The 57,671-nt window shown below is 43.5% G+C and carries 61 protein-coding genes (1 of these 61 only partly in view); 16 read left to right on the top strand and 45 right to left on the bottom strand.

From position 1 onward, the window contains the following. A protein-coding gene (gene mnmC / locus DPF90_RS12640) for a bifunctional tRNA (5-methylaminomethyl-2-thiouridine)(34)-methyltransferase MnmC2/FAD-dependent 5-carboxymethylaminomethyl-2-thiouridine(34) oxidoreductase MnmC1 (RefSeq protein WP_114786769.1) crosses the window boundary here: on the top strand, nt 1-1,166 show its 3' portion. The gene continues 853 nt to the left of window position 1, outside the view; only the last 1,166 of its 2,019 coding nucleotides appear in the window; its start codon lies off the left edge, out of view; the stop codon is at nt 1,164-1,166. 97 nt (nt 1,167-1,263) lie between these two features. Here the strand turns inward: mnmC and DPF90_RS12635 are convergent, their stop codons facing one another. Next, nucleotides 1,264-1,794, bottom strand: a complete 531-nt coding sequence (locus DPF90_RS12635; protein WP_114786713.1) for an NADPH-dependent FMN reductase — start codon at nt 1,792-1,794, stop codon at nt 1,264-1,266. Between the two features lie 131 nt (nt 1,795-1,925). Further along, the gene (locus tag DPF90_RS12630; protein WP_114786712.1) at nt 1,926-2,189 is read right to left on the bottom strand and encodes a YfcL family protein; all 264 of its coding nucleotides are present in this window, start codon (nt 2,187-2,189) and stop codon (nt 1,926-1,928) included. A gap of 155 nt (nt 2,190-2,344) precedes the next feature. On the opposite strand from DPF90_RS12630, the gene DPF90_RS12625 reads away from it, so the two are divergent. Both DPF90_RS12625 and DPF90_RS12620 read left to right on the top strand, forming a co-directional pair. Then, a complete protein-coding gene (locus tag DPF90_RS12625) occupies nt 2,345-4,483 on the top strand; it encodes an LruC domain-containing protein (RefSeq protein ID WP_114786711.1) in 2,139 nt (712 codons plus the stop codon). A gap of 13 nt (nt 4,484-4,496) precedes the next feature. Beyond that, on the top strand, nt 4,497-4,958 hold the full coding sequence (locus DPF90_RS12620; protein ID WP_114786710.1) for a hypothetical protein: 462 nt from the start codon (nt 4,497-4,499) through the stop codon (nt 4,956-4,958). Between the two features lie 43 nt (nt 4,959-5,001). Here the strand turns inward: DPF90_RS12620 and DPF90_RS12615 are convergent, their stop codons facing one another. Then, entirely contained in the window at nt 5,002-5,532 is a 531-nt protein-coding gene (locus tag DPF90_RS12615) for an elongation factor P hydroxylase (RefSeq protein WP_114786709.1), read from the bottom strand. Nucleotides 5,533-5,747: 215 nt separating this feature from the next. Between DPF90_RS12615 and DPF90_RS12610 the strand changes: the two genes are divergently transcribed. Next, nucleotides 5,748-6,371, top strand: coding sequence for a trimeric intracellular cation channel family protein (locus DPF90_RS12610; RefSeq protein ID WP_114786708.1), 624 nt, complete (start codon nt 5,748-5,750; stop codon nt 6,369-6,371). Nucleotides 6,372-6,423: 52 nt separating this feature from the next. On the opposite strand, the gene aroC is transcribed toward DPF90_RS12610, so the two are convergent. Together aroC and prmB are read right to left on the bottom strand one after the other, a co-directional pair. Continuing rightward, nucleotides 6,424-7,509, bottom strand: coding sequence for a chorismate synthase (gene aroC, locus DPF90_RS12605; protein WP_114786707.1), 1,086 nt, complete (start codon nt 7,507-7,509; stop codon nt 6,424-6,426). A gap of 174 nt (nt 7,510-7,683) precedes the next feature. Then, nucleotides 7,684-8,616, bottom strand: a complete 933-nt coding sequence (gene prmB, locus DPF90_RS12600; RefSeq protein ID WP_114786706.1) for a 50S ribosomal protein L3 N(5)-glutamine methyltransferase — start codon at nt 8,614-8,616, stop codon at nt 7,684-7,686. A 62-nt stretch (nt 8,617-8,678) separates the two neighbouring features. On the opposite strand from prmB, the gene smrB reads away from it, so the two are divergent. Then, nucleotides 8,679-9,209: an endonuclease SmrB gene (gene smrB, locus DPF90_RS12595; protein WP_114786705.1), complete on the top strand. Its 531-nt coding sequence runs from the start codon at nt 8,679-8,681 to the stop codon at nt 9,207-9,209. A gap of 19 nt (nt 9,210-9,228) precedes the next feature. Here the strand turns inward: smrB and flhB are convergent, their stop codons facing one another. From flhB to DPF90_RS12455, 28 genes are all read right to left on the bottom strand, one after another. Continuing rightward, the gene (flhB, locus tag DPF90_RS12590) at nt 9,229-10,359 is read right to left on the bottom strand and encodes a flagellar biosynthesis protein FlhB (RefSeq protein WP_114786704.1); all 1,131 of its coding nucleotides are present in this window, start codon (nt 10,357-10,359) and stop codon (nt 9,229-9,231) included. Between the two features lie 9 nt (nt 10,360-10,368). Next, a complete protein-coding gene (fliR, locus tag DPF90_RS12585; RefSeq protein ID WP_114786703.1) occupies nt 10,369-11,151 on the bottom strand; it encodes a flagellar biosynthetic protein FliR in 783 nt (260 codons plus the stop codon). 11 nt (nt 11,152-11,162) lie between these two features. Further along, on the bottom strand, nt 11,163-11,432 hold the full coding sequence (gene fliQ / locus DPF90_RS12580) for a flagellar biosynthesis protein FliQ (RefSeq protein ID WP_114786702.1): 270 nt from the start codon (nt 11,430-11,432) through the stop codon (nt 11,163-11,165). Nucleotides 11,433-11,444: 12 nt separating this feature from the next. Further along, nucleotides 11,445-12,323: a flagellar type III secretion system pore protein FliP gene (fliP, locus tag DPF90_RS12575; RefSeq protein ID WP_114786701.1), complete on the bottom strand. Its 879-nt coding sequence runs from the start codon at nt 12,321-12,323 to the stop codon at nt 11,445-11,447. Next, nucleotides 12,310-12,729, bottom strand: a complete 420-nt coding sequence (gene fliO, locus DPF90_RS12570; protein ID WP_114786700.1) for a flagellar biosynthetic protein FliO — start codon at nt 12,727-12,729, stop codon at nt 12,310-12,312. The genes fliP and fliO overlap by 14 nt, the downstream gene beginning before the upstream one ends. Before the next feature lie 3 nt (nt 12,730-12,732). Next, nucleotides 12,733-13,137 (bottom strand): flagellar motor switch protein FliN, encoded by a 405-nt coding sequence (fliN, locus tag DPF90_RS12565; protein ID WP_114786699.1) that lies wholly within the window; start codon nt 13,135-13,137, stop codon nt 12,733-12,735. 17 nt (nt 13,138-13,154) lie between these two features. Beyond that, a complete protein-coding gene (gene fliM / locus DPF90_RS12560; RefSeq protein ID WP_114786698.1) occupies nt 13,155-14,216 on the bottom strand; it encodes a flagellar motor switch protein FliM in 1,062 nt (353 codons plus the stop codon). 7 nt (nt 14,217-14,223) lie between these two features. After that, nucleotides 14,224-14,721, bottom strand: a complete 498-nt coding sequence (fliL, locus tag DPF90_RS12555; protein WP_114786697.1) for a flagellar basal body-associated protein FliL — start codon at nt 14,719-14,721, stop codon at nt 14,224-14,226. Between the two features lie 36 nt (nt 14,722-14,757). Then, nucleotides 14,758-16,698 (bottom strand): flagellar hook-length control protein FliK, encoded by a 1,941-nt coding sequence (locus DPF90_RS12550; protein ID WP_114786696.1) that lies wholly within the window; start codon nt 16,696-16,698, stop codon nt 14,758-14,760. A 147-nt stretch (nt 16,699-16,845) separates the two neighbouring features. Continuing rightward, a complete protein-coding gene (fliJ, locus tag DPF90_RS12545) occupies nt 16,846-17,286 on the bottom strand; it encodes a flagellar export protein FliJ (protein ID WP_114786695.1) in 441 nt (146 codons plus the stop codon). 3 nt (nt 17,287-17,289) lie between these two features. Next, nucleotides 17,290-18,621 carry a flagellar protein export ATPase FliI gene (gene fliI / locus DPF90_RS12540; protein ID WP_114786694.1) on the bottom strand — a complete coding sequence of 444 codons (1,332 nt, stop codon included), beginning with the start codon at nt 18,619-18,621 and terminating at the stop codon, nt 17,290-17,292. Further along, a complete protein-coding gene (gene fliH / locus DPF90_RS12535) occupies nt 18,621-19,421 on the bottom strand; it encodes a flagellar assembly protein FliH (protein WP_114786693.1) in 801 nt (266 codons plus the stop codon). The genes fliI and fliH overlap by 1 nt, the downstream gene beginning before the upstream one ends. A gap of 24 nt (nt 19,422-19,445) precedes the next feature. After that, a complete protein-coding gene (gene fliG / locus DPF90_RS12530) occupies nt 19,446-20,492 on the bottom strand; it encodes a flagellar motor switch protein FliG (RefSeq protein WP_114786692.1) in 1,047 nt (348 codons plus the stop codon). Further along, nucleotides 20,485-22,170: a flagellar basal-body MS-ring/collar protein FliF gene (fliF, locus tag DPF90_RS12525; protein ID WP_114786768.1), complete on the bottom strand. Its 1,686-nt coding sequence runs from the start codon at nt 22,168-22,170 to the stop codon at nt 20,485-20,487. The genes fliG and fliF overlap by 8 nt, the downstream gene beginning before the upstream one ends. A 79-nt stretch (nt 22,171-22,249) precedes the next feature. Next, nucleotides 22,250-22,561, bottom strand: coding sequence for a flagellar hook-basal body complex protein FliE (gene fliE, locus DPF90_RS12520; RefSeq protein WP_114786691.1), 312 nt, complete (start codon nt 22,559-22,561; stop codon nt 22,250-22,252). A gap of 96 nt (nt 22,562-22,657) precedes the next feature. Beyond that, nucleotides 22,658-24,058: a sigma-54-dependent transcriptional regulator gene (locus DPF90_RS12515; RefSeq protein WP_114786690.1), complete on the bottom strand. Its 1,401-nt coding sequence runs from the start codon at nt 24,056-24,058 to the stop codon at nt 22,658-22,660. Next, nucleotides 24,058-25,119, bottom strand: a complete 1,062-nt coding sequence (locus DPF90_RS12510) for a sensor histidine kinase (protein WP_114786689.1) — start codon at nt 25,117-25,119, stop codon at nt 24,058-24,060. The genes DPF90_RS12515 and DPF90_RS12510 overlap by 1 nt, the downstream gene beginning before the upstream one ends. A 124-nt stretch (nt 25,120-25,243) precedes the next feature. After that, the gene (locus DPF90_RS12505) at nt 25,244-26,710 is read right to left on the bottom strand and encodes a sigma-54 dependent transcriptional regulator (protein WP_114786688.1); all 1,467 of its coding nucleotides are present in this window, start codon (nt 26,708-26,710) and stop codon (nt 25,244-25,246) included. Nucleotides 26,711-26,968: 258 nt separating this feature from the next. Next, nucleotides 26,969-27,379, bottom strand: a complete 411-nt coding sequence (gene fliS / locus DPF90_RS12500; RefSeq protein WP_114786687.1) for a flagellar export chaperone FliS — start codon at nt 27,377-27,379, stop codon at nt 26,969-26,971. A gap of 11 nt (nt 27,380-27,390) precedes the next feature. Further along, the gene (locus DPF90_RS12495) at nt 27,391-27,693 is read right to left on the bottom strand and encodes a flagellar protein FliT (protein ID WP_420855757.1); all 303 of its coding nucleotides are present in this window, start codon (nt 27,691-27,693) and stop codon (nt 27,391-27,393) included. 4 nt (nt 27,694-27,697) lie between these two features. Then, entirely contained in the window at nt 27,698-29,722 is a 2,025-nt protein-coding gene (gene fliD / locus DPF90_RS12490) for a flagellar filament capping protein FliD (RefSeq protein WP_114786685.1), read from the bottom strand. 20 nt (nt 29,723-29,742) lie between these two features. Next, nucleotides 29,743-30,171 (bottom strand): flagellar protein FlaG, encoded by a 429-nt coding sequence (flaG, locus tag DPF90_RS12485; RefSeq protein WP_114786684.1) that lies wholly within the window; start codon nt 30,169-30,171, stop codon nt 29,743-29,745. A gap of 70 nt (nt 30,172-30,241) precedes the next feature. Further along, nucleotides 30,242-31,375 (bottom strand): flagellin, encoded by a 1,134-nt coding sequence (locus tag DPF90_RS12480; RefSeq protein ID WP_114786683.1) that lies wholly within the window; start codon nt 31,373-31,375, stop codon nt 30,242-30,244. Between the two features lie 229 nt (nt 31,376-31,604). Then, nucleotides 31,605-32,738 (bottom strand): flagellin, encoded by a 1,134-nt coding sequence (locus tag DPF90_RS12475; RefSeq protein ID WP_114786682.1) that lies wholly within the window; start codon nt 32,736-32,738, stop codon nt 31,605-31,607. Between the two features lie 237 nt (nt 32,739-32,975). After that, nucleotides 32,976-34,109, bottom strand: coding sequence for a flagellin (locus DPF90_RS12470; RefSeq protein ID WP_114786681.1), 1,134 nt, complete (start codon nt 34,107-34,109; stop codon nt 32,976-32,978). A gap of 74 nt (nt 34,110-34,183) precedes the next feature. Continuing rightward, nucleotides 34,184-34,936, bottom strand: coding sequence for an SDR family oxidoreductase (locus DPF90_RS12465; RefSeq protein WP_114786680.1), 753 nt, complete (start codon nt 34,934-34,936; stop codon nt 34,184-34,186). A gap of 156 nt (nt 34,937-35,092) precedes the next feature. Continuing rightward, on the bottom strand, nt 35,093-35,995 hold the full coding sequence (locus tag DPF90_RS12460) for a Dyp-type peroxidase (protein WP_114786679.1): 903 nt from the start codon (nt 35,993-35,995) through the stop codon (nt 35,093-35,095). A gap of 79 nt (nt 35,996-36,074) precedes the next feature. Continuing rightward, nucleotides 36,075-36,539: a DUF2919 domain-containing protein gene (locus tag DPF90_RS12455; RefSeq protein ID WP_114786767.1), complete on the bottom strand. Its 465-nt coding sequence runs from the start codon at nt 36,537-36,539 to the stop codon at nt 36,075-36,077. Between the two features lie 120 nt (nt 36,540-36,659). On the opposite strand from DPF90_RS12455, the gene DPF90_RS12450 reads away from it, so the two are divergent. After that, nucleotides 36,660-37,004, top strand: a complete 345-nt coding sequence (locus DPF90_RS12450) for a DUF2956 domain-containing protein (protein WP_114786677.1) — start codon at nt 36,660-36,662, stop codon at nt 37,002-37,004. A 37-nt stretch (nt 37,005-37,041) separates the two neighbouring features. Here the strand turns inward: DPF90_RS12450 and DPF90_RS12445 are convergent, their stop codons facing one another. Continuing rightward, a complete protein-coding gene (locus tag DPF90_RS12445; RefSeq protein WP_114786675.1) occupies nt 37,042-37,329 on the bottom strand; it encodes a winged helix-turn-helix domain-containing protein in 288 nt (95 codons plus the stop codon). A 200-nt stretch (nt 37,330-37,529) separates the two neighbouring features. Between DPF90_RS12445 and DPF90_RS12440 the strand changes: the two genes are divergently transcribed. Genes DPF90_RS12440 through DPF90_RS12425 form a run of 4 tightly spaced genes read left to right on the top strand, consistent with a single transcriptional unit; the run spans nt 37,530 to nt 39,893 of the window. Further along, the gene (locus DPF90_RS12440) at nt 37,530-37,883 is read left to right on the top strand and encodes an ArsC family reductase (protein ID WP_114786673.1); all 354 of its coding nucleotides are present in this window, start codon (nt 37,530-37,532) and stop codon (nt 37,881-37,883) included. An 11-nt stretch (nt 37,884-37,894) separates the two neighbouring features. Beyond that, nucleotides 37,895-39,028: a succinyl-diaminopimelate desuccinylase gene (gene dapE / locus DPF90_RS12435; protein WP_114786671.1), complete on the top strand. Its 1,134-nt coding sequence runs from the start codon at nt 37,895-37,897 to the stop codon at nt 39,026-39,028. 2 nt (nt 39,029-39,030) lie between these two features. Further along, nucleotides 39,031-39,714, top strand: coding sequence for a M15 family metallopeptidase (locus tag DPF90_RS12430; RefSeq protein ID WP_114786766.1), 684 nt, complete (start codon nt 39,031-39,033; stop codon nt 39,712-39,714). Beyond that, a complete protein-coding gene (locus DPF90_RS12425) occupies nt 39,714-39,893 on the top strand; it encodes a DUF2897 family protein (RefSeq protein ID WP_114786670.1) in 180 nt (59 codons plus the stop codon). The genes DPF90_RS12430 and DPF90_RS12425 overlap by 1 nt, the downstream gene beginning before the upstream one ends. A 9-nt stretch (nt 39,894-39,902) precedes the next feature. On the opposite strand, the gene DPF90_RS12420 is transcribed toward DPF90_RS12425, so the two are convergent. Further along, on the bottom strand, nt 39,903-40,679 hold the full coding sequence (locus tag DPF90_RS12420; RefSeq protein ID WP_114786668.1) for a Zn-ribbon-containing protein: 777 nt from the start codon (nt 40,677-40,679) through the stop codon (nt 39,903-39,905). Between the two features lie 2 nt (nt 40,680-40,681). Then, nucleotides 40,682-41,227, bottom strand: coding sequence for a SecY-interacting protein (syd, locus tag DPF90_RS12415; protein ID WP_114786666.1), 546 nt, complete (start codon nt 41,225-41,227; stop codon nt 40,682-40,684). A 354-nt stretch (nt 41,228-41,581) separates the two neighbouring features. Here syd and DPF90_RS12410 point away from each other — a divergent pair, with 354 nt between their 5' ends. From DPF90_RS12410 to xni, 3 genes are all read left to right on the top strand, one after another. Next, nucleotides 41,582-43,852 (top strand): tetratricopeptide repeat protein, encoded by a 2,271-nt coding sequence (locus DPF90_RS12410; protein ID WP_114786664.1) that lies wholly within the window; start codon nt 41,582-41,584, stop codon nt 43,850-43,852. Between the two features lie 387 nt (nt 43,853-44,239). Continuing rightward, complete coding sequence (ppnN, locus tag DPF90_RS12405; protein ID WP_114786663.1) at nt 44,240-45,604, top strand: nucleotide 5'-monophosphate nucleosidase PpnN; 1,365 nt, start codon at nt 44,240-44,242, stop codon at nt 45,602-45,604. A gap of 98 nt (nt 45,605-45,702) precedes the next feature. After that, complete coding sequence (xni, locus tag DPF90_RS12400; protein WP_114786661.1) at nt 45,703-46,482, top strand: flap endonuclease Xni; 780 nt, start codon at nt 45,703-45,705, stop codon at nt 46,480-46,482. 41 nt (nt 46,483-46,523) lie between these two features. Here the strand turns inward: xni and rlmM are convergent, their stop codons facing one another. The 7 genes from rlmM to pomA all read right to left on the bottom strand — a co-directional run bounded on the left by rlmM (nt 46,524) and on the right by pomA (nt 53,238). Then, the gene (gene rlmM, locus DPF90_RS12395; RefSeq protein WP_114786660.1) at nt 46,524-47,615 is read right to left on the bottom strand and encodes a 23S rRNA (cytidine(2498)-2'-O)-methyltransferase RlmM; all 1,092 of its coding nucleotides are present in this window, start codon (nt 47,613-47,615) and stop codon (nt 46,524-46,526) included. Next, nucleotides 47,612-48,010, bottom strand: a complete 399-nt coding sequence (locus DPF90_RS12390; protein ID WP_114786659.1) for a DUF423 domain-containing protein — start codon at nt 48,008-48,010, stop codon at nt 47,612-47,614. Before DPF90_RS12390 ends, rlmM begins: the two co-directional genes overlap by 4 nt. Then, nucleotides 48,000-48,623, bottom strand: coding sequence for an alpha/beta fold hydrolase (locus DPF90_RS12385; protein WP_114786658.1), 624 nt, complete (start codon nt 48,621-48,623; stop codon nt 48,000-48,002). Before DPF90_RS12385 ends, DPF90_RS12390 begins: the two co-directional genes overlap by 11 nt. Further along, nucleotides 48,616-49,524, bottom strand: a complete 909-nt coding sequence (locus tag DPF90_RS12380) for a transcriptional regulator GcvA (protein ID WP_114786657.1) — start codon at nt 49,522-49,524, stop codon at nt 48,616-48,618. Before DPF90_RS12380 ends, DPF90_RS12385 begins: the two co-directional genes overlap by 8 nt. Before the next feature lie 387 nt (nt 49,525-49,911). Next, complete coding sequence (gene thiI, locus DPF90_RS12375; protein ID WP_114786655.1) at nt 49,912-51,360, bottom strand: tRNA uracil 4-sulfurtransferase ThiI; 1,449 nt, start codon at nt 51,358-51,360, stop codon at nt 49,912-49,914. 149 nt (nt 51,361-51,509) lie between these two features. Further along, a complete protein-coding gene (locus DPF90_RS12370) occupies nt 51,510-52,463 on the bottom strand; it encodes a flagellar motor protein MotB (RefSeq protein WP_114786653.1) in 954 nt (317 codons plus the stop codon). 10 nt (nt 52,464-52,473) lie between these two features. After that, entirely contained in the window at nt 52,474-53,238 is a 765-nt protein-coding gene (gene pomA / locus DPF90_RS12365) for a flagellar motor protein PomA (protein WP_114786651.1), read from the bottom strand. Nucleotides 53,239-53,504: 266 nt separating this feature from the next. Here pomA and xseB point away from each other — a divergent pair, with 266 nt between their 5' ends. The 3 genes from xseB to dxs are packed head-to-tail and all read left to right on the top strand — an operon-like array spanning nt 53,505 to nt 56,541. Beyond that, a complete protein-coding gene (gene xseB / locus DPF90_RS12360; RefSeq protein WP_114786650.1) occupies nt 53,505-53,750 on the top strand; it encodes an exodeoxyribonuclease VII small subunit in 246 nt (81 codons plus the stop codon). Nucleotides 53,751-53,773: 23 nt separating this feature from the next. Beyond that, entirely contained in the window at nt 53,774-54,658 is an 885-nt protein-coding gene (gene ispA, locus DPF90_RS12355) for a (2E,6E)-farnesyl diphosphate synthase (RefSeq protein ID WP_114786649.1), read from the top strand. 17 nt (nt 54,659-54,675) lie between these two features. Further along, nucleotides 54,676-56,541, top strand: coding sequence for a 1-deoxy-D-xylulose-5-phosphate synthase (dxs, locus tag DPF90_RS12350; protein ID WP_114786648.1), 1,866 nt, complete (start codon nt 54,676-54,678; stop codon nt 56,539-56,541). A 49-nt stretch (nt 56,542-56,590) separates the two neighbouring features. On the opposite strand, the gene truC is transcribed toward dxs, so the two are convergent. Together truC and DPF90_RS12340 are read right to left on the bottom strand one after the other, a co-directional pair. Then, the gene (truC, locus tag DPF90_RS12345) at nt 56,591-57,307 is read right to left on the bottom strand and encodes a tRNA pseudouridine(65) synthase TruC (protein WP_114786647.1); all 717 of its coding nucleotides are present in this window, start codon (nt 57,305-57,307) and stop codon (nt 56,591-56,593) included. Beyond that, nucleotides 57,307-57,621, bottom strand: a complete 315-nt coding sequence (locus DPF90_RS12340) for a YqcC family protein (RefSeq protein ID WP_114786645.1) — start codon at nt 57,619-57,621, stop codon at nt 57,307-57,309. Before DPF90_RS12340 ends, truC begins: the two co-directional genes overlap by 1 nt. Nucleotides 57,622-57,671 lie beyond the last annotated feature (50 nt).

The raw sequence follows: 57,671 nt of genomic DNA, 5'->3' as shown, positions 1-57,671 counted from the left end.
GAGGGAAACAAGTGACCTTATATTGCCAAGATTCAGAACCAGCACAAGGCGCTTCAGGCAACCGCCAAGGTGCGGTATATCCTTTACTTAATGGGTCACACACTGGCGTTTCACGAGTATTTGCCCCTGCATTTTTATTCGCTCGTCAATTTTTTCAGCAAGTGGCTACCTCTGTTTCCTTTGATCACGATTGGTGCGGTGTCACCCAGTTGATGTGGGATGAAAAGTCACGGGCCAAACTAGAGCGTATGTTGAATGCCAATTTCAGCCCTGAGCTTGTTAAAAGGCTCGATGCTGTTCAAAGCAATCAAAAAATTGGATTAGATGTTGATGTTGACAGTGTCCACTACTCGCTCGGAGGTTGGTTATGTCCTGCGCAACTGACACAAGGACTTATTGATGAGCTCTCACAGCAGGCATTATTTGAAGCACACTTTAATTCAAAAATCACCGATATCATTCTTAATGATAACGGTTTTAGCTGGACTCTAAAGACTCATAATAACGCTTTTGTTCATGATACCGTTATTGTCGCTAACGGCCATCTATTCGACAAACTTAAACAAACAAAGTCTATTCCTCTGGGCAAAGTAAAGGGACAAGTTAGTCATATTCCAACAACACATAAGTTAAGCCGCTTAAAGACCGTTCTTTGTTACGATGGCTATTTAACCCCTGTAAATGTGAACAATGGTCACCACTGCATTGGTGCAAGCTATGACAGAAACAAGATTGACGACCAATTTGATCCTATCGCTCAGCAAGACAATGGTGAAAAACTCATCAGGTGTGTGAGTAACCAGAGTTGGCCCAACCAAGTAGATACTTCAGAAAACCTTTCGCGCCAAGGCATCCGATGCGTAAGCCGAGATCATCTGCCTTTTGTTGGCAATGTCGGTGATTTAGAGCAGATAAAGCAAGAATATGTCAATTTATCCCATGTTACCGAGGAAGATGCTAAGGAAGTTCCACACTATACTAACCTATTTTGCATGTTAGGTTTGGGATCTCGCGGATTAACTTCTTCTCCTTTGCTCGCAGAAACACTCGCATCACAAATTTGTGGCGATCCTCTTCCTTTACCCATTGACGTATTAGAAGAACTGCATCCAAGCCGAATGTGGGTACGAAAACTAAGAAAAGGCAAGTCAATTAGTGAAGGATGATCGCGCTCAATAATAAAAGTGAGGCAAATCAGCTGGGGGGATTCAGCCCCAGCGAGGATGGCCTTAGGTTAAAACGAGAGAAATCGTAGTAAGGCTGCTAGTCCAAATTTAGCTTATTAATTGCAGACTCTAATTGAGAGCTCAACGATAAATTAGTCAACTTGCCTGATTCCATATCAAAGTTATCGTAAAAGCTTGGAATAGATAGCGATGCTTTAACTTTTGCCCCAAAATATGGTGCTGATGCTGTCGCTGCGGCTAACACACTTGCAGCGCCCCCAGGACCTGGAGAGGTAGCGAGATATAATGCAGGCTTATCGGCAAACACATTTCTCTCGATGCGCGTGGCCCAATCAAACAAGTTTTTGTATGCAGCAGCGTAGGATCCATTATGCTCGGCAAAAGAAATAACGAGTGCGTCAGCTTGAGCAATATCAGATAGAAACTCTTTCGCGCCGCTCGCTTGGCCAATCTCTTTCTCTTTGTCTTCACTAAACAAAGGCACATCGTAGTCGTTCAGGTTTAACACCTTAACTTCAGCACCTGAAACTAGGCTAGCAGCATAGCCAGCCAGTGTCTTATTAATGGAAGTCGAGCTGGTTGACGCTCCAAAAGCAACAATGTTCATGAACAAACTCCTTGTGATAACTGATTATGCAAACAAGAGAATATCGGTAAATGCTAGGTCTAACAAGAACAAAAAACACAACAGGACATTCGAAAATTTCGAACAGTCAAAAAGATGTTGTTAACTCTAGACTATGCTTGATTTGCCAACTCTAGCCAAAGATCATTAACAATAGTTCTATCCGCTGGGGTGAGTTCTGAACGTGCATCATCCAAACTGGCCTGTATACGCAGTTTCAGTTCTTCCACATCATTAATGCCTTCTTCTTCGCACGCTGCGGCAGACAGAGATATGTGCCCTCGCAAGTACCCCCCAGCGAATAATTCATCATCGGAAGCAGTGGAAATTCGTGTATCAATCAACTCTAGTAGCTGCTCTTCAAATTCAATAATCATTGTACTCTCATGCCTAATCAGTTTGCTTCTCAAAAAGAATGGCAAGCTTCTCACATTGAGAATTTCAACGCAAACCCTAGCAATATCAGGGCCTCATATTATGGCACGCAGTGTGCAACCAAGCATATATTCAGTCAGATTATCGAGGCATCATCATGAAAATAAAACCAGTGGCACTTTACCTCCCATTACTTGCAATAATGGCGAGTCACGCAAAATATGCTTCGGCGGAAACGCCTTTTACTTCGTGCCCTACTCAAGCGTTTTTATTCCAAAACCCAGCAGGTACACCGGTCTCTTATGGAGTTAGCATTGATGTTGGTAGTTATGTCACCCTAGACTCTAATCTTGGAACAGCAAAGCTCAACGGAGTCGGTTATAGCAAACATGATGATTTTATTTACGGTTGGGATTATGGGAACTCTTCACTATCGCGTATAGATTCAACCTTTACCAAAACACTGCTAGATGTGACAAAGCCCTCAGGCGCGCCTGGCTCTATTTATGTCGGAGACGTCTCCTTAGATGAAAATGCGTGGTACGGATACAGACCAAACTATGGTTTATACCGAATAGATTTAGATACGCTAGTGATGGAGCTCTCTTCTCCTCCCAGTCGATTCGGTAATCCAGCTATCTATGACTTAGCCTTTCACCCTGACAACGCCTTAGCTTATTCGATCGACGCAAATGGTTATCTTTGGGAGATCGACGTTAACTCAGGCACAGCAACAAGACTAAACCAACTACTCGATAAGAATGCGCTCGGATACAAACTTACCTTTGGTGCTGTTTACTTTGATGTAGATGGTAACTTCTATGCGAGTAACAACAGTAATGGTTATGTCTTTAAAGTGAGCATCAACGGGACAAGTTCTTCAGCAGAGTTTTTTACTTATGGCCCATCGAGCAGCTCAAATGATGGTGCACGTTGTGCTCTTGCACCTGTAGAGCCAACAGAATATACGGACTTTGGTGACGCACCAGACTCCTATCAAACAACATTCGCCGAATCAGGCGCTCGACACGGTATGTCAGACCTAAAATTGGGTTCGGTTATCGATGGCGAAACAGATGGAAGCCCATACCCACTTAGTGATGATTCTTCAGATGGTATCGATGACGATGATGGTATTCAGTTCCCAGTCCCTATTCAGGTAGGCCAAACAAGTAAAATTATAGCCACCGCATCTGGAACCAACGATGACTCAGTGTTGAATGCATGGATTGACTTTGACCGTGATGGCGTATTTGAGTCAAGCGAGAAGATCATAAGCGATCAGTCAATGGCAGATACAACTGGTGATATCTTCTTCTCTGTCCCAACTTGGGCAGAAGCTGGTGATACTTGGGCTAGATTCCGAATCTCAAATACATCTGGTATAGGGCCAACAGGTGGTGTACCAGCTGGTGAAGTAGAAGATTACCAAGTAGATATTACAGAAAGCGGAGTCGTGACTGAGCTATATCCTAGTGGAGGTGGGTATACTTCCTTTGCCTATGAAGACCAATATCCCAAAAGCGGCGACTATGATATGAACGATGTGCTGATGAATGTGAAATACACAGAATATCAACTCAACGACCAAGTCATAAGAATGAAAATAGAGGGTAAACTCGCTGCACTTGGCGGGGATAATCACTCAGGGTTCGCAATTCGCCTCCCCAACGTAGCAAAAGAAGACATTAAGTCCGACTCTGTACAACTGTATGTCAATAACCAGCTCAAATCAGGCACTGTACTGGAAACAGATACTATAGATGCCGTTTTTATCATTCAAGATGATCTCAAAGACATCGTTGAATCCGGCGAAGCCGAAGCCTGCACTATGTTTAGAACCCAAGAAAACTGTGGTACAGCATACAGACCAAGTTGGGTCCTGACTTTCTCCTTTAGCAACGCGGTTGATACCTCCACCATGCCGAACTTCCCCTATGACCCATTCATCTTCGCAGCCCCCGGGCACTACTACGGCGATATTGGCTATCAAGTGTCAGGAGGCTACCCTGGACGAGGTTTAGAAATCCATCTTAAAAACCAAGCACCAACCAGCAAATTTGACACTCGCTACAAGTCATATGGTACAGACACATCAAGCGGCGATACTCACTACCATGATGCGAATGGACTTCCATGGGCCATAGAAATACCAATTACATGGAAGCACCCTTATGAAAGGGTCAACATACTCGAGGCGTATGATAAGTTTGATGATTATGCTCAAGATACCAGTGGGCGCACAGAGCCAACTTGGTATGAAAACTTTCAAAATAACAAAATATTTATAGATTAAAGGAGATAGGATTATGCATAACGTACACATAAAATCCCTACTAGGACTTGCGATGCTAATGACTATCTCAGCATGTGGTGGAGGCGGTGGTGGCGAAGGAGGCTCCACTGCAAGTTCATCACCCAGCAGTACAGTAGAGAGTGCAACTCGCTTAGCAGATATCAAAATCGACCCTAACAACAGTTTAACGTCAGTGTATGAGGTTGATATTGATGTGTCTCTACCGCACCTAGCGACTTCTCAAGTATACATATCGGTATGTGACAATTCGGGTGGTGGTATCGAATCAATTAACTATGATAATTGCCTGCTTAAAGCAGCACTTCAATCAGGAGCAGGGAGTTACCAACTCCGCGTCCCCAATCATTGCGAGTCATTAATTGCTGTAGTCAATGTTATGGAGCCTAACACCAGCCCTCTGGTTTACACACTAAATCATAACAATCAAGCTGAGACCACTTGGTTGATTCAATAGTGCACTAGCAAAGCCAAAACGAGCCATCAAATACGGCTCGTTTTTATTTTACTTCAAATAGAGAGTAATCAAGCTCTGGTTGTTGATAAAAGGACCTCAAGGCGGTTGACAACATACCGACTCTTAGAGGTAAGCCGTTAGCCAATATATCACCAACGTCTTTATGTACTCTTCTCATAAAGGCCAATCTATCGGGCTCAAACTCACCGTTAAGATTGTCACAGCTTACGGTGAACAGAAAACCCGCACTAACAGATAAAATCCATTCATAAGCTTGTGGACGTACCTCCACTTTTTCAAATTCAGCTTGAGTAGATTGATTTCGACCGTCAGGCTCATACCAGTAGCCAAAGTCTTCTTGTAAACGACGCTCTGGACCTGCTACGCACCAATGCGCTACTTCATGAAGGGCTGATGCATAAAATCCACGAGCAAAAATAATCCGATGATAGGCATTTACATCATCTGCCGGTAGATATATCGGTTCATCCTCTCCAAGCTCTAGACGAGTGTTGTAGTCTAGAAAGAATGTAGCATTAAAGATACTGATTAAATCTTGATAGTGGTGGTGCATTAATTGAAGCGTTGTTATAGATAGATCTGAGATCTATTGTCTCATGTCCACTCTCAGTTGCAACATTTGAATTCATAACATTAGAAATAGTTATGCGAAAGCCTATTTTCTAGTGAGAAAATATCATTCGTCATAGATCACATTTCCGACTAAAATCCTATTGATTATTTTCAGAGTAGTCAATTTATCTGTCATTCATCACCAAAGGTGAAACAATGTTATTAAGCATTTTATATATCATTGGCATCACGGCTGAAGCCATGACTGGTGCGTTAAGTGCTGGTCGAAGAAAAATGGATTGGTTCGGAGTCATGCTCGTCGCCAGTGCAACAGCCATTGGTGGTGGAACGGTGCGTGACATTTTGCTCGGACACTACCCTTTAGGTTGGGTTGAAAACCCTCACTTTCTAGTCATTACTTGTATTGCAGGCATAATAACCACTGGTTTAGCTCGATGGATTATTAAACTCAAAGGGGTTTTTATACGTTTAGATGCGCTTGGACTTATCGTTTTCAGTATTATTGGAACTAAGGTCGCGATGGGAATGGGTCTCCATGCTCTCATTTGTATCGTATCAGCACTGGTTACCGGTGTGTTTGGAGGACTACTGCGCGATCTGATTTGTCGCCAAACGCCTCTGGTATTGCACGAAGAGCTTTATGCATCAGTCGCAATAATTGCTTCTGGTTTGTATCTAACACTCCTTGAATTTGGGGTGCACGATGTAACAGCGACCATCTCTACTTTAGTGATTGGCTACTTTCTTCGAATGGCCGCAGTTCGTTTCAAATGGCGTTTACCTTCTTTTCATCTTGAAGGTGAAGGCTCTATTCACTAGGCCTAAATGGTGTTCAAATCAAAAAAGGCTCCAACAGGAGCCTTTTTAACAATTAGATTTTAGGAGTATCAGTGTGAACCCCGAAATTTTGCCCACGATGGCGCAGTAAGTGGTCCATAACCACTATCGCCAGCATAGCTTCAGCAATTGGGACTGCTCGAATACCAACACATGGATCGTGACGCCCCTTAGTGATAAGTTGAGTAGATTCACCTTGTTTAGTGATCGTATCTCCCGGCACCGTGATGCTTGACGTAGGTTTGAGTGCGATATTAGCAACAATATCTTGTCCAGTGGAAATACCACCCAAAACTCCACCAGCATGATTACTACCAAAACCATCTGGGGAAAGCGTATCACGATGCTGGCTGCCTTTTTGGCTAACTACATCAAACCCATCACCAATTTCAACGCCTTTAACGGCATTAATGCTCATTAACGCGTGTGCTATGTCAGCATCTAATCGATCAAAAACAGGCTCTCCTAGACCAACAGGAACATTGGTGGCTACAACTTGTAACTTTGCACCAATAGAATCTCCTTGTTTTTTTAGATCTCTTATCAACTGATCGAATGCTTCAACTTTGTCTACATCAGGACAGAAAAAGGCATTGTTTTCAATTTCATCCCAATCAACTGAATCGATCGATACATCCCCCATCTGAGCAAGATAAGCTCGAATTTCAATGCCAAACTCTTGTTTGAGATACTTTTTCGCCACAGCACCCGCTGCCACTCTCATCGCCGTCTCTCGTGCTGAAGAGCGACCTCCTCCGCGATAATCACGAATTCCATACTTTTGGTGGTAGGTATAATCCGCATGTCCGGGACGAAACTTATCTTTTATTTCGGAGTAATCTTTCGAGCGTTGATCGGTATTTTCGATCACTAAACCAATTGATGTGCCTGTCGTTTTGCCTTCAAACACACCGGAGAGAATTTTTACTTCGTCAGGCTCTCGACGCTGAGTCGTATAGCGAGAGGTACCAGGGCGACGGCGATCAAGATCGATCTGTATATCTGATTCTGTAATTTCTAATCCCGGTGGGCACCCGTCGATAATACAACCTAATGCGATACCGTGACTTTCTCCAAATGTGGTTACTCGGAAATGTTGTCCGATACTGTTTCCTGCCATTCCTTTCTTTACCTCAGACCGTAAATAATAACTTACACTTTAAATGTTAATAATTTCATAGTCGCTTTATTAGAGATCGATGTAAAGCCCTAAACCGATCTATTTTGCTTTTAACAATACAAAAACGCCAAGCTATAACTAGCTTGGCGCGACTTTTAGGACAAGCCATTTCCATCAATCTTTATAGATGGAAAATTCTTGAGCATGTTCGAGCAGCTGTGCTTGGGTCAGCATAAACACACCATGGCCTCCATTTTCAAACTCTATCCAAGTAAATGGTATATGTGGATATTGCTCTATCATATGCACCATAGAGTTACCAACCTCACAGATAAGAATACCCTTTTCTGTAAGGTAGTCAGGTGCGTTGGCAATAATACGCCTTACTAATTTCAAACCGTCGGTGCCAGCAGCTAAGCCAAGCTCAGGTTCGTGAGTAAACTCATCCGGTAGGCTGTTCATGTCTTCCTCATCCACATAAGGTGGATTAGAGACAATTAAGTTGTATTTCTCTTGGGCGAGATCTCTAAATAAGTCTGAGCGGATTGGGAACACTTGCTGCTCCATGCCATGGTCCTGAACATTTTGCTCGGCCACCTGCAATGCATCAGCAGAAATATCGATAGCATCCACTTCGGCTTCTGTAAAGGCATGGGCACACGCAATAGCAATACAGCCACTCCCCGTACATAGGTCCATGATACGAACTGGCTCTTCAATAAGCCATGGCTGAAACTCTGCCTGAATAAGCTCTCCGATTGGGGAACGAGGAATAAGCACTCTTTCATCAACAAAGAACTCCAGACCACAAAACCAAGCTCGATTGGTTAAATAAGCGGTGGGCGTTCGCTCATTGATACGCTTTACCACTCTTTCAACAACGCGCAGACGTTCACTGCTGGTTAATCGGGAGTTTAGAGCATGTGGAGGAACATCGATAGGCAAGTACAATGTAGGAAGAATAAGCTGTAACGCCTCATCCCATGCGTTATCAGTGCCTTGTCCATAAAATAGGTTAGCGGCGTTGAACCGGCTTACCGTCCAACGAATCATGTCCTGAAGCGTGTGTAACTCTGACACAGCCTCTTCTACAAAAATCTTATCCAAATTTACCTCCGAAAAGCGCTACAATACTGCCAATAGCATTTTATTTAAGTATCTATAACCGAATGAGTAAGAAAGACACCGAAATTAATGACGATTTCGCCCTTTTTAAGGATGCAGTACAAGGCGTTAAAAAGTTGCGTCAGGATACCATAGTCCAGCAACCAAAAAGAAACACTAAGCAAAAAGAAATCACACGCCAAGCCCGTGAAGCGAGTGACACAGAGTTTTACTTTTCTGACGAATTTGTACCATTACTCAGCGAAGAAGGTCCAACGCGTTATGCCCGAGATGATGTCTCTAGTTATGAAGTCAAGCGTCTTAGACGCGGTGTATATGTCCCTGATGTATTCCTAGATATGCATGGTATGACCCAAAATGAAGCTAAACGCGAACTTGGAGCTATGATCGCTTACTGCATAAAAAATGAAATCAGTTGTGCCTGTGTTCAGCATGGCATTGGCAAACACATCCTAAAGCAAAAAGCACCACTTTGGCTGGCACAACACCCTGATGTAATGGCATTTCACCAAGCACCTCTCGAGTTTGGTGGTGATGGTGCACTACTGGTGTTACTCTCTATCCCAGACAAATAAAAATCACTATTAGATTCTGCTACTTTCGGTATTGCGGAGGAATGGGCAAATCAGATGCTTTGAAGTTTGGCCTTTGACCGCCGCGCTTGCGGTATTGTTTAAGTTGGAAAACGTAAGCAAGCACTTGAGCAACCGCCGTAAACAAGCCATCAGGAATGGCTTGTTCTAACTCAGTGGAATGGTACAAAGCTCTCGCTAGAGGGGGGGCAGGGATCACATAGATATCATGCTCTCGAGCTACTTCTCGAATTTTTAATGCCATATGATCACTACCTTTGGCGACAACAATAGGCGCTTTATCAATATCTTGCTTATACCTCAATGCAACGGAAAAGTGCTCTGGGTTGGTCACTATGACGTCAGCTTGAGGCACTTCTGCCATCATCCGCCTCTGAGCTGCTTCCCTCTGTAGCATACGAATACGACCTTTAACTTCTGGTTTACCTTCAGTGTCTTTATATTCGTCTTTGACTTCCTGTTTTGTCATTTTAAGCTGATTAGCGTGCTGCCAAATCTGAAATGGAATATCAATCGCGACCACAATCAGCAATGAACAACTGATCAAGAGCACAAAATTAAGCAGTATATCTAGGGCATGGAAAATATTTTGCGGGTACACATCTAGACTGAGCTGAAAGAGATCTTCTTGGGCAGCATCAATCAAATAAAATGCGGCGCCCGATACTAAAATAACTTTTAAAATTGATTTAAGCAGCTCTACCCAACTTTGTACCCCGACCATTCGCTTTAAGCCACTTAAGGGGTTCATTTTAGACCACTTAGGCATGGCAGCTTCAACAGAAAAACTAATCCCACCTATACCAGCGGCACCAGCAAATGCAGCGACAAAAAGAACAAACAGAATGATAATCAGCGGCCATAATAATGCTCCCATAGCACCGAAAGCGATATCAAAAAGCTTGGTCAGGTCAAAGATCTCTTCTCGGGAGAGGCTGAATAATCTTCCCATCAAAGTGTAGAGTGAGCGAGAAAGCCAGTCCCCAAACCACATAAGAGCTATGGCTCCAACAACTAATACTGAAACCGATGCTAGTTCCTTTGAGCGTGCAACTTGGCCTTTTTCACGCGCCTGTTGCAATCGCCTGGGCGTGGCCTCTTCGGTACGTTCTTGACCGTCTGATTCTGCCAACTTAGCCCCCTAGCAATCCAAGCGAATAAAGCGACATACTTGCTGCTCTCCTTGTAACCAGAATAGCTCATAGTGGCTGTACAAACCCGAGATAATGTACCAACAAAGCAACAAGCCTACGATCAACGCAAAAGCAAAACCAAGAGAGAATATATTCAGTTGAGGTGCAGCACGGGTCATAACACCAAAAGACAAATTAATGGTTAGTAAAGCAATAATGCCAGACAAAGACATGCTCAGCGCTACCTGAAACATAATACCGAGCCAGAGAGCAAGCTCTCTAAAATCCACCGTATTGAGCGATCCGCTACCAATAGGTAATGACTTAAAACTCATCACAACCAGCATGATCATTTTAAGGTGACCATCTGTAGCCAAGAAAAACATAGTCGCCAAAAACATAAACAATTGACCAAGTAGCGGTGTATTTTGGCCGTTGGCAGGATCGACCATAGACGCGAAACCTAAACTTGACTGCATACCTAGTATTTGACCGAGAATAACGAAGGTTTGAATCATAAATTGGGTGATTGTTCCCATAGCAACACCAATGACAATCTGCTCAAGAACCGTCATAAACCCTTGCAAAGAAAGAAGTTCAATATTATCAGGAACAACAGGTACTGCTGGCATGGCTGCAAAAGTGATCGCTAATCCCAAATAAAGTCGAACCCGCGTAGACACAAATCTTGCACCAGTCACCGACATCACCATCAACATGGCCGCAATCCGGGTGTAAGGCCAAAAGTAATTGGCAATCCAATCCAGTATTACGCTAGTCGGATACTCCATTCTCTACCACCCTAATATAAAACCTGAGGTAAGCGTTCAACGATCGAGAAAAAGTACTCCATGAGCATTTGTGTCATCCAGTGAGCGAAAAGCATCATAGCAAGTAGCGTCACTACCAGACGTGGCAGAAAGCTTAATGTTTGCTCGTTGATTGACGTCGCAGCCTGAAAGATTGCCACAATCAATCCAATCAATAGACTGGGAATAATAATGGCACATACCATAAGGAGCACCATCCATAACGCATCTCTAAATAATTCGACAAATAGCTCAGGCGTCATGCTCTTCTCCCTTTATAAGGCAAAGCTACCTGCCAATGTTGACAGGATCAGATTCCAACCATCAACCAGCACGAATAACATCAATTTGAAGGGCAAAGAGACAATCATTGGCGATAGCATCATCATACCCATAGCCATGAGAACAGAAGCAACCACTAAGTCTATAATCAAAAATGGCAGAAATAGCATAAAACCTATTTGGAACGCTGTTTTCAATTCAGAAGTAATAAACGCAGGTATTAATACCGCCATAGAGACATCCTCTGGCCTGCGAACGTTAGAACCGGATATATTGACAAAGGTTTCCAAATCTTTGACTCGAGTTTGCTTGAGCATAAAGTCTTTCATCGGTATTTGAGCTAAGTCAAACGCTTTACGTGCCGTGATTTGTTCATTGATATAGGGCTGAATTGAATCTGTATTTATCTTATCAAGGACAGGAGACATGATAAAAAACGTCAGGAAAATAGCGATACCAATAATCACTTGATTAGACGGTGTTTGCTGCAGTCCCATAGCCTGACGAAGAATCGACATCACCACAACAATTCGAGTAAAAGAAGTCATTAAAATAACCATGGCAGGCAGAAAGCCCAACATGGTCATTAGCGCCAATATTTGCAGGTTAATAGAATAATCTTCACTACCATCTGGATTGGTAGTCATAGTAAACGCGGGGATCCCACCACCACCGCCGCTAGAAAAACTGCTAGTGGAAATGGTTCTTGCTGCTCCCTGATCCTTCTCCATTGCAGAAACAGTGACCGCTTGCGATGGCGCTGCATTAGATGGAATGGGAGTAGGAAGGGACTCTTCAGATAACGACAGCGTCGGATACGCTGTCAAAAAAAAAGCCAGAATGAATGGTAAAAACTTATTAGTGTTTATCATTTTTTTTCAATATCTGAGTCAGTTGATTTGCAAAAGGCGTATTCGCTAAAGCTGATTTACCAAGCTCTTCTTGGTTCAGAGGTGTCTCCAATTTAGAAATCAATTGTACCGACTGTGACGTCACACCAACTAAGAACTGCTCTTCTCCAGCTTGCACAATCACTACGCGCTCACGAGTACCAACTGGCAACTGACGAACAATACTTAACCCGCCTTGGTTCATCATTGATGGCACTCGCATACGTTTTAATAGCCATGCGAGAAACAAGATAAACGCAACAACAAATATCAAAGAGCCAAAGGTTGTTGCCCAGTCCAGTTGTTCATTACTGGCTGTTTCAGCCAAAGCGAATGGTGAGATAGGTAACAGAGCCAAGAGGTTGAGCCTGTTTTTACAACTTATCATAACCTACCTTAGTTTCTTAATTCGTTCATTTTGGCTAATGACATCTGTTAAACGTATACCAAACTTATCATTAACGACGACAACTTCGCCGTGGGCAATCAAGGTTCCATTAACCAATACATCCAAAGACTCACCAGCTAGGCGTTCCAGTTCAACAACCGAGCCTTGGTTAAGTTGTAACAGGTTACGAATACTAATTTTTGCACGCCCTACTTCCATAGAGATAGTCACTGGTATATCTAAAATGGTGTCAAGCTTACGGCGCTCATCATCTGAAATCGGAGATGAAGTATCTTCGAGCTCATCCAGCTGCGCAGACATTACTTCATCGACGTCTACCTCAGGAGCATCTGGATCCTCACCAAGCGCAGCAGCCCATTCATCAGCCAGTTTTTGATCTTCATCCATACTTAATTACCTATTTTCTAATCTTCTATTTCTCCGTCATCTTCTTCTAGTTCAGAGATGACGTCTTTACCCAAAAATGCGATGTCTGTTTTCACTACATCAGGACGTTTAATTTTCTCAGACACTTGTACTGCCAGCATTTCACCTGAGCGTCCCATTTTGACGCGATATGTAGGAAGCTCTTCGACGAACATAGTGGCATTTTCTGGCATAGCAACAGGGATAATATCACCAGGTTGAAGTTCCATCAGATCCCGCAGAGAAATATCATGCTCGAGCAAGTTGACCCTAAAATTAATCGGGACATCCATCATTTCCTCTCGCAAAGCACTACTCCAACGGACATCAGCCTCCATTTTGTCAGACTGAACACCAGCATCAAGTAACTCTCGGATAGGTTCAACCATGGAATAAGGCATAACCACGTGAAAATCACCGCCACCGCCATCAACTTCAATATGGAATGAGCTAACAACAATCACTTCAGTTGGACTAACTATGTTCGCCATACTCGGGTTCACTTCCGAGTCAAGATACTCAAACTCAACACCCATTACAGGCGACCATGCTTCTTTGTAGTCCTCAAAGACGATTTTTAGCAGCAACTGGACAATTCGGCGCTCGGTTGGCGTAAACTCACGGCCCTCAATTCGAGCATGGTAACGTCCATCACCACCAAAAAAGTTTTCCACCAGAATGAAAACTAAACGCGCTTCCATTGTGATCAATGCGGTACCTTTAAGTGGCCTAAAACGCACCATGTTTAAACTTGTTGGTACGTAAAGCGTGTTTTGGTACTCACCAAACTTCATCATTTGAACGCCGTTAATGGACACTTCAGCCGCTTTTCTGAGCATATTAAACAAACTTATCCGCATATGGCGGGCAAAACGTTCGTTAATGAGCTCAAGTGTCGGCATTCGACCACGAACAATCCGGTCTTGCGACGAGAAGTCAAAGTCTACTGACGAACCACCGCCACCGCCATCGCCACCATCGCCACCATCGCCACCATCATCGACATCATCCACACCATGGAGAAGCGCATCAATCTCATCTTGGCTTAATAAATCGGTCACTCATCACCTACTGTATTACAAAATCAGTAAACAACACACGTTCAATTACTGGCTGGCCTACGGCTCGATTTAAACTCGCCTTGATATCGTTTGTTGCTTTGTCTCTAAGTTCCACCCTGCCGTTCACACTTCTTAGTTGCTCAACCGTAGCCGAAGCAAAGGTGCCCAACAACGAGCTTTCAATTAAAGGAGAGTGGTAACGAGCTAAGTTCTCATTTTCGAACCCTCTCACCATTAATTGCACTTTAATCTGCACCAAGCGTTCTTTGGTATCACCAGTCACGTTGAAAAGAAAAGGCTGGGCTATATTGACGTAGGAAACAGGCTCTGACGAAACCTCGACTTCCTGCTCAACAACCTCTCCTGCCTCTTCTTCACCCCCAGACCCCATCATAAAAAATGCAGCCCCGCCGCCACCCACTAGTAATACAACAACAGCGATGATAATAATTAACAGCTTACTTTTACCTTGGGGAGCTTCTGTTTCTATTTCTTCGTCGGCCATATCCGTGGTTCTCTATTTTGCTTACTTTTCTATAGTTTAAGCGTAATAACTGATTCCATCACGCTTTGTTGTCACATTCAAATCAAGATTGACGCCTGGTTCAAGGTTTTCTTCACTAGAAAAGGCCTGATTGCTGTCACCTTGACCATTATCCGAGCTATTTCCAGCATAGCGATTCTGCTGCCCGGAAGACTGTTGCTGAACCGATGAATCACCCAGTTGTAACCCTTGCTGAGCTAACATTTCTCTTAAGCGAGGCATAGATTGTTCAATCACATCTCTGGCTTGCTGGTTTGCAACTGTAAAATGTACCGTTGCACCATCTCCCCCTACATTTAAGCGAATTTGCAATCGCCCAAGCTCTGGAGGATCAAGACGAATATCTACATTCTTAAGGTTTTTAGACATCATCATCTGAACACGCTCAGCAACTTGGTCACCGGCAAGCTCTCTATTTAACGGCAAAGGTGCCTGAGCCGAAGCTTGCTCGGCACGCAATTGTGCTTGTCCAGCACCAACCTGTTGCCCAGCAGCCTGAGATAATTGCTGAGCTAAACCAAACTCTTGGCCTGATGCCGCTCCTTGCTTAGCCCCTGATTGAGAAAGCTTCCCTAATGCCCCCAAAGTTTTAGCCCCCATCGCGGCCTTTAACACAGCCTGCTCGCTGGCGACAGGGGTAGTGGCAACCTGCTGAAGCTGATTAATAGACACATCATTCGCAAGCGGGACGTTTGGTGTGGGCGCAATAATATGCTGACTATTCGCAAAGTTGGATGATTGAGAAGCTTGATTCAACACTTGGGGGGTTGCCTGGGCAACAGGAGCTTGGGGCGCCTTATGTTTTCCATCAAGTTTTTGTAACATCTCATTACCTACCACTTCTTCAGGTGATGCTGACCAAGGGATAGCCGACGTTGCCATTGCAGGCATTGCTTCTACTGCACCTACCGGGTTAGCCTGAAGATTAGCACTCTCAGCTATATTTGTGCTGTGCGGATTAAGGTCAGCGCTTCGCAACTCAGTATGTACTGCTTTTGCTACTGGAGTAATATGACTTTGCAATTGCTCAGACATAGCCTGCGCCTTCGCAGATTCAACAATTTGCTCTATTTCATTACCTGAGAGACCTTGCTCCTTAAGCTGATGCTTCAAGCGCTCAATGTCTCCTTCAATCGCAAGCTTCACCTGTTCTACATCAAGCGCATCTAGGTTGTCCGCTTTATTCTCACTTGAAAGCTTGTGTGCCATTAATTCGGTGGCAAGAACGGCGTCTGATGGCATATGTTCAGATTCAATAAACTGCTTAGCTATTTCAGGGATGTCTGCATATTGCCCTTGAGAAATGGCCTGAGCCAGCGATGCCGACTCTATGCTATCAATGCCACTAGATAAGTCGGTTGTTGCCGCCTCTTTACCAATGGCTTGCGGTAAAATGGTTTGATTATGCTGAGTGTTTAGGTCGTCACTAACGAGGATCTGATTATCGTTACCCTTTAGTGGCAACTCCTTGCCGGGTTGGTCTTGTAATGCTTTGTTTGCATCGTCCAACCTGCCGAGTAATTCACCATTTTCGGATACTATCTTCTCCGCATCAGATTCGAGTAAATTGCTAGGTATTGCTGGTCCGCTCTTTTGCGCCGCCCCTTCGGCTAAAACTTGTGATTGTTCTTTAAGGCTGTCAGCATCAATGTGCTTTTCTGAATCGGATACGTTATTTTTAACGAGAAGGGGAACGTCCTCATTACCGACGTCACCATCAAGGCTAACCTCTTGTTCTAGCATCAACTTAGTGCTGTCACCTCCTTCTACAGGAGAATCCACTGTCACTCCATCTGCTGATTGCTTTTCACTGGATTCACCTTTTATAAACGCAGCTAACTTAGCAAAAAAACCTTCTGATTGCTCAGTCTCTGCGGACTGGGATGTCGTCGAGGTTGCTTTAGAAGAGTCGGAAACTTGGGTTATATTCACATTCATAAACAGAGCACTCACATACGATTGAGAGAACAGCCACAGACAATCATTAGAACAATCATCAGCGACGCAGCAATATTTAACAATGTTGATTGAGCAAAAAGCGAGCCAAGTCGTTTAGTCATACAAGATTATTGATTCTACCTAGTACTAGTTTGCAGATCGGCGGGCATACTGGACCGTAGCAAACTCATCCATTTGCTTTTGTTCGCGGATATACTGTAGTCGCTGCTTTTCTTCTTGTTTTTTATCGATAAGCCATTCATAAGATCGGCGCTGCTTGCGGCATTCCGTCCAATTATGCTCACAACTTTCTACTTGAGAGATGAAATGTTGCTCTGCCTGCTTCTGTTTAGAAAGAGTCTCATCCAGTGTTGTTAGAAATCGGTTTAAATGCATGTATTGGCTAGCCGTCAAACCCTGCTTACCTTTTTCGACAAGCTGATCACAATAGTCCAAGCGGTAATTCTCTATTTGTTTCAACTGTTGATAATAGTCATCCAGCTCAGCTCTAGCTTGGCTGAGCGCAAGCACCGCTTGATTTTCACGTTCTTTAGATTGTTCAAGAAGAAATACCATCGCATTATCCATACATTACTCCTCCGCTTGAACTTGCAGCAAGTTACGCAACATACTGATGCTCATATCGAAGGGGACAGTTTCTTTCATTCCTTGCTGTAAGTAGGCATCCAACCTAGGTTTGAGTGTAAACGCACTGTCTATCGCAGGATCTGAACCAGGCTTGTAAGCACCAATAGAGACTAAGTCTTGGTTTTTTCTACAAACCGATAGAACCTGTCGCACAACTTTGGACATCAGAATTTGTTCTTCGCCTGTCACCTGTGGCATCACTCGGCTGACTGACTTTTCAACATCAATCGCTGGATAGTGGCCAGCATCTGCCATTTCACGCGACAATACAATATGTCCATCAAGTATCGCCCTTGAAGCATCAGCAATCGGGTCTTGTAAGTCATCGCCCTCAGTAAGAACAGTGAAAAAAGCCGTAATTGAACCATGCTCTTGACTGCCATTGCCTGCCCGCTCTACCAGAGAAGGAAGCTTGGCAAAGACAGAAGGTGGATAGCCTTTAGTCGCAGGCGGCTCCCCAACAGATAAGGCGATTTCACGCTGGGCTTGTGCAAAACGGGTGAGAGAATCCAATAAAAGCAAGACATCAAGGCCTTGATCGCGAAAATATTCGGCTATAGTCAGTGCTGTTTGGCACCCCTTTAGACGCATGAGTGGAGAAGAATCTGCAGGTGCTGCAACAACAACAGAGCGCTGACGACCATCAACGCCAAGTATGTCATCAATAAATTCTTTCACCTCGCGCCCACGCTCACCGATAAGGCCCACCACTACGACTTGCGCAGTGGTTCCCCTCGTCATCATGCCTAAAGTGACTGATTTACCCACACCAGAACCAGCAAATAAGCCAATACGCTGGCCTTTACCCACGGTAAGTAAACTGTTAATTGCTTTTATCCCAACGTCTAAGGGCTCTGAGATAGGCTTTCGAGAAAGAGGATTGATAGGATCAGAATTAAACTTGGCGCGATTATCCGTGTACAGAGGCCCAAGCCCATCGAGCGGATTACCAACACCATCGATAACACGCCCAAGCAATTCCATCCCGACAGGCAAACCAGAATCTGTCGCTAAGGGCGTCACTTTGGCTCCTGGTAGAACCCCTGTTATTTGCTCACTAGGCATCAGGAATAAATTATCGCCCGAGAAGCCGACAACTTCAGCATCCATGTGGCCATGTATCGTTTCAACCTGACATAAACTACCGATCGGCGCTCGGCACCCAGTCGCTTCTAATGTAAGCCCAACGACACGAACCAACTTACCCGAAGCGACAGGACGACAAGTAATGCCATCCGTTTGATAATGCGAGAGACGTTCAGCAAGCGCTAACATTAGTCACCACCTTGATGATGATTTGCGCCACAGAAGTTATCGAGAACACTACGGATTCTGTCCTCTAATCGATAATTAACACTGGACTCACCAGCTTCAATTTGTAAGTCACCTGGGTTGAGTGCGGGTTCAGACACCAGCAGCCAATTACGAAACTCCAGCTCACCCTCACCATATGCAGAACGCACGATCTCAACATCATCAGGATGCAATTTGACCGTAATCGAGTGTCCAGATACTGGCAGGGATTCGACAGATTGCTTAACCGTATCTAACACCACTTTAGGATTGATTTTAGCTTCAACATGAACAACTTCTTTAACCAAAGTTAGCACCATATCAACAATCTGTTTTTCGACTTGTACATTAAGCAGTTCAAGAGGCTGAGCAAACTGGTTTGCTAAATCAACGAAGGTACTAATTTGCGCCTGAATAAGCTCTTGTCCAGCTTCTACGCCTTCGGCTTTACCCGCTTCAAAACCTTCCTTGTGGCCCTCAGCGCTTCCTTGCTCTTTTCCTTTTTCATACCCTTGCGTAAAACCCGCTTCTTGCCCTTGTAACAGTCCTTCTTCATGAGCCCGCTGCTTAATTTGTTCTATTTCTTCTTCAGTTAGCTCTTTCGGAGGTTCTGGCTCTGGCTCTGGAAGCGCTGGCATCCAACTGGGGTCATAATTCAAGGCGGTCTCTTTAGCCTGAGAACGAGTTTCCGAAGAGTAATCTGGCATACCCCACACCTCAGTTTTATGAGCAAGGTCCCCTTCTTCTATACGCAGGTATCCGCGCTTTCTTTCATCTGACATAACCAAATTACCTAATGTTCAAGACTATAAGAATTCATCGGCACCACCGCCAAGAACAATTTCACCAGAGTCAGCCATTTTACGTGCAACGGCCAGCACCTCTTTCTGCGCAGCTTCAACGTCAGAAACTTTAATTGGCGCCATGGCTTCAAGATCATCAGCCATAAGTTCTGCCGCTCGTTTAGACATATTCTTGAAGATTTTTTCACGCAGAGCATCATCTGCACCTTTGAGTGCTCTCTGAAGAGACTCTTGCGGAACATCACGCAGCAGTTTTTGGATACCTGAATCGTCGACTTCGATAAGGTTTTCAAATACAAACATAAGATCTTGAATCTGTGTTGCCATATCTTCATCTTGCTCACGGATTTGCTCCATCATGATGCTTTCCATCTGGTTATCCATAAAGTTCATGATTTCGGCCGCAGCTTTAGTACCACCAATTTTCGCGGCTTGAGCACCTGCCTGACCGGCAAACTGTTTCTCCATGATTTCATTCAACTCAGCAAGGGCTGAAGGCTGTACTTCCTCTAACGTGGCAATCCTCATTACTAAGTCAAGGGCATCACGTTCGGCAAACTGTGTCAAAATCTCGGCTGACTGGTCGGGCTCCAGATAAGAAAGTACTATGGTTTGAATCTGAGGGTGCTCGTTGATGATGATACTGGCCACCTGACGAGGATCCATCCATTTTAGGGAATCCAAACCTTTCGAGCCTGTGCCAAGTAATATCTGGTCAACAAGGTTATTAGCTTTGTCTTCACCTAGGGCGGCAACTAAAGCATTACGCATAAAGTCTTCACTGCCCATACCTATATTGGTGTATTTCTGGATATCTTCCAAAAAGGCCCGATGAACAACACTCACCTTCTCTTGGTTGAAGCTAGCAGCCTGAGCCATCGCACTACCTACGCGCTGTACTTGCTTTGGCTCTAGATGGCGAATGATGCCAGCCGCGTCTTCTTCATTAAGACTCAGCAAAAGGATCGCCGCACGCTCTTCACCGGGTACACTTTCAATATCTAAGGTGTTTTCTTCGCCCTCACCTTGAGGGGCAACGTCATTAGCCATCTTCCATCCAGTTCTTCACTACTTGTGCCGCAAGTTCAGGCTCATTCGCTACCAGAGCTCGAACCGCTTTCAACACGTCTTCATCTTTATGGAGGTTTGGTAAGTCTATGCTAGAGCCAAACTCAAACAATTCTCCACCGTCCATGTCGCCGCCAATAAGGCTTGTCTCACCATCGGCACCAATAGGTAAACCATCAGGCCCATACATGTCCTCATCATCGTCCGAAGCAGGGTTCAGTAGTTTGGTCATTGCTGGGCGGACCAAAACAAGAACTATCACGATAATGACAAGCGCACTGGCTAACCATCTCATCCAATCATTAAAGTTCTCGTGCTCCCAAATCGGCACTTCACCTATGACTTCCGCTTCTGGCTCTGCAAACTGCATACTAAGGACGTTGAGTAAATCACCACGATCTTCATTAAAGCCCACTGTACCAATCAATACCTCGCGAATGGACTTCAATTCAGCGTCAGAAATCGGTTGATAAGTCGTTTCACCCGTATCAGGGTTGGTCGTAGGACGATTTTTTATCGCAACGGCAACCGTTTGTCGGTTAACAACACCGGTCTGACGCCGCTCATGACTGATCGTAGTATCCAGTTCAAAGTTACGCGTGGCTTCCTTATGCACAGAGCCTTGCCCAAGCAAAGACCCGTCCTTCATTTGAGCAACGTCTTGCGGTATTGAGGCATCTGCTGGAGGCTGGTTACTAAGGGCCCCCGGAACACCAGCGACGACATTACCATTATTATAGTCTTCCAAGGTGTACTCGCTTCGAGTAGAAGGTGTGTTGGGGTCAAAGCGCTTACGGGTTTGTTCCACTGCGCTGAAATCTAACTGGATATCGACCTGCGCGGTGTAGTTACCAAAACCCAGAATAGGAATAAGCACAGAGTCAATTTTCTCACGCAATGCTTCTTCTTGTTTTCTCTCCAGCTCATGCTCTTTGCGCCGAGCTGCTGAAGCAGGATCTTGAGAACCAGAACTCAAAAGACGACCATGTTGATCTGTGACAGTGATTCGATTTGGCTTCATACCAGGGACCGCACTTGCAACTATATCAACGATCGAATCGACCTCTTCTTGTTTTAGAGAAGCTCCCATACGAAGAGTGAGGAATACAGAAGCAGACGCTTCCTGATTATGCCGAACAAACACGCTTCTCTTTGGTAAAGCAAGTAGGACACGTGCTTTACGTACATGTTTCATTTCCTCTATCGCTTTAGCAAGTTGAAGCTCTCGACTGAGTTTCAAGCGTTCTTGCTCCAAACGCTGCGAAACGCCAAACCCCATATCCTGCATTAATATGTCATTTCCGGCTTGCTTTTCGCTATTTAAGCCAGCTCGAACCATATTTAACTTAATTGAGTTATACTCGCTGACGGGCACAGAAATCGTATTACCATCAAGGTTATAATCTATTTTTTCTTGATCAAGGTAGTCGAGTACAGGGATCAGTTCTTCCGTCTCATACGCCCCTAATGGACGCATTTCAGGCTCTCGAACCCAGAAAAACAGCATCACAATTAAGGCAACACAAATGGAGATAGAGAAGACAAGTACAACCTGTCGAAGAAGGTCAAGATCTCCAACAGCCATATCAAATTTCTTCGAGCTCTGTTCATCCAAATCTGGATTTTGAATATCAGTATCCAAATCGGATGCGGCTACCATACCTGTATCCGGCGCATCTTCCGCTACAGCGAGCTCTGTTGATGGGGTTTCTTCTTCTGACACAGACAGTACCTATCGCTTAAACTGGCATATTCATCAATTCTTTGTACGCTTCGACAAGCTTATTGCGCACCTGAATTGTTGCTTCAAACGCAACGCTCGACTTGTTTCTCGCAATCATAACGTCGGACAACGAAATATCGTCGTCACCTCTGTCGAAACGCATTTGTAAGTTGCTTGATGACTTAGCTAATCCGTTGACATTATTGATTGCGCTGTTGAGCATATCCTTAAAGTCAGCACCAACTTTCTGTCCCGTTGCTGCAGGCTTTGTATTGGCTGCCTCAAACATCATGGCTTGTAACTCGCCTTGAAAACTATCCACTTTCATTGAGCACCTCAACCGTCAACTCTTTGACCATAATCCTTGTTGTTAGAATAATCTGCAATCTGCATGCCATAAAGATTTGGCATTACCACCCACACTTTAGTTGGGGATTTCAATGCCTGCATCTCTCATTTTTGCAAGCTTGTAGCGCAGTGTTCTAGGGCTAATACCCAGTTTCTCAGCCATGTCTTTACGCCGACCATTACACTCTGCTAACGTGTCGAGAATAATCGCAAACTCCTGCTCTCGTAATTCGCCTCCTAAACCAGAAGACACAGGGAACTCGCCTTCTACTTCAGCCAAAGGCTTTATATTAGGCGCGCTAATCTGACCAGTTTCCACTATGTGCTGCAAGCTGCACGCGTCTTGCCAATCAAGTCCTTCAAGAAGGATATGTTCGGCGTTAACCTGCTCATTTTCACTTAAAATAAGCGCTCGCTGGACCACATTATCCAACTCACGAACGTTACCGGGCCAATGATAAGCATGGAGTTTGTTTAAGGCATCAACAGCCAAGTTAGGAACAGGAAGCCCTAATTTTTTGCAATGACGTTCAACAAGGTGCCTAGCAAGAGGCTCGATATCATTTTTACGCTCGCAAAGAGCTGGCCAAGCAAGAGGAAACACATTTAACCGATAATATAAGTCTTCTCGAAAATTACCTTCTTGGACATAAAGTTTTAGATCTCGGTTACTCGTTGCTAAAACACGCACATCAAGTCTAATGCTTTTACGACTTCCCAAACGTTCAACTTCTCGCTCTTGCAGAACACGTAGTAACTTAGCCTGAAGATTCAAATCCATCTCGCTGATTTCATCGAGAAGAATTGTTCCACCTTGGGCTTGTTCAAATTTCCCTGGACACGCTTGTACAGCACCAGTGAACGCCCCTTTTTCATAACCAAATAGAGTCGCTTCTAACATGTTATCTGGAATAGCAGCACAGTTAATTGCGACAAAAGGGCCATCTTTTCGATTTGATGCATTGTGAATGTAACGTGACATGACTTCTTTACCCGAACCACTGGGGCCAAGCACCATAACATTCGCGTCTGTTTTGGCTACTTTATCCGCCATGGCCAATAACTTAAGACTTTTATCGTCCGCAACGACAGCATCACCATTATCGTCAGATTTACTGGGAGCGTATCGACTGACCATATTGAGCAAAACTTCAGGCGCAAATGGCTTGGCCATATAATCGATGGCTCCGTCTTTCATCGCAGAAACAGCATCTTCAATATTCGCATATGCCGTCATCAGTAGAACTGGAATGTTTGGCCAATGCTGCTTGATGTTGCGCAGTAGGGCTAGTCCTCCCATCCCTGCCATTTGCACATCAGATACCACTATATCAACAGAATGTGATTTGAGCTTGAGCAGCGCATCTTCTGCGCTGTCTGCTTCTAACCATTCATATCCTGCAAGGGCAAGAGTATCAACCAAGGCTTCACGCAAGCCTTCATCGTCTTCCACGATCAGTACTTTGCTTTGCGTCATTATCCTTCTCCTTTGATTATCTCGGGATTATCCTGCGAGCTGCTTTCAAGAGGGATGCAGATAGTAAAACATGCTCCTTCTCCTTGCTCAGAAATAAGCTCGAGCCTTCCATCGTGAGCACGGCATACCATCTGTACAACAGCAAGTCCAAGCCCTGTTCCTTGAGAGCGAGTTGTAAAAAACGGCTCCATAATTTGATCTTGTAGTTCTTTCGGCACACCTGGACCATTATCCTGAACCGAAATTTTAAGCTCATTGCGCACAGGTCTAAAAAAAACGTCGACTTGAGAGTCCTTGCCAGAAATCTGTATCGCGTTCATCACTAAGTTACTTAGAGCCGATGCTATGGCGTTAGCATTACCTAGAAGTTGAGCGTCTTCTTGTTCAACTTCTAGGTGGTAATCAATCTGGTTGTTTTTTAGAGCCGTCTCAACCATTGGGGAAAATTCAGAGACTAATTCGGACACAGTAAAAGATTTAACCACTTTATTGTCACCGCCTTTGGCAAACAGCAACATATCATTCACTTGCTTTTCTAAATCGTGTAAGCGGTCCATCAGCTTAGCTTGGAAACGTTGTTTAGTTGAAGAAGGTAAGCTAGGCGCACCTAAATTTGACGCGTAAAGCATAGCGCTGGACAAGGGAGTACGTACTTGATGTGCCAGTGAAGCAACCATTCGTCCAAGCGAAGACAAGCGTTGAAGATCACTGATGCGTGATTGTAACAGTCGTGTTTCGGTCAAATCAGTGATAAGTATTAGTTGTCCTGTAGGTGAAGCAGAGATAGCAAGCCTCACTTTACGCCCATTTCGTAAAGAGACTTCATGCCCATCATCCTCTCTGGGAGCAAATGCCCCTTGGATAACTTCAAACCACTTTTGCCCAACAAGCGGCATTTCCAGTAGTCGCTGAGCTTCTGGGTTGGCTTCATGCACAACACCTTGTGTGTCTAACAAGATCACTCCTGCTGGCATGACATCTAATACTTGTTTGTATCTCTCAACTTGCTCTTCAATAGTACCAAGTGGTGTTTTATTCGTAGTAGCTTGAGCTGCTTGCATGTCGTATTTCTGCCTTTAAAAACAACAATAGTCTGAAATGCAAGAAGCAAGCCAGACTATTATCGTTTATATTCAACAAGTTAAATCAAAGTCAGAATTTTGACAACACTAAGAATTGACACAACTAACGTTGGACATTGTACTTTCTCATCTTCTCTACTAACGTTGTACGTCTCATACCTAACATATCTGCAGCACGAGCAACCACGCCATCTTGTGCCTCTAAAGCTTGGTTAATCATATTCACTTCTATCTCTGCAATCATCTCCTTGAGGTTAACCCCCTCAGGAGGAAGCTCTTGGGGAGCATGGACATGTTCTTGCGTTCCCTCTGACTTATCGAGACTAAAACCTTCAGAGAATATGTCTTGTAAGGCGTCTCGTTCTTGCTCCTCAACGGAAGCAAACGCATTATACTCAGGGTGAAATTCAGGAATATCACTGTAGCGATACTTGGTCGGCAAATGATTAACATCAACTAAGCTATTTGGATAAAGAATTACCATCCTTTCGACCAAATTGGCCAGTTCCCTGACGTTACCTGGCCAATTATGCTCCATGAGTGAGTTAATAGATCTTGGAGTAAAACAAATTGGCCGAGTACCTTCAGACTCCATACGAGCCATTAATTCTTGGAGTAAAAGGGGCACATCGTTAATACGATCACGTAAAGGAGGCATTTCAATAGGGAAAACGTTTAGCCGATAATACAAGTCTTCTCGAAAAGACTCCTCTTTTATCATATTGTCGAGGTTTCGATGAGTAGCAGCGATAACCCTAACATTAACTCTTATGGTTGTATTGCCACCAACACGTTCAAAGCATCTTTCCTGTAATACTCTAAGGAGTTTAACTTGCATTGGCATTGGCATATCACCGATCTCGTCCAAAAACAAAGTACCGCCTTCCGCTAATTCAAAACGCCCTTTACGTGAAGTAATCGCTCCTGTAAAAGCTCCTTTTTCATGACCAAATAGCTCGCTTTCTAATAAGTCAGGGGGGATAGCACCACAGTTTATTGGCACAAATGGTCCAGTTTTGCGTGCAGAATGGTAGTGAATATTGCGAGCGACAACTTCTTTGCCTGTTCCAGACTCTCCCAGTATCAGCACATTAGCTTCTGTCGAAGAGACTTGTTCTATAAGGTGTCTTACTTCCTGTATTCCAATGCTCTGACCAACCAAACTGCGAAATAAGGTGTTATCACGAGAAGAAGCAGTATGGTTTATCCCTTGGCGCCCGAGAAACTCTTTACAATGGCGCAGGGCTTCGCTTAATTGAGGATAATTTAAAGGGTACTCCAGTTCACCGACATAATTGGTCATCTCTTCAACTGGATAAGTATGAGGCCCCAACATAAGTAACGGAACGTGACTGGATTTCAGCAGTTGGCCATTTAATTGGGTGGAAAAACCTTGGTTATTCATAGAACCAAGAATACAGCCAGTCCAAACACTAGACCAGTCTACGTCGCTTAACTGTGCAGAGCTTATCGCCTCACACGGTTCTCCAACGAACTCTAGTATGTTACGCAAACCGACGCGCGCCTGCGCATCGTCTTCAATTACGAGCAGCTTTGCTAAACCTTGCATAGGTGAGATTTATTGCCTTTATTTTCAAACGTGTTATGGCTGATATTTTGTTCTGGCGACTAATCTAACTATAGAACAGGATTAGTGATAGACAATTTATAAAATTAAGCCACAAACTTAGCCACTAAACGAGTTAGTGGCTTATATTCTATTTGATAAAAAAATAAAGGCAACCAAGCATTTAGGTGATGTGATGCTTATACCAAAAGCTTTGAGTGAAATATCTGTTTAAAACGCAAATTAAATCAAGATTTCAGTTTAATTTCCCGCATCGCTTGCAGTTAAATTGTGATACTCAGCAGGTATTTGTTCCCAAGCAGACTTAATTTCACGGATTATGTCAATAACATCATCAATAGGTTGAGGATCATTTTTATGATTAGCTTCGGTGATTTGAGAAATCATAAATTCATAGAGTTGATCAAGGTTTTGCGCAATGTCACCACCGTCATCCATCGACAAACAGCTACGCAAACTGATAATAATGTCCAGCGCCTTGCCCAGCCTTTCTCCCTTTATCGGAATATTGCCTTGTTCCATTGCCGCTTTACCCTGAATCAAACGTTCAATAGCACCTGCCATAAGCATTTGAACAATCTTATGCGGGGAGGCAGCACTGAGCTGGCTATCTACTGATACCTTCTTGTAAGCCTGTAATGAACCACGCATAACAACCCTCTTTATAAAAATTTTTTGTACTGCTGAACCGACTTATTGCCGTAGCGATACTTTTTCAAATCACTGCCAAGTTCTGCGGTTTTCTTTTGCATTAACTCGACAGTCAACTGAGTGCGCTTTATGGCATCATGCCATTCTGGTAACTGCGCTAACTCATCATTCTCATTTATTATACTAATCAAGGTTAGCAATATCTGTTCCCTTGTATCGACCTGATCAAGAATTTCTGCAGAATTAATCTCAACCTCTGCAAGTTTAAGCGTAATTTTGCGATCTATGTCACTAAGTTGTGACAGGGTTTTCAAAAAATCATCCGCCAAGTGCATTCATCATACTCGCTAACTGAGACTGCATATTGCTTGTAGCATCCTGCATTGCCGAAAATTTGGCGTGTGTGCGTTTTTCAAGACTTTCCATGCGTCTATCCAAAACGGCTTGATCATCATTAAGGCTGTAGTTTCGGTCAATCATAGTTTGTTCACGAGTCCTAAGCGTTCCTGTAACGCCAGTTATTCCTTGAATAGCCTCTTCTACTTTCTTTGCAAAACCCTGATTACCACCAAAGAAGTCCTCTAACTTGTTAAAGTTATTATTAATTTGGCGGTCTAACATATCATAATTGATTTCTAACGTACCTTGACGAGTCGTTGCTATACCAAACTCTGTCAGTGTTTTAAGGTCATTAGAGGCAGGCTCGATTGGCGCTGAAAAGACTGATTTCAGTCTGGAGTCTGCATTTCGTACAACACTTTCTCCAGCTAGCGGGCCGGCTTGACCAGTTCTTGGATCTACGCCTGCTAGCTCTTTGGATACTTGATAAAACTGGTTATAAGCAGCAACAAACTGTTCAATATCAGCGCGAACGCGCAAACGGTCATATTCGATGTCAATTTCGGAGGGCGCTTTGTTCCTGTCCGAGCGTCCCTTTAACGTCAAATCGACGCCTTCAATCGCATCTTCAATAATATTATTATCGCTAGAAAGTTGAGCCACTCCATCAAGTAGCACTTTGGAATCTTGAGCAGCCTGAACTTGGGTCATACCTCGGTAGGCATCAAAAGACTCTTGTGCCGATTGCAAGTCAGCTTGAGCTTGGTCAATGCGTTCTAGGTACTCTCTTTCTTCTTGAGGTAGTTTTGAAAGTTCAATCTGCTTTGCTTCTTCTGGTGTCAATTCGCCAGACAGTACTTTTGCATCGAGAGCGGCTTTCTCTTGCGCTAATTTCTCTTCAAGAGCAGCTTTCTTAGCTTCAAGAGCTGCTTGTGCTTCTTTGGGGGTAACATAAGAATCTGTCAAAGTCCCTGATGCAGACGGGCTCCAGCCCGGGACGTCGGGCGCTTTTTCTAGTGCTTTTGCGTCAAGTTGAGGCTCTGGTTCCCAATATGAGTCCGACAAAGTCCCAGATGCCGTATCTGTCCAACCTGGAATCCTATCTTCAGGTCTAAGGTATTGACTTGCTTGCGTACCAGCGGTTGCAGCTGCAACAGCAGCTGCATCTGATAATTCATTAGCCGCACTTGCATCTTTAGCTGCATTTGGATCAGCAGCGATTGCCGCTTGTTTGGAAGCATCGGCAATTTCTTGATCGACAACTTTTGCCGCTTTAATATTGTTTTCTGCTATTCTGTCCGCCACAGCCTGCTCTTCGTCAGTCAATGGCTTTATTAAATCTTGCGCTGTCGCTCGCGCTTCTTCTAGATCTTTGACGCGCTGCTCTAACGTTTTATATTCGAGTTGTTTAAGGAGATTACCAGGCTCTGCTTCGGCACTTAAGGTCAGTGCATTCTTTTCACCTGAGTTGCTTGAGGCAACAATAAGGCGCGGACCTTCAACATCATTAATAACTGAGGCTCGAACACCCGGGTTTGCTTTACTTTCATTGATGCCGCGAACAATATCAGTAAGCTTTGAATTGTTTTTTACCTGTACTGTAAATTCCTTATTGTCTAAAGAAATCTGCAGCTTGCCCGGGCCATACTTTGCATCTTGCGGCATTACATCAGATGCAATTTTATGACTCTGGGCAAGCTGCAACACATCAATAGCGTATCTACCAGCGATAGCTTCAGTGGTTGCTGTCGCGGAAACGACGGTTTCATCTGTCGATTCAACCTTTCTTGCGGCGAAAGCTTTCTCTTGGCGAAAGCTCACCATCAAGTTTTTCATCGTATCCAACGACTCTCTGAGCCGACCGTAAGCACTGATACTGGAATCAATTTTGTCACGCTCACTGTCAATTCGTTGCTGTTTAGGAACACGCTCCGAATCAACAACTTTGCTGACCATGGCATTGATATCCATGCCAGAATTCATCCCTACGGGGCCAAAGCTCATTCAATCACCTCAAAATACGATCAAACCGATTGGTTCAGAAGTCCCGACGAATATCGAGCTGTCTGATCCCTCAGGCGTCGCAGTATTTCTAACATTTCCTCATCGGGTATCTGGCGAATAATATCACCAGTATCCGCTTCATAAATGGTTACTACATCCCTTCCCGACTCTTCATCGATCCGGAAAGATAGGCCAGTGTTGATGGACGAAATGAAATCATTCATTTGCTGTACCATACGTTGCCGCTCTGCCCTGTTGAGCTTTTCACGTTGTTGAGACGCTTCAATTGCTTGTTCAACAGCTTGAGCAGCTTGCTCTCTCACCTCGGTCGTAGAAACCTGTTCTTTCCGCGAGGAAATTTGTTGTGCACCACCATACTTTGAAGCAACTTTAGTGCCACTTTCTGAGCCGTAAGGCTGGATGTTCGATGTGTTGGATGGTATTTCCATAACAATCTCCCTTCCACCTTATAGGTTGGTAACTTGGTTACCTACCAATAAGCTCGTTAGAACCTACCGGTTAACCTAATAAGCTAAGAGCTGCTGATGGTGACTGCTTGGCCTGCGCCAAAACAGACGTACTCGCCTGCTGCAAAATCTGCGACTTAGTCATTTCAGTCGTTTCTTTTGCATAATCTGTATCTCGAATACGACTACGAGATGAATTAACATTCTCGTTTATGTTATCCAAGTTACTGATCGCATGGCCAAAACGGTTCTGGAATGCCCCTAACTCCGCACGCTGACTATCTACGGTCGTTAAAGCGCCATCTATGATGGAGACCGCCATTTGCGAGCCAGCAACAGTAGAGACATCAACATCAGCAACCGTCCTATCTTCTGCTGCTCCAAAACCAATTTCGCCACCCAAGGCACCACCAATAGTGACATCAGATGCGACTCGGTTATTGGCAGCAAATAGTTGCAATTTACCTTCTTCGCCAACAGACGCCTTAACATCTGGACTCTGACCATTAATGTAAGTAGCGAGCTGTTCAATATCATCGCCCTCTTTGGCATTAATGGTTAGCGTCTGCGCTTCACCATATACATCAGTATAGTCGAGTGTAAGGTCGGTTGAGCCTTGAGAAACCCTCCAATCCGTGGCTTGTCCTGTCTGAGCAACATAAGCTTTGCCTCCCATACCCTCATTATCAGAGCGCAGATTACCCATGGTGAGCATGACTGCCTCACCTGAGCCAGCGCCTATCTGGAAGGATTGGCTACCATAAGTACCGTTCAAGAGTTTGTTACCACCGAAAGAAGTTGTCTCGGCAATACGGTTAAGCTCATTATTGAGTGCAGTGACCTCTTCTTGAATCGCAAGACGTTCCGAACGTGAGTTCGAACCATTCGCCGATTGAAGTGATAGATCCCGCATACGTTGAAGGATGTTTGTCGTCTCGTTCATTGCACCTTCTGCGGTTTGTGCAATTGAGATGCCATCGTTGGCGTTTTTCACCGCCATGTCTAAACCACGACTTTGCGATGTTAAACGGTTGGATATTTGAAGCCCTGCCGCATCATCCCGGGAACTATTAATCTTGTACCCCGATGATAAACGCTCCATTGATCTCTGCATGCCGTCAGCCGACCCATTAAGGTAACGCTGAGCAGTCATCGCAGACACATTCGTGTTTACGTTAATTGCCATACTGATCTCCTTAGGCATTAAGGGTGATGCACCTTAGCGTCTCTCACCTCGCTTTAGCACATCTCATTTCTCTCAGTCTTGTTAACGGCTGAGCAAATATATCCTTTAGAGAAAAGTTTGAAAAAAAATTTCCAAACAGAGCAAATATACAACAAAACTATTTTAAATCAGATAATTAAAATGCAAAAAAAAATCCAGCCTAAGCTGGATTTTTTTCTTTTATTTAGACTTAACCAAGTAGGTTTAGAGCCGTATTTGGTGTTTCTTTTGCCTGGGCCAAGATTGAACTGGAAGCTTGAGATAGAATCTGAGACTTGGTCAGTGCAGTTGTCTCTAGTGCAAAATCGGTATCTTTGATTCGGCTCTTAGATGCATTCACATTCTCATTGATGTTATCCAAGTTAGTAATTGCGTGAGTGAATCGGTTTTGGAAGGCACCAAGTTCTGCACGGTGACTGTCGACATATTTTAGTGCTGAGTCCACAATAGCGACTGATTGCTGAGCTCCGCCCACAGTTGTAACATCGATAGTATCAACGGTGACCGCCTCTCTTGGGCCCATGCTTAAGTCACCTGCTAGACCGCCACTAAAGGTCACATCACCTTCTACTTTATCTGTGCCAGCAAAGATTTGTAGTTTACCCTCGCCGTCTACTGAAGCACTGACTAACTCGGTTTGACCATTGATGTAAGTAGCTACTTCCTCAATATCATCACCAACTTTTGTATTGATGGTGATGGTTTGTGCGTTGCCTTCATTATCAACAAGGTCCATAGTAAAGTCATTTGTACCTGCTTCCACGACCCAGTCTTTATCTTTACCGTTTGCTGCGTGATACATACCACCGCCCATGCCAACATTGTCAGAACGCATGTTATTTAGGGTTAACATCACTGCTTCACCGCCGTTAGAACCAATTTGGAAAGCGCGGGTTGAATAAGTACCGTTGAGCAATCTATTGCCACCAAATGATGTAGTTTCGGCAATACGGTTAAGTTCATCGTTAAGAGCTGTCACTTCTTCTTGCAATGCAATTCGCTCTGAACGTGAGTTTGAACCGTTTGCTGATTGAAGAGACAAGTCTCTGATACGTTGTAAGATGTTGGTACTTTCGTTCATAGCACCTTCTGCAGTCTGAGCAATTGAAATACCATCATTTGCATTACGTACCGCTACATGAAGACCTCTACTCTGAGATGTTAATCTGTTTGAGATTTGGAGACCCGCTGCATCATCTTTTGCACTGTTAATCTTAAAACCTGAAGATAAACGTTCCATTGATGTTTGCTGTGCGTTGTTAGCGCTGTTTAGGTAACGTTGTGCTGTCATTGCTGCTACGTTAGTGTTTACATTCACTGCCATGGTGATTTCTCCGTTTGATTTTCCTGTGTTGCGATTCCCGACGTCTCGGAAAATCAAAAGTAGTTCTCTCAAAGTTACTTTTATTAACGGCTCTATTTCTAAAACCTTGAGAATTTTTTTACGTTATTTTTGAAAAAAATATGCTGGGAGAGGTAAATTTGATCAAGACTCAAAAAACATTAAAAAGATGGAATTTTTTCTAAAGCTTTAATGAAGATTGTCGAATGGGCGATGAGCTTAACCAAGCAAAGTTAGAGCTAGATTTGGCTGTTGTTTTGCCTGTGCAAGAATAGAGGCACTGACTTGCTGTAAAATTTGCTGCTTGACCATTTGAGTGGTTTCTTTCGCATAGTCAGTATCTTTAATACGACTCTTTGATGCCGCTAAGTTTTCGTTAATGTTGCCAAGGTTGCTAATCGCGTGTCCAAAGCGATTTTGCATGGCTCCCAACTCAGCTCGATGGCTATCAACATACTGCAAAGCCGTATCGATTATAGCGACGGATCGCTGTGCCCCTCCAACGTCAGAAATATCCAAGTTATCAACCGCTTCGTAACCAGATAATCCTATTTGAAGCTCATTAGCCAAGCTGCCAGAGAAAGAAATAGTGCCTGATGTTTCTTTGCCCGCCATAAAAATCTGCAGCTGTCCGTCTTGATTGACCGAGGCTGAAACCTTACTCGTTTGACCATTAATATAAGTAGCCAGTTCTTCAATATCATCGCCAACTTTGGCTTCAATTTGAATCGACTCCTGCTGCCCAAAAGCATCGGTATAGTCCATAGTCAAAACGTCAGAATTTTGTTTCACTTGCCAATTTTTATCCGCTTTACCAGCGGCAATATAACTAAATCCACCCATGCCGATAGTATCTGAACGCATATTGTTCAACGATATTTGAACCGCTTCTCCCGAACTGGCACCAATTTGGAACGCGGAACTAGAAAATGAACCATTGAGCAACTTTCGACCTCCAAAAGAGGTGGTTTCAGCGATTCTATTCAATTCATCATTCAAAGCCGCCATTTCTTCTTGTAATGCCAGTCTCTCCGAGCGGCTATTTGAACCATTTGCAGATTGTAAAGACAGGTCGCGCATTCGTTGCAAAATGTTAGTCGATTCGTTCATCGCTCCTTCGGCGGTCTGCATGATGGATATTCCATCGTTGGCATTGCGCATCGCAACACTCAAACCTCTCATTTGCGATTCCAGACGATTAGAAATTTGTAAACCAGCAGCATCATCTTTTGCACTGTTAATACGATAGCCTGAAGATAACCTCTCCAAAGACTGGTTCAACATATCTGTTGCATTGGTTAAATACCTTTGCGCCGTCATTGCTGAGACATTGGTATTAACAGTGATGGCCATAACGCTTAGTTGTATTACTCATGAGGACTAATACTTATATCGGCAATAAAAGATTTTCTTTAGCTTTTTATCGCCTACAAGCCGCCCGCTAAATCCAAGTAGTTGCCGGTAGAAAACGATGATTTTTCACAGGCAAGCCAATAAATGGCTTCGGCGACCTCCTCAGGCGAGCCTCCACGCTGCATTGGAATATGACTTTTTAGTCTATCGACACGCGCGGGCTCTCCACCATCCGCGTGCATTTGGGTATGAATCAACCCAGGGCGAACACAGTTAACTCTTATTCCCTCTTTTGCTACTTCAAGGGACAAACCTTTGGTCAAGGTATCGATTGCACCTTTCGATGCAGCGTAATCAATATATTCATTAGGAGAACCTGTTCTGGCTGCCGTTGACGATACGTTTACGATTACGCCTCCTAAACCTCCATGACGAGTCGACATTCGCTTAACCGCCTCTCGGCAACATAAAAAGTAACTCGTCACATTATTGGTCAAAATAGTATTGATACGCTCGGCAATCATCTCATCTAAGCGCATCTGTGTTTGCAAAATCCCTGCATTATTAACAAGAACCGTTAATTGGCCAAGCTCGGTATCTACCGTATCAAACAAACGGCAAACTTCGACCTCATGAGACACATCTGCTTGCACCGCAATACAACGTCCACCCTTGGAGTTAATCTCTTCTGCTAGCGTAGTTGCCGCCGCCGAGTTAGACTTGTAATTGATGCACACAGCATAACCGTGATGAGAAAAAAGCTTGGCGGTTGCAGCTCCGATACCGCGCCCACCTCCGGTAACAATAACGACTTTAGAATAGTTCATGAATTTACATCTACACGCTAAAAATGATTTAAAACACTATAAGTAACAAGATCTTAAATTACAAAGCCGATGAGGTAAATGTGATATAGCCAACACAGGTTAGTAAAAAGCCGAACACTGAGGTTCGGCTTCATTTTCTTAAATTGGTCGCTTAACTTATTTTATGGTCAGCGTTTTTAACATTTGGGCTGACGGGGCAAAAAAGTAAGCCCCGGTTACCGCTTTTGAAAAACGTAGTAACTGATCATATTTGCCATCTGTGACCGCATACATGCTTTCTAGCATAACCTTGAAATTGTGCAGAGTGTGACAATAAGCAATAAATAATAAGCCGTGATCACCTGACACACTGCCATAAGGTAAGCTATGGCGAACGATCTTAAGCCCTTTACCTTCTTCTTTTATATCAACCCGTCCAACATGAGAAGCTGCAGGCACATTGTCTAACTCAATAGAATCAGCTTTAGTGCGTCCAATCACTTTTTCTTGAGCTGATATATTGAGGCGATTCCACGCTGGTAAGTTATGTACAAAACGTTGCAACATTACATAGCTACCCCCTGCAAACTCACCTTGCGGGATTATAGCGACTTCTTGACGCTGGTCTCCATGTGGGTTTTCTGTACCATCAATAAACCCTGTCATATCACGAGCATCTAGATAGCGATAGCCATAAGTTTCATCAACAACCGAAACGTATTCAGCTAGGTTCTCAAATAACTTACATAGAAGATGAACATGTAAATCATGACGCTTTGAATGGCAATGTATTAACACATCAACATCTGTACTAGGTGCCAGCATATCCCCTTCTCCTAGCTGCGGAAAATCTATCAACTCTGCTGGAACAGGGGCATCAAGCTGGCTCCAAAAAGATCGGGTAAAAGCAATCGAAAGCATTAAGTCAGCACCAGTTTGCTGGCTATTAAGCTCTTCAACCAAAGCTGGTAGTGATTGTAACTGTTTTAAAACTTCTGCTTGATTTTGCTTCACTTTCAACAAAGTGTACTGAGCAAAAGGACTAGCTTCAGGAAGAATGGCACTTTGAGGGGTCGACATGGTTGTGTCCTCACATTTAATAATTTCTCAGTGTATTATGCTTATTGTAATTTTAATAACTAGGTTATCAATAGGTTATTTAGTCTGTTATCTTGGGCTGATGCCTCAAGCTCTCTCTTACATGACGACTATTGTAGGTATAAAGCATAAACCATAACAGGATGACAAGGGTAATCGCACTGGACCATTGAAATACACCGTGTTCAAGATAGACATGGTAAACAGTTTGAGAAAACTGTCCGGCTATAATCAAAAGAGTAATAGGTTTAGCGACACTGAGGGTTTTGCTCACCCACCCTCTATCTGGGCTTCGTAAACCAATTGCCCACATCAAAGCTAAACTTGGCAGCCCCATACCAAGGTCTAAATAAAACAAAGCATGGTCAGGGTAAATAATATCAAGAATTTGAGCGCCATTTTCCCTGCTTGCACCAGCCAGAATAAAGATCACCCAAGCTTTAGCGAGAAACAGCCAACCTAGCCAAAGCCACAAGGGAGCTTTGAGAAAGCCATGTTTATCATATTGTTCTAGACTGTAGCGCACGATAACTTCATAACTATTAATAATCATCCTACTTTATACTATTCATCCTATATTGCTATCTCTTGATAAAATTAAACCGTGTTAGAATACCGTCATTAAGGTTCACTCAGCATACGGCTAATGAAAAACAAAGTATCTCCTTCACCTGAAACTCAACAAGAAGCGTTAAAGATAGCAAAAGCGACTCAAAAACCCGGTCAGACTAAAGAACAAACTAAATTAATAGCTCAAGGGATAGAGAAGGGCATTGCTCAATACAAAAAACAACAAAAAGAAAAAGCACGCCAAGCAGACAAAGCCAAAAAGAAAGCAAGGAAAGTCAAACAAACTCAACTTGAAGTAGAGCCCGATATGCGGCCCGAGAGTTCCCTCTCTACTGCGAACCATTCAAGGTTTCCTTTTATCCCTTGGGCCCTACTTGTTGTGAGCTGGCTAGGCTTCATCCTTTATGCAGTAAAGCTCTAATCTTAAAAAGGCAATGTGCTTATCACCCTTTTGCAAACTACGCATTGAACCCCAAGCTTGTTTCTATATCTGTTCGTCTATCTGACACCCACTTGTAATCAAAAGGGCCCCAGTTAGAGAGTTGATAATAGCCGTCATTGTGGCGGCGTCCATCTTGAACAAATCTCAGCTCGATACCAATTCCGGGTAATGCTTTAAGAACATCTTGAATCGTGCGGCGTGGCCAGCCCGTACTTTCAATAAGTTTTGGGATATTAGGCCTATCAAGATTTTGCACCAATAATGCTAAATATAAGCGCCTTGCGAAAATAGGATTCAGCTCCATTGATACCTCCTAACAAATGAACAAGGTCATTATTTCTGTTTTGAAGACTCATGCGTTGCGTTCGATCAATAACCACTCCATCACCAAAGATTGAATGCATGTTTTGCGTAGACAAAATAGTTTGCTCACACTTTTGTCTATATTGATACTTCCTGCTAGGATGCCCAAAGCGTCAATAGAGTTTATTTAAAGGTTGAGTTATGACAATCACCATGTATGGCATTCCCAATTGCGATACCATCAAAAAAGCTAAGAAATGGCTAGAAAAGGAAGGAATAGAATTCCAATTCCACGACTATAGAAAGCAAGGAATTAACAAGGATATGATTGCAATATTTTGCCAGCAGCTTGGTTGGGAAAATGTCGTTAATAAGCGTGGTACAACCTATCGCCAATTAAGCCAAGAGCAAAAAGATAACCTAAATGAAGAACTGGCAATAGCGCTGTTAAGTGAACAACCAGCTATGATAAAAAGGCCTATTCTGGTTACAGATAACCATTATCACCTTGGCTTTAAAGCCGAACAATACTCCGCTATCTTCTCTGCTGTATAAGGAATTAGAGAATGACTGACACTCCTACTTTGGCACTCGCAAAAGATCTGATTAGTCGCCAGTCGGTAACCCCTGTAGATGCAGGTTGTCAAAAGGTAATGATAGAACGCTTACAAGCACTAGGGTTCAAAATAGAAGTGATGGTTTTTGAAGATACCACTAACTTCTGGGCACGTCGTGGAACTGAAGCTCCGCTGTTTGCTTTTGCTGGACATACAGATGTTGTCCCAGCAGGTAATCTAGAACTCTGGGATACACCACCTTTTGAGCCAACCATTAAGGATGGGTTCCTCTATGGTCGCGGTGCAGCAGACATGAAGGGCTCACTCGCTTCAATGGTTGTTGCAGTTGAGCAATTTATTGCTCAGAACCCAAATCACAAAGGCTCGATTGGCTTTCTCATTACTTCCGATGAGGAAGGACCATTTATCAATGGTACTGTTCGAGTCGTAGAGGCTCTGATGGAACGTGGTGAAAACATTGACATGTGTATCGTTGGCGAGCCCTCTAGTACTGAAGTCGTTGGCGATGTAGTGAAAAATGGTCGTAGAGGCTCTATCACGGGTGACTTAACAGTCAAAGGTATTCAGGGACACGTAGCTTACCCTCACCTTGCAAAAAACCCAGTACATCAGTCTCTAATGGCTCTGAATGAATTGGCCGAAACAGAGTGGGATCAAGGTAACGACTATTTTCCGCCCACCAGCTTTCAAATCCCAAATATTCAGGCAGGCACTGGCGCTTCGAACGTGATCCCAGGCGAGCTCAGGGTTCAGTTCAACCTGCGCTATAGTACTGAACTGAATAACGACATGATCGTTAAACGGGTAAATGACACACTAAGTAAACACAAGTTAGATTATCAATTGGATTGGACCTTCAACGGAGACCCATTCCTAACCGATACCGGCGACTTACTTGATGCTGTTGTTACCGCTGTTGGAGACGTCAATCAAACTAAACCTGAGTTGCTGACCACAGGTGGCACCTCAGACGGTCGTTTTATTGCCCGTATGGGAGGTCAAGTTGTTGAACTGGGTCCAGTCAATGCCACTATTCACAAAGTTAACGAGAGAGTGAAAATTGACGATCTTGAGAAACTGACCAATATGTATCAAAAGACACTGGAGAATGTATTGGCATGACAATGACGCCTGAGCAGCTGGTTGGTAAAGTAAATACACATCTCATCAACACTCACATTGGCGAGCAGTCTTTACTTGTACATACCATGGTCACAGACGACCTTCAGTCGCTGAGAGACGAAGCCGTTCAGGCCGGATTTGATTTCCATATAGCGAGCGGATTTCGCGATTTTGAACGACAGAAATCCATCTGGAACCGCAAGATAACGGGGCAACTCCCAACTCTCGACCAAGATGGCCAGCCTCTTGATATCAGTAACCTTTCAGAGCGCGAAAAGATCTATGCCATCTTACGCTGGTCTGCGCTGCCAGGCGCAAGTCGACATCACTGGGGAACTGACTTCGATGTATTTGATAAAGCAAGCTTACCTGAAGGCATTAAATTGCAATTGGAGCCTTGGGAGTACCTCACTGGTCATCAGGCTCAGTTTTATCAGTGGCTGCAAAGCAATCTCAGAAAGTTTGGCTTTTTCTTTCCCTATGCAGAGGATAGAGGTGGTGTGGCTGCCGAGCCCTGGCATATCAGTCATAAGGCGACGGCATCACTATGTTTATCCCTTTTTGAACTTGATACTTTAAATGACCAAGTTTCAAACTGCGGTTTAAAGGGAGTAGACTCAGTGCTCGCAGAGTTAAATACTATATACAATCAATACATTATCAACATCAGCACTGAGGCAAGTTAATGGATTTACTGACTAATCCTTGGGTTATCATTGTTATTGTTTTAAGTGTCGTGATTGGAAACATCGCAGCACTTAAATACACAGCCAAAATGAAATTTGGCCAGATGGAAAAAAAAGAATCGCCACAAGAAGACTCTAACAAGCCCTCTGAACATAACGAACAGGACCCGCCTCAATAGCGGGTTCTTTTACTTAATATGATCCCATGAAATATTTGAGACTATTCTGCACTCATCGCATTTGAAGTGGAAAATATCGAGCTCAGGCTCGGCAAGTAACCAATCCCCACCGCATTTTGGGCATTTGCGCTGTTTTTCAGTCTCTAGATTTTTCCCACCCACACGATATTGATAATAATATGTTGGTATTTTGGTCAGATGCTCTATACGGCCTCGTAAATCCCAGCCGCGCTTAAACAACACGCTATCCACATCACATATCTCATGCAGCGCGGCATGCTCAGCTCGACAAGCGCCAGCCATTTGAATTTCGTCACAAGCTTGCCATTCGGTCTGCCACTTTATTAGCGCCTTATGATCGCCATTCAAGGTGGGAGAATTACGATAGAGCGGAATTGGCAGCAAAGTATCACCACTTCTCAATGGCGAGCAGGTATGCACGTAAGTGGTATACAGTACTTGCCAACTCGGCATAGTATCTTCCGCAGCTTGTTCGGAGTTAAGATCACGTCCAAAAAGACGCGCTTTAGGTGTCAGCAGGCTGGCTTCTGATAATCTATCTAAGCAAACTTTGACAAAATCAGAATGATAATCGGGATGCAAACTATCTTGCTCTGGGCAAACGACACGAACAAAGAACTCTCCGTCACCCATAACAATAGGAAACTCTCTTCCCAAAACCTGGCCATTGTAGCGTAGTGCATCCATCAAGCCGTTTATCGCTTTATCGACCGCGGTGATTGTGGTGTTATCAAAACACTCAAATTGAAGCTCTATTACATACATAGCTAAACCACCGGGGTTAGCTGCTGAAGAAACTCGGAGATGTTCTTGGCTAACACGTCTCGTTTATCAGTTCCCAGTCGTTCTAGAATGACATTCCCTGAAAGATTACAGATAGAAATGACATCAAGTTCTGCATCCGTTGTGGCAATAAAGACGGTAGGCTTTAGCTTTAAACGACGCTGAGTAACTAAGTGGCCCAATATATTTTCCTGCAAACGAATGAAATCCTCATCATTCCATACTTGAAGTAACGTTAGCTCATTATCATTCCAAGCTGCGCCCATATCAGCACTATACTGGCAACCATAAAACGCCTTAATATCTTGATGAAGGGTTAAATCAATGCCATGTTCTAGGTTTGAGAAATCCACTTCTTGCTCGCGAGAACAAGCCTGCCATTCAACCGAATCACCTTTTTTAGCTGTTACACAAGGAGAAATAAAATCGGATAACTGATCACTTACTGGCTGGTGACCATGGCATTCAAAATATGTGTTACGGTACTTTTCACTGAATGAAACTAATGCAGGAAGGGCTTGTCCAGCCATGAAGTTCTCCAATATGAGTCGCCTTTTCTATACACGACATTGTCTATTAATCTGACTGTTCTAATCTAAAAGAAATAGCTAGCATGAGCATATATTCAAGCTTTCTAACCCTTGCTTGGCTATTACACAATCTGAATTTACTATGCTTTGAGGCTTTCTGTATTTCGAACAGTTCCAACTTGGTTCAAGTTTAATGAAACTAGAGGTCAGTATCAAACAACAAGCAACCTGTGCAATTGATTCTACAAAATCAATTGCATCAATAGTGGGGTGAAGATGATTTTACTGATATCATCTTTCTTTGCTGCTAAAGATAGCTAAAGTACGAGCAGATATGAGGATTGAGATAATATTATGGAGGTTTTGCGTTTGAGTCGATTGCTGGCACTACTTATTTTTCTACTACCAGCCTTGGTATCCGCCTCCACTGTTTATTCATCAGCCATGCTCAATGAAGCAGATTCCTTAGTCAATATTGTTCCCAAACAATCAAAAATATTAGCCTCTAATTATCTAACGCAAAGAAAGCTTATGGCCCAGTCGGAAAAAGGACCTTCAACTATGTCTCGTGATGATTCAGACACGCGATTTAGGACACCAAGCAGTACCATTGATGCCTTAAAAATATTAGCACGCGCAGAGTTTAACCTTGGTAACCCTAAGGAAGCAAAGCGCTACATTGAGCAAGCCAAAACACTCACTGATAAATATAACCTACCCTACCTTGGCTTGGAACTGAGCTTGCTTGAACTACGCCTCAATTGGAAGGCTAATGGCATTTCTCCTTCAATCGAAACCAAGCTCGATGAGATAGAGCAAGAATTGAACTCGATAAACAACCCAGAGCAGGTAGCAAAAGGACTCACCTACCAACTTGTCATGTTAAAAGCCGATATAGCTTCAAGCCAAGATCGAATCAAACTGGCAGAAACACTGTATAAACAAGCTATCCCTTTCATCGAGCAATCAAAAAACAGACAGAGTATTACCGACTACCACATTGCACTTGGTAAACATTTTTTAAACCACAAAATCTACAACAAAGCGCTATCTGAGTTGCTGATTAGTTACTGGAGTGCGATTGAAAATACGTCTGGATTACAATTAGCAGAAGCAAATCGTTTAATTGGCCAGCTATTTTATGAACGACGAGTTCTTGATAAAGCAGCTGACCATTTTTCTCAAGCCGCTGACTTTTATGATAATTATGAAAGTTCACCTATGCTTCCCCCTATTCTAAAACGAATGGGAGATATTTATTACCATCAAGGTAAATATAATCTTGCGCTGGTTCATTACTTCAATGCTATCGACCACGAGCGCCTACAAAATAACATCGAAAATGTCGTCGACATTCGACTTGCACTCGCTTCTACCTATTTAAAATTAGTCAATTTCCCACTCGCGGAGCAATATTTAACCCGAGCCAAAGAATTATTGAACTACATTGAGATACCAAAACTACAAGCTAAATATTTACTGCTAGAAGCAGGATTAGCGTCACACCAAGGACAACCTAAAGAAGTATTAGATAAAGCCAACCAGGCACTGGATATTGCCCTTGAACTTAATGATCTCAGTTTAGAAAAAAATGCCTATAACATGCTTAACCTCGGCAATGAGCTACTTGGAAACTACAAACAAGCACTACGCTACCTGCAACAATACAATTCATTGGCTGCTATTGAACAGAAAGAACTCAACCTGATTAATGAAGATGATTTTCGACAACAAAAAGATGTTGTTGAGCAAACACTGCACTTAGTCGGTCAAAAAGAGCAGCTAAAAAAAACGCAAAATGAGTACCATAAATTCCAAAAGATCTCTTTAACCTTGTTTGTCACTTGCGCCTTGCTTTTCGTCTTCTTACTGCGTCGTGGGCATATTATTAGCGTTCAAAAAGAAGAAATTGATGAACTAAATGATGAGCTTTATGCTCACTCACGTTCTGGCCTTAAAAACCTTCGCATGCTGAGTGTAAAATTGCCAGCCTCATTGGAAGCAAGTAGCCACAAATTTGAAAAGTGGCACGCTGGTGATCTTATCCATGAGCCACTGAGCGATAGGTTACACTTCGTTATGATCGACTTACCTTTTCTGCGTAACCTTTCCCTCCTGCAAGGCTACACTGAAGGCTTAAAAGTTGAGAAGGCTTTTGGTCTATTTCTCAAAGAAAAAATTGAACACCCAGCCCGTGTATATCATTTCTCGGATGCCAATTTACTCTATATTGAACCTGACAATGGGAACACCACTAAACCTGAACAAGTTTTCGAAAAGATCCAAGGTTGGGTTAGCGAATTTACTCAAAAATATGGACTCAATAACATAGTGCGCATTGGAATGGCCGATTACCCATTTTTACCTCGTGCATATACCGCGATAAATGATAAAGAGCTGCTGGATATTCTGCTTATGTCAACAAATGCGGCTCGTTCTTTGAGCATGGAGGAAAACACGAGCCAGTGGGTTTACCTAAAAGCAATAAAAAATGCGCCTGCCGCCAGCTTAGCAACAGGCAACATTCGTAAGGCCTGCAAGCATTCCATTAGCCAAGGCCTTATCAAAGTCCATTCTTCTTATCCCAATGAAGAAAACATCAAAAAGCTTTTAAAAGAAGAATAAACCATCATGTTGATTTAGGTGTAGAAGATGATAAAAACTGATTTAAAAGCCATAAAGTGTTTTAAACCAATACTATAGCCGATCAGATATTAACATTATCACCAACAAAATAACCTCTTTACAATATACCTTTGTTTGGGCTGGACCTGATAAAAATACAGATATACAGCCTCTGAGCATTTATCATCAATGAACAAAGACTCAAACCATCCATGCCACCTATTATTGGTGTATATATATCAACCAGTTAGCTTTATTTATCACCAAAGCATGCTAAGCTTAGTACAGTCTCTTGGATTTCATTTACGAGATTAAACCGCTTTCATTACGAGACAAACTCATAATAAGAAGTATTACAAGGAAACTTCTCTTATCAAGGAGGTCACCATGATCACTCATATTAGTCCTGCGGGTAGTATGGATCTGCTTTCTCAACTTGAGGTTGAGCGTCTTAAAAAAACTGCCGCTAGTGATCTGTACCAGCTCTACCGAAACTGCACCCTAGCAGTGCTTAACTCAGGCAGCCACACAGATAACTCAAAAGAGCTACTCGACAAGTACAAATCATTCGATGTCAACGTTGTCCGTCGTGAACGTGGTATCAAGCTGGAGCTAAGCAATGCACCTGAGCATGCCTTTGTGGATGGCAACATAATAAAAGGAATACAAGAACACCTATTCTCGGTATTGAGGGATATTGTCTACGTCAATATGCATCTTGCGGATAATCAAAGGTTGAACTTAACCAATGCCAGTCACATTACTAACTTAGTATTTGGTATTTTACGCAACGCGGGCGCCCTGACTCCGGGAATCGAACCAAACCTTATTGTGTGTTGGGGAGGGCACTCTATCAATGCAACTGAATATCAATACACTCGAGAAGTAGGCAACGAGCTAGGTCTTAGAGAGCTCAATATATGTACGGGCTGTGGGCCAGGCGCTATGGAAGGGCCAATGAAAGGAGCAGCAATTGGTCATGCTAAACAGCGTTATTACGACCAACGTTATCTAGGACTAACAGAGCCCTCTATTATTGCGGCTGAGCCACCTAACCCCATTGTCAATGAACTGGTGATTATGCCCGACATTGAAAAAAGGCTAGAAGCATTCGTTCGTATGGCCCATGGTATTGTTATTTTCCCAGGCGGTGCAGGAACCGCAGAAGAGCTTCTCTACATACTGGGTATAATGATGCACCCCGATAACTCTGAGCAGCCACTTCCTATTGTCCTCACAGGACCAAAAGAAAGTGAAGCCTACTTCCAATCAATCGATAAATTTATTGGTGATACTTTGGGTAAAGATGCCCAGCACCACTACGAAATTGTGGTCGACGACCCTGAAAGAGTGGCAAAAATCATGAAAAGTAAAATGGCAGACGTCCGCCAGCATCGCAAAGATATTGGCGATGCGTATAGCTTCAACTGGTCACTCAAAATCGAACCTGAATTCCAGTTACCTTTTGATCCAACTCACGACAACATGGCAAGCTTAGATTTACACCTAAACCAGCCACCAGAGAATCTTGCGGCCGCCCTACGCCAAGCCTTTTCTGGCATAGTAGCAGGTAACGTCAAAGCCGAGGGGATACGTGAAATTGAACTCCATGGCCCGTTCAGTTTAGATGGTGACGCGATCTTAATGAAGAAGATGGACAAACTGCTAAGAGACTTTGTCGAACAAGATCGAATGAAGCTCCCAGGAGGTAGTGCCTACGAGCCATGTTATAAGATCAAAACCTCTGAGTAGTTACTAACGCACAGCGGTGAGCCTATTACAAACAGGTCCTAGTAATCTGTGTATCTTGCTATACAATAAGGGCTTTCTAAGCCCTTTTTCTGGTTATTATGTCTATTCACCTTGTTATCATCGATGCTCTTAATCTGATACGACGCGTCCACTCAGCACAACCCAACTCTGATGATATAGCGAGAACAATAACCACAACCACGCGAACTCTACATAAGATTATTAATGAGTCTCAGCCTACTCATATTGTTGCAGTTTTTGATCATCATCTTCAGGAAAGAGGATGGCGAGCAGATATCCTGAGTGACTATAAAAGCAACCGAAAACCTATGCCTGAAGCGCTATATGCAGGCCTAGATGACATACAGGAAGCTTGGTGGGAACTTGGTGTAGATTCTTTGCTTTCATCAGGTGATGAAGCAGACGATCTTATCGCAACACTTGCAGTTAAAGTCGCTAATAGGAATCAAACTGTCACTATTATCTCTACGGACAAAGGCTACTGCCAATTATTATCGCCAAGACTCCAAATACGCGATTATTTCCAACATCGCTGGCTCGATGCTCCTTTCATACAAAAAGAGTTTGGTGTTCAACCATCACAGCTCCCTGATTACTGGGGCTTAGCTGGGATAAGCTCAAGCCAAATCACAGGGGTACCGGGAATTGGGCCAAAAGCTGCCAAGGAAATCCTAACCAAATACCATGATATAGAGCACGCCTACACCTCTGAGGAGCTTGAAGCTAAATATAAGAAAAAGCTCAATGAACATATTGATACTGCCCGAAGGTGTAAAACAGTGTCAGCTCTAAAAACCGATATCGATCTTGGATTTAATTTGCAAGACATTCGCTATCAAGGCGCTAAGGTTGATTGAATATTTTCAATCAACCTTAAGACAATGAATAGTAGCGCTTATTAGCGAGGAGATATGTTTGACAAACACTGTATATGGACAGTGATTTCTTCTCGATCGTGGTAGAGATGCTTCGCTTGAAGTTTAAACTTAACTTTATTCTCGATAAGAAAGAGTTTGAGGTTCTCAATATCCTCTAATACTTCATCATAGCGACCTTTCATCGGCAATTTTAGGTTAAAAATGGCTTCTTTAGCCCAACCAGAAATTAACCACTCTCCCATAAGCTGACCCACCCGAGAAGGTTTCTCAACCATATCACAGATAAGCCAAGTGACGTTTTTACGTGCAGGCTCAAACTTGAATCCATCTTCTTGGTGATGCTTTACTTGACCTGTTTCCATCAGGCTATCAGCCATCATGCCGTTATCAACAGCGTGAACAAACATGGATCGCTTAACCAATTGATATGTCCAGCCACCAGGACAAGCCCCTAGATCAACGCCCCACATCCCCGAAGCCAATCGTTCGTCCCACTCTTCTCGCGGAATGAAAACATGAAAAGCTTCCTCAAGTTTTAAGGTTGACCGGCTCGGCGCATCCGCAGGAAATTTAAGTCGCGGGATCCCCATAAAAAAGGGCGAATTATTACTCGGCAATGAATAACCCACAAAACAATGGCCAGGAGCGACGAAACAGATGTGTAATACTGGTTTTTTGGGGTTGTCTTTGGCCAACAGAATCCCTTTACCACGCATTGCTTGGCGCATAGGTACAGTGAATTTTCGGCAAAATTTTAGCAGTTCTTTTGCTTCATTAGTATCAGGTGTTTCGATGCGTATATCACCGCACTTGGGAAAACCCGTGATATCAGACAAGCTCGCTAAAATAGGAGAAATACGGTCTTCACGAGGAAGTTCTTGAACTTCAGCCGCAACAGCAAACATCTGACGAGCGAAAATCAACGCTTTAAAGTCAAGCTCCTTAACTAAGCGCTCAGCATCACCCTGCTGATAGCATTCAAACAGGACATAACCCGTATTATTTTTTAAACGAGGGAAGCCAAACACTTCAAGTTGTGTTGCACGATCCTGAATTTCTCCAGCGCACTCTTTCTCAAAACCTGAGCGACAGTAGAGTATTAAGTGTTTCACTGATTTACCTCTTTAATTTGTAGCGCCGCAAACACAAACAGTCCCCATCCAAGAATAAAAGCGAGACCGCCGAATGGCGTGATTGGCCCAAACCATGTCACTCCGCTTAGTACCAAGGCGTAGAGGCTGCCACTAAAGCAAAAGATGCCGATAATAAAGCAATTTGCAGCAAGGGCGAAATATTTTTGTGATTTATCAGCAAACCCGGTAGTCAGTAATACTCCACAAAGTATGATGGCAAGTGCGTGAATCAGCTGATATTGCACGCCAGTGTAAAATACATCGAGCATCTGGGCTGGTAATATATGTTTAAGCCCATGAGCAGCAAATGCACCTAATATAACGCCTAGTCCAGCAAATACACCGCCGAATCCCAATATGGACCTAATCTTCATTGTATGTTCCTAAGATAAAATCAGCGAGATACTTTGTCGCTAGCGCAATATTTTCCGATTCACTGTATCCAGAGCTTTTACGAGGCTTAAAACTATGATCGCCATCAGGAATGAACTCGATACAAACTCTATCTGAGAATTCAAAATCATCAAGTTCATCGCGTTTTCCAAATGCATCTCTCTCCCCTTGCAAAATAAGGCAAGGTTTATCAAGCTTGGCTAAGTGTTCACCTTTATAGTTTTCTGGCTTCCCCGGAGGGTGGAATGGAAATCCTAAACAAGCAACCCCAGCGACGAGACTTTCTTCAGCGAGCAAACTTGCCATTCTCCCGCCCATTGATTTTCCTCCAATCACAATAGGTTGTTTGGCAAATTGATTTATCACCTCTCTATATGCTTCTAATAGCTTAGGAGCACGATCTGGAGGACGCCGCTTACCATCAAGAGAGCGCTTGACCATATAAGGAAAATTAAAACGAACTACTTGGATTCCTCGTTGCGACAAACCCTTTGCAATCGCATCCATAAAATCATGATCCATTCCGGCCCCTGCACCATGAGCAAAAATAAATATTGGCTGATCGCTTTTACCATCTATCAAAAAATCACTCATCCAACAGTTCCTCTTGCTCACTCTGAGCTTTCGCTAGCATCCAATCTCTAAACGTAGCTATTCTTCCCATGTCTGCCTGCTTTTCATGACATACAACGTAAAATGCATTCTTCGAAACTAAAACCTGATCAAAAGGTGCAATCAAACGACCCGCTTCCATTTCAGGTTGTGCGAGAACATTATTTCCTAACGCGATGCCCTGCCCATGAGCAGCTGCTTGAAGCACCATAGTAGAATGACTAAAAATTGGGCCATGATTGACATTAACACCTTCTATCTCGTGTTCTTTTGCAAACTGCTTCCAATCTTTACGCGATGTATCATGTAACAAGGTGTGTTGCTTAAGATCAGCGAGCTTGTCTAATGCTTTATTTCCCATTAATAGAGAGGGTGAACATAGAGGGATCAGAAACTCTTGATAGAGTTTATCAGCACGCAGGCCGGGCCAATTTCCTCGTCCATAATAAATTGCAACGTCGACATCGTCGGTCAGAGACCCTTCATCCATATCAACAGCTTTAATACGAACATCTATGTCTGGCTCTTGCTGATTAAAGTCAGCCAAACGCGGAACCAACCATTGAATAGCGAAGCTAGGAGGTAAACTAATCGTCAAAGCCCCTTTTTCACTGCGTTCGAGCACTTTATCGGTAGCCTCAGCGAGTAGCGTAAAAATATCTTTAATGTCGAGAAAGTAACTTTGTCCTTCCTCAGTAAGCAACAAAGAGCGGTTACGTCGCCTAAATAATTTTAGGCCTAAGAACTCCTCCAAAGCCTTAATTTGATGGCTTACCGCTGCTTGAGTCACAAATAACTCCTCTGCTGCTCTAGTAAAGCTCAAATGACGAGCCGCAGCCTCAAAAACTTTAAGGGAATTTAGAGGGGGCAATCTTCTCGACATAGCATTTGTCTCCAAGTTGGATTAGTTTTTTTTATCTGAAACATTATAAAATGTCCATTGCCTATCGGCCAGAGAAATTCTATATTTCCCCCTGCAGCAAGAGTCAGAACGGCTTTATTCCCTCTGGGAGTGAATTGACATATTGTTGCGATGTTGTGTTTGCAAACTCGTATTTCGAGTTAGGTAGATTTCTACCGAGTTTCATCTCTCTAACTAGAGACGAAGCGATACTTCCTGTATTTATTTTTTGACCTGTCTGTCAAATTATTTAACACCTCCTTATGGCGGTGTTTTTTTATCTGCTAAACAACAAAAAGATAAGGAAGTATAAGCAGTTAGAAAAAGCGCTGACATGCTAGGCTAGCAGCGCTTTGGAAGGAGCCTAAATTAAGGGCGATAAACTTTGATATTAGTAAAGCCTTGATCTTGAAGGTACAGTGCTTGTAAGCGACTCATAACACCACGATCACAATAAAGCAGGTAAGTTTTACTTTGATCCAAGTCACCAAATTGAGTACCTAATTTGTAGAAAGGCAGATGTATTACTTCTACTCCATCAATCTCAAGCGGACTATCCTCTTCTTCCTCAGGACTTCGGATATCAATAACTGTCGCGTGTTGTTCCACGGCTTGAACCAACTCGATTTCAGGCGCGGCCTCCTCGGCTTCTTTGGCTATATCACGAATGTCCATTTGACGAGCATCTCTCACGACTTGCTCTAGGATTTCAAAATCAAATTTCTCTTCTTCCGCTTCTAACTTCGTTTTGATCGCTTTAACCGTCGGTTTCTTAGAAATCACACCACAATATTCAGGCATCGTCTTAGCAAAGTCTTCACTGCCAATTTCACGTGCTAAATCAATGATATTTTCTTTATCCCAGTTAATTAACGGACGTAAAATTAAAGTATCGGTGACTGTGTCAATATGGCGAAGATTGGTCAGCGTTTGGCTCGATACTTGACCAATAGCTTCTCCAGTAACCAAAGCTTGGATACCAAATTTATCGGCTATCATGCCTGCTGCTCGCATAAACATACGTTTAAGGATCACGCCCATTTGACCGTCATCTACTTTCTCAAGGATTTCAGCCACAACAGGTTCAAAATCTACAGAAATAAAACGCACTTTGGCTGAAGAGCCGTACTTATTCCAAAGGAAATGAGACACCTGCTTAACACCTATCTCATGGGCTGGCCCACCGAGATTAAAGAAACAGTAATGTACTTTAGAACCACGTTTAATATGAAGGTAGCTCGATACACCTGAATCAAAACCGCCAGAAATCAAACTCAAAACATCTTCTTGAGTTCCAAGTGGGAAACCACCTAAGCCTTTATAGCGATCAATGACATGATTAAGTTTATCCCCCGCAACCTCAACTTTTATCGTGACATCGGGTTTATGAAGTTTAACACTCGCACTGTCAACGGCTTGATTTAGACCGCCACCAACGTAACGCTCTAACTCAATAGACGTAAAGTCATGTTTTCCTCGCCGCTTAGCTCGGACAACAAAAGTTTTACCCTCTATTTTCGACCGATTAAGTTCTAATACTTGCTCGAAGATGTCATGCAAGTCGGTAAAGTCAGACTGTTTTACCTCTAGGACATGATGGATGCCTGGTGTGTGTGTAAGGATCTCTATGGTTTCTTTGTGATAACGATCTGATTCAGAGGTAACTTCGATATGATCACGACGATTAAATACTGCAACAGATTCTGTACGACTCTTGATAATATTGCGAATATTGCATTCAAGAATCTTTGTGAAGCGCTTGCGCACCGATTCACTTTTAACAAAAATTTCAGGATGGGGCTTAACGATAAATTTCATAGTTCACTTCACAACTCAACAGATACGGCAAATTGGAGACTTTACTACTAGCTTCTTATAGTAGTTTACGGAAGCTATACTCCAAAGGCGCAAGATTATACATGAACCATAGGCCATAAAAAAGGCGAGCACTTAGCTCGCCTCGTGATTTAGTTGGAGTTAGGTAATGTAGGAACCTCATCGCTCAATAGCGCCTCTCCTTGCATAATACTGATTTCTACACGCCGGTTTCGCGAGCGCTGAGCTTCGGTATCATTCGGCCCAAGTGGTTGAGTATCTGCCATACCTCGAACTTGAAGACGTTGATGTGAGAAGCCTCGCACCTTTTCCATTTCTTGAGCAACAGACACGGCTCTCTGCGAAGAGAGATCCCAATTTGAGCGATATAGCTCAGAGTCTAAAGGCTGATTATCCGTATGACCTGACACTCTGATGATGCCGGGAACGTCCTTAACTAAATCCGCGATTTGACGCACTAGTGGTCTGAATTTAGGTTGAAGAAATGCCGAACCTTGGGGAAAAGCGCCTTTTTCCCTAATTCGAATATCGATCTGTTGGCCAAGATTTTCTATCTCAATCGCCCCTTCATCAATCTCACGCTCCAAAGCTTTCTTGATGCTCTCCATCAATGTTTCAAGCTCTTGTGACATTTCTGCTGACTGCTGTTGCTGACTTTCAGACTCAGCGTTTTGACTGTCTTGAGTCGAGGTATCTGGCGATTTCCCCCCCGTCTGCTTACCCTCGTCTTTTTGGGTACCACCCGCTCTGTCGGATTCTCCTTCTTGAAACTCCAAAGTTTGTTGGGTTATGTCTATTGTCTGCTGCATGATGACATCGATAGGCGTGGGCTCAGGACGCCCTGGGCGAAATTCTTGGGCGATGATACTCGTGCCTTTGGGAATATCTTTGACTTCCAGTCGGTTTTGAACACCAAAAGCAAACTTCATAGAGCCCGCGATCTGTTTAAATTTCAACACATCCATTTCTGAGAACGAAAGCAGAAGTACAAAGAAACACATCAAAAGTGACATTAAGTCAGCAAACGTTCCCATCCAAAGCGGCAACCCGGGAGGAGGACATTTACAACCTTCTTCATCATCCATAGCGGTTTCCTTACTCTGAATCTACATCGAGAACACGCTTACCTTCATTCAGGTAATTTTTTAGATACCCATCAATAACTCGAGGGTTTTGTCCATCTTGAATCGCTAGCACGCCATCCATAATTAAGCGGCGGTTAAGCTTTTCTTGTTCCCGACGCAGTGAGAGTTTATCGGCAATAGGGAAAAAGACCATGTTGGAGAGTATCGCTCCATAGAGCGTCGTCAATAGTGCGACGGCCATTGCGGGACCGATCGCTTTAGGATCATCCATGTTTGAGAGCATAGCAACCAAACCAACCAAAGTACCAATCATGCCCATCGCTGGAGCTACGTCTCCAAAGGCTCTGAATACGCTGGTACCGAATTCATGTCGCTCATCAGTCAGGACAATATCTTTTTGCAAAGCAGCGCGCACCACATCAGCGTCATGGCCATCAACAAGCAGGTCTATTCCTTTTTGCATGAAGTTGTTGGTAATTTCCATCTCTTCTAGTGCCAGAAAGCCACCTTTACGCGCAGCATCAGCCATTTCGACCACTTTAGCGATTAGGTCTTCAGGCTCATCGGCCTTAAACATGAAAGCCTTACCAGCAACTTTGCCCGCTCCAAAAAACTGCCCCATAGTAAATTTCATCAGCACAACGAATGTCGAGCCACCCACTACGATAAGAATCGAGGTAACATCAACGAACATCATGATGCTTCCACCCAATATCATCGCCATGATGACAAAGGCAAAGCCTCCAATGAGTCCTAGCAGTGTTGCTAAATCCACAAAGCACTCCTCATGCTATCTTTTATAAGCCTCTGATAAATTATATCGGCAACACCTTCAGATCTTTAGTCTTTTATTGGTACTGCTCTCACACAACTATAGATCTTATCGCCGCATAGTAAACAGCACATCTCTCAGGATGCAGTCTTACAACCACAATAATAGACACCCACATTCGCTTTTTCGATCAATTTTCCTTGGTTAAATTTGACCATGACCACCTCCTAATGTAACTTTCGTGCATCTTCCAAAATGTAGATAATGCTATGGCGAGCAAGAAACCAGAAAACATGTCCTTTGAAGCGGCCATTGAGGAGTTAGATTTGATTGTCGAACACCTTGAAAAAGGCGACCTAGCCCTTGAAGATGCTCTGAAAAAGTTTGAACGCGGCGTGACTCTTGCTCGTGAAGGGCAAGCCAAGTTGAATGACGCTGAGCAAAGAGTGAGTATTTTACTTAATAATGATGATAGTGCTCCTCTTACGGAGTTCAAATCACCCCAGTCAGAATAATCACCAGAAGAAGAGTTGCTCTTATGCATGAGGCGTTAACCTCTTTACAAAAAAGAAATAATCAACAATTAGAGCATTGGCTTGGTCAATGTCCTCATTCAGGGCAACCGCTGATAGAAGCCATGCATTATGGTTTACTGCTCGGTGGTAAACGTGCTCGGCCATTTTTAGTTTACATTACTGGCCAAATGCTTGGATGCCAACTTGATGAACTCGATGCTCCTGCGTGTTCCGTTGAATGCATACACGCCTATTCACTTATCCATGATGACTTACCCGCTATGGATAACGACGAACTAAGGCGAGGGCAGCCAACCTGCCACATCAAGTTTGATGAATCGACTGCAATTTTAACGGGCGATGCTCTACAAACTTTGGCATTCACCATTCTTGCCAATGGACATTTAAGCGCACAAGCAGAACCAAACCGCATCAAAATGATCAAAGCGTTAGCCGAAGCTTCAGGTGCAAATGGCATGTGTTTAGGTCAAGCACTGGATTTGGCCGCTGAAGGGCGCGATGTTTCATTAGAAGAACTGGAGACCATTCACCGCAATAAGACGGGTGCACTATTAAAATGTGCGGTACGTTTGGGCGCTCTGTCAGCTGGCTCTAAAGGCGAGGCGGTTTTACCTCAGTTAGATAAATACGCGAATGCTATTGGCCTTGCCTTTCAGGTTCAAGACGATATTTTAGATATCACCAGTGACACCAAAACGCTCGGCAAACCTCAAGGTTCTGACCAAGCGTTGGAAAAGAGTACCTACCCTGCACTTCTGGGTTTAGATGGTGCAGTTAACAAAGCTCACACTCTTTTAAAAGAAGCCCTTCAAGCATTGGAAACAATACCATACAATACTAGATTACTCGAAGAGTTCGCCCGATATGTCATCGAGCGCAAGAACTAAACAATAAGCGCCTATATATGACTCTTGATATTTCTAAATATCCAACACTGGCATTAGCCAACACACCGGATGAATTACGTAGCCTTCCAAAAGAAGCGCTGCCTAAGTTATGTGACGAATTGCGCACTTACTTGCTAAATTCTGTTAGTCAATCAAGCGGCCACCTTGCATCAGGTCTAGGAACCGTAGAGCTAACCGTAGCACTGCATTATGTCTATAATACCCCATTTGACCAACTTGTCTGGGATGTCGGCCATCAAGCCTACCCACATAAAATTCTCACTGGCCGCAGAGATAAACTGCCAAGCATTCGCCAAAAAGGAGGATTACACCCTTTCCCTTGGCGAGAAGAAAGTGAATACGACACCTTGTCTGTTGGTCACTCTTCTACCTCGATTAGCGCCGCATTAGGCATGGCAATTTGCGCCGAAAAAGAAGATAAAAACCGCAAGGTTGTCAGTGTGATTGGTGATGGTGCTATTACAGCAGGCATGGCTTTTGAAGCCATGAATCATGCTGGTGACGTACATTCAGATATGCTGGTCGTTCTCAACGATAATGAAATGTCGATATCAGAAAATGTTGGTGCGCTCAATAACCATTTGGCTCAAGTATTATCTGGTAGCTTATACACTTCCATACGCGAAGGAGGAAAAAAAGTTCTTTCGGGTGTCCCGCCTATCAAAGAGCTAGTTCGAAGAACGGAAGAACACCTTAAAGGCATGGTGGTACCTGGCACTCTATTTGAAGAACTCGGCTTTAACTACATTGGTCCTGTCGATGGACATGATGTCTGCGAGTTGGTCAAAACACTAAGCAATATGCGCGAGCTTAAGGGACCGCAATTTTTGCACATCATGACCAAGAAAGGAAAAGGCTACGAGCAAGCTGAAAAAGATCCAATTGGATATCATGCTGTCCCTAAGTTTGACCCTAACCATACTACTCTGCCCAAAACGAAAGGAAGTCAGCCAACTTTTTCAAACATTTTTGGCGACTTCTTGTGTGATATGGCTGCCCAAGATCCCAAACTAATGGCCATCACTCCGGCAATGAGAGAAGGTTCGGGGATGGTGCGTTTTTCAAAAGAGTTTCCAGAGCAATATTTTGATGTTGCGATTGCAGAGCAGCATGCCGTTACTCTAGCCGCTGGTATGGCGATTGGTGGCAACCATCCGATAGTCGCGATATATTCAACATTCTTACAACGTGGCTATGATCAACTCATACATGACGTTGCTATTATGAATTTGCCTGTCATGTTCGCTATTGATAGAGCTGGCTTAGTCGGTGCTGATGGTCAAACACACCAAGGGGCTTTCGATTTGAGCTTTATGCGCTGTATCCCCAATATGATCATCATGACACCAAGTGACGAAAACGAATGCCGCCAGATGCTCTATACGGGGCATAAACACCAAGGCCCAAGTGCTGTGCGATACCCGAGAGGAGCAGGTGTTGGAGCAGAAGTTGATAAAGAGTTCACAGCGATACCATTAGGTAAGGGTCGCGTAATTCACGAGGGTAAAAAAGTTGCTATCCTCAACTTCGGTACTTTCTTGGATAACGCTCGACATGCCGCTGAAAGCCTTGGCGCTACGCTAGCTGATATGCGCTTCGTTAAACCTTTAGATGGCGATCTGGTAAGAAAGCTGATTGATGAGCATGATGTGATTGTCACAATAGAAGAAAATGCCATTGCAGGCGGCGCTGGCGCTGGTGTTGTCGAGTTTATGATGCAAGAGAAGCTTATAAAACCAGTTCTGAATTTAGGTTTGCCAGATAAGTTTATTGCACAGGGAACCCAACAGGAACTATATGCCGAGCTAGGGTTAGACGCAAAAGGCATTGAGGAATCAATACAAGCCTATTTGGCCAAATAAGCATCGAACAATATTGAAGCCCTCAAAAGGAGGGCTTTCAGCCTACTTTTTAAATCTTCCAGCCAAACTCTTCATATATTCTCAGCCAAGTTTGATCGACTTTTGCATGAATAGAAATGTATTCGTTTGAATATGGATGAATAAATTCTAATTGTGATGCATGAAGAAGTAATCGATGAGAGTCGTATACTTCTCTGAATAGTTTGTTGTGTTTTCCATCCCCATGTGTAGTATCTCCCACAATAGGATGACGGAGATGAGCCATATGCCTTCTGAGTTGATGTTTTCTCCCTGTTAAGGGCTTTAACTCCATCAAACAGTATCGAGTAGTCGGAAACCGCCCTGTAGAAAGAGGAATCTCTATTTTTTCGATAGGTCGATACTCGGTAATCGCTTGCTGTGGTTCTTTTTCTTGTTCAGCATGTTTATCCGCTATCTTATCCAGTTCAACCTTCAAGTCATAATCTAAACGCCCAGATTCTTCTATCCAACCGCGAACAATCGCATGATAAGTTTTATTCATTTCATGATTAGCAAACATAGGCATCACTTGAGAAGCCACTTCACTCGATAGTGCAAAAATTAATACGCCTGATGTTGGCCTGTCGAGACGATGGAGCGGAAAAACATGCTGCCCGATTTGGTCACGCAAAGTTTGCATTACAAACTGAGTTTCATGCTTATCAAGCCAACTACGGTGAACAAGCATGCCGGCAGGCTTGTTAACGGCTACAAAATATTCATCACGAAAAACAATATCCAACATCAAGCGCAAGCCTCATCAATCGCCTTAATCAAATCAATTAAGCTCTGATAATCGTTATTATTCTTCCAGCACTGTTCAAAATAAGGGGCTAAGCAGAAACCTTTAGGTAAGGGCATCTGTCTTTCAATTAAATCTGTCATCTTGGGAATAAAAATCCATTGTAGCCATTCATGCGGTTGTAACGTATCGACCGCAAATGGCTGATTGCTCTCTAACAGGTGTTCATTCGGTCTTATAGACTGCCATAACTGCAAGCCCCTCATTTGTTCGGTAAGTTGCTCCAAAAACACCTTCATTTGCTGATTATTTGCCATAAAACATATGTGTAAACCTTGAAATTAAGCTCAAGAATACCATCTATATA

Source organism: Vibrio tetraodonis, assembly GCF_003350295.1.
In the GTDB taxonomy this organism is placed as follows: domain Bacteria; phylum Pseudomonadota; class Gammaproteobacteria; order Enterobacterales; family Vibrionaceae; genus Vibrio; species Vibrio tetraodonis.
The sequence above is the reverse complement of the archived record's forward strand: the minus strand, read 5'-3'. Positions and strand labels throughout refer to the sequence as shown.

Bases quoted from the DNA above. Each gene is read 5' to 3' on its own strand.
- DPF90_RS12615 (WP_114786709.1), bottom strand. From the start codon at position 5,532: ATGCACCACCACTATCAAGATTTAATCAGTATCTTTAATGCTACATTC.
- aroC (WP_114786707.1), bottom strand. From the start codon at position 7,509: ATGGCAGGAAACAGTATCGGACAACATTTCCGAGTAACCACATTTGGA.
- fliP (WP_114786701.1), bottom strand. From the start codon at position 12,323: ATGATAAACACTAATAAGTTTTTACCATTCATTCTGGCTTTTTTTTTG.
- DPF90_RS12510 (WP_114786689.1), bottom strand. From the start codon at position 25,119: ATGCAAGCAGCTCAAGCTACTACGAATAAAACACCACTTGGTACTATT.
- fliE (WP_114786691.1), bottom strand. From the start codon at position 22,561: ATGAAAGTGGATAGTTTTCAAGGCGAGTTACAAGCCATGATGTTTGAG.
- fliI (WP_114786694.1), bottom strand. From the start codon at position 18,621: ATGTTAGCGCTTGCTGAACGTCTCTCGCATTATCAAACGGATGGCATT.
- DPF90_RS12430 (WP_114786766.1), top strand. From the start codon at position 39,031: ATGACGCCTGAGCAGCTGGTTGGTAAAGTAAATACACATCTCATCAAC.
- DPF90_RS12475 (WP_114786682.1), bottom strand. From the start codon at position 32,738: ATGGCAGTGAATGTAAACACTAACGTAGCAGCAATGACAGCACAACGT.
- DPF90_RS12610 (WP_114786708.1), top strand. From the start codon at position 5,748: ATGTTATTAAGCATTTTATATATCATTGGCATCACGGCTGAAGCCATG.
- DPF90_RS12450 (WP_114786677.1), top strand. From the start codon at position 36,660: ATGAAAAACAAAGTATCTCCTTCACCTGAAACTCAACAAGAAGCGTTA.
- DPF90_RS12625 (WP_114786711.1), top strand. From the start codon at position 2,345: ATGAAAATAAAACCAGTGGCACTTTACCTCCCATTACTTGCAATAATG.
- ppnN (WP_114786663.1), top strand. From the start codon at position 44,240: ATGATCACTCATATTAGTCCTGCGGGTAGTATGGATCTGCTTTCTCAA.
- DPF90_RS12340 (WP_114786645.1), bottom strand. From the start codon at position 57,621: ATGGCAAATAATCAGCAAATGAAGGTGTTTTTGGAGCAACTTACCGAA.
- thiI (WP_114786655.1), bottom strand. From the start codon at position 51,360: ATGAAATTTATCGTTAAGCCCCATCCTGAAATTTTTGTTAAAAGTGAA.
- DPF90_RS12460 (WP_114786679.1), bottom strand. From the start codon at position 35,995: ATGTCGACCCCTCAAAGTGCCATTCTTCCTGAAGCTAGTCCTTTTGCT.
- DPF90_RS12550 (WP_114786696.1), bottom strand. From the start codon at position 16,698: ATGAATGTGAATATAACCCAAGTTTCCGACTCTTCTAAAGCAACCTCG.
- DPF90_RS12505 (WP_114786688.1), bottom strand. From the start codon at position 26,710: ATGCAAGGTTTAGCAAAGCTGCTCGTAATTGAAGACGATGCGCAGGCG.
- fliL (WP_114786697.1), bottom strand. From the start codon at position 14,721: ATGGCCGACGAAGAAATAGAAACAGAAGCTCCCCAAGGTAAAAGTAAG.
- DPF90_RS12620 (WP_114786710.1), top strand. From the start codon at position 4,497: ATGCATAACGTACACATAAAATCCCTACTAGGACTTGCGATGCTAATG.
- fliG (WP_114786692.1), bottom strand. From the start codon at position 20,492: ATGGCTAATGACGTTGCCCCTCAAGGTGAGGGCGAAGAAAACACCTTA.
- DPF90_RS12515 (WP_114786690.1), bottom strand. From the start codon at position 24,058: ATGACGCAAAGCAAAGTACTGATCGTGGAAGACGATGAAGGCTTGCGT.
- DPF90_RS12390 (WP_114786659.1), bottom strand. From the start codon at position 48,010: ATGAAGATTAGGTCCATATTGGGATTCGGCGGTGTATTTGCTGGACTA.
- DPF90_RS12370 (WP_114786653.1), bottom strand. From the start codon at position 52,463: ATGGATGATGAAGAAGGTTGTAAATGTCCTCCTCCCGGGTTGCCGCTT.
- fliF (WP_114786768.1), bottom strand. From the start codon at position 22,170: ATGGTAGCCGCATCCGATTTGGATACTGATATTCAAAATCCAGATTTG.
- ispA (WP_114786649.1), top strand. From the start codon at position 53,774: ATGCATGAGGCGTTAACCTCTTTACAAAAAAGAAATAATCAACAATTA.
- dxs (WP_114786648.1), top strand. From the start codon at position 54,676: ATGACTCTTGATATTTCTAAATATCCAACACTGGCATTAGCCAACACA.
- flaG (WP_114786684.1), bottom strand. From the start codon at position 30,171: ATGGAAATACCATCCAACACATCGAACATCCAGCCTTACGGCTCAGAA.
- DPF90_RS12630 (WP_114786712.1), bottom strand. From the start codon at position 2,189: ATGATTATTGAATTTGAAGAGCAGCTACTAGAGTTGATTGATACACGA.
- fliN (WP_114786699.1), bottom strand. From the start codon at position 13,137: ATGGATGAAGATCAAAAACTGGCTGATGAATGGGCTGCTGCGCTTGGT.
- smrB (WP_114786705.1), top strand. From the start codon at position 8,679: ATGAGTAAGAAAGACACCGAAATTAATGACGATTTCGCCCTTTTTAAG.
- DPF90_RS12635 (WP_114786713.1), bottom strand. From the start codon at position 1,794: ATGAACATTGTTGCTTTTGGAGCGTCAACCAGCTCGACTTCCATTAAT.
- DPF90_RS12425 (WP_114786670.1), top strand. From the start codon at position 39,714: ATGGATTTACTGACTAATCCTTGGGTTATCATTGTTATTGTTTTAAGT.
- DPF90_RS12420 (WP_114786668.1), bottom strand. From the start codon at position 40,679: ATGTATGTAATAGAGCTTCAATTTGAGTGTTTTGATAACACCACAATC.
- fliS (WP_114786687.1), bottom strand. From the start codon at position 27,379: ATGCGTGGTTCATTACAGGCTTACAAGAAGGTATCAGTAGATAGCCAG.
- truC (WP_114786647.1), bottom strand. From the start codon at position 57,307: ATGTTGGATATTGTTTTTCGTGATGAATATTTTGTAGCCGTTAACAAG.
- DPF90_RS12380 (WP_114786657.1), bottom strand. From the start codon at position 49,524: ATGTCGAGAAGATTGCCCCCTCTAAATTCCCTTAAAGTTTTTGAGGCT.
- DPF90_RS12445 (WP_114786675.1), bottom strand. From the start codon at position 37,329: ATGGAGCTGAATCCTATTTTCGCAAGGCGCTTATATTTAGCATTATTG.
- xseB (WP_114786650.1), top strand. From the start codon at position 53,505: ATGGCGAGCAAGAAACCAGAAAACATGTCCTTTGAAGCGGCCATTGAG.
- DPF90_RS12480 (WP_114786683.1), bottom strand. From the start codon at position 31,375: ATGGCAATTAACGTAAACACGAATGTGTCTGCGATGACTGCTCAGCGT.
- DPF90_RS12440 (WP_114786673.1), top strand. From the start codon at position 37,530: ATGACAATCACCATGTATGGCATTCCCAATTGCGATACCATCAAAAAA.
- DPF90_RS12410 (WP_114786664.1), top strand. From the start codon at position 41,582: ATGGAGGTTTTGCGTTTGAGTCGATTGCTGGCACTACTTATTTTTCTA.
- fliQ (WP_114786702.1), bottom strand. From the start codon at position 11,432: ATGACGCCTGAGCTATTTGTCGAATTATTTAGAGATGCGTTATGGATG.
- fliO (WP_114786700.1), bottom strand. From the start codon at position 12,729: ATGATAAGTTGTAAAAACAGGCTCAACCTCTTGGCTCTGTTACCTATC.
- fliD (WP_114786685.1), bottom strand. From the start codon at position 29,722: ATGAGCTTTGGCCCCGTAGGGATGAATTCTGGCATGGATATCAATGCC.
- dapE (WP_114786671.1), top strand. From the start codon at position 37,895: ATGACTGACACTCCTACTTTGGCACTCGCAAAAGATCTGATTAGTCGC.
- DPF90_RS12385 (WP_114786658.1), bottom strand. From the start codon at position 48,623: ATGAGTGATTTTTTGATAGATGGTAAAAGCGATCAGCCAATATTTATT.
- xni (WP_114786661.1), top strand. From the start codon at position 45,703: ATGTCTATTCACCTTGTTATCATCGATGCTCTTAATCTGATACGACGC.
- DPF90_RS12470 (WP_114786681.1), bottom strand. From the start codon at position 34,109: ATGGCCATCACTGTTAATACCAATGTCTCAGCAATGACGGCGCAAAGG.
- DPF90_RS12465 (WP_114786680.1), bottom strand. From the start codon at position 34,936: ATGAACTATTCTAAAGTCGTTATTGTTACCGGAGGTGGGCGCGGTATC.
- fliH (WP_114786693.1), bottom strand. From the start codon at position 19,421: ATGTCAGATGAAAGAAAGCGCGGATACCTGCGTATAGAAGAAGGGGAC.
- syd (WP_114786666.1), bottom strand. From the start codon at position 41,227: ATGGCTGGACAAGCCCTTCCTGCATTAGTTTCATTCAGTGAAAAGTAC.
- fliJ (WP_114786695.1), bottom strand. From the start codon at position 17,286: ATGGATAATGCGATGGTATTTCTTCTTGAACAATCTAAAGAACGTGAA.
- fliR (WP_114786703.1), bottom strand. From the start codon at position 11,151: ATGGAGTATCCGACTAGCGTAATACTGGATTGGATTGCCAATTACTTT.